The organism is Leeia oryzae DSM 17879 (assembly GCF_000376945.1).
GTDB classification, from domain to species: domain Bacteria; phylum Pseudomonadota; class Gammaproteobacteria; order Burkholderiales; family Leeiaceae; genus Leeia; species Leeia oryzae.
In genome coordinates, this window is record NZ_AQXU01000021.1 from 1 (window position 1) to 56,857 (window position 56,857).

At 56.8% G+C, this 56,857-nt stretch carries 54 protein-coding genes and 4 tRNA genes (1 of these 58 cut by a window edge); 28 read left to right on the plus strand and 30 right to left on the minus strand.

Annotated features, from left to right (window positions below; genetic code table 11):
• Positions 1–164: 164 nt before the first annotated feature.
• Positions 165–416, minus strand: a complete 252-nt coding sequence (locus tag F552_RS0107515) for a hypothetical protein (protein WP_018151119.1) — start codon at positions 414–416, stop codon at positions 165–167.
• Positions 417–545: 129 nt separating this feature from the next.
• Between F552_RS0107515 and purD the strand changes: the two genes are divergently transcribed.
• From purD to msrQ, 6 genes are all read left to right on the plus strand, one after another.
• Positions 546–1,820 (plus strand): phosphoribosylamine--glycine ligase, encoded by a 1,275-nt coding sequence (purD, locus tag F552_RS0107520; RefSeq protein WP_018151120.1) that lies wholly within the window; start codon positions 546–548, stop codon positions 1,818–1,820.
• A gap of 38 nt (positions 1,821–1,858) precedes the next feature.
• Positions 1,859–2,461, plus strand: a complete 603-nt coding sequence (locus F552_RS18735; RefSeq protein WP_051078274.1) for an L-threonylcarbamoyladenylate synthase — start codon at positions 1,859–1,861, stop codon at positions 2,459–2,461.
• Between the two features lie 95 nt (positions 2,462–2,556).
• Entirely contained in the window at positions 2,557–3,810 is a 1,254-nt protein-coding gene (gene hemA, locus F552_RS0107530) for a glutamyl-tRNA reductase (RefSeq protein ID WP_018151122.1), read from the plus strand.
• Between the two features lie 95 nt (positions 3,811–3,905).
• Complete coding sequence (prfA, locus tag F552_RS0107535; protein WP_018151123.1) at positions 3,906–4,985, plus strand: peptide chain release factor 1; 1,080 nt, start codon at positions 3,906–3,908, stop codon at positions 4,983–4,985.
• A 118-nt stretch (positions 4,986–5,103) separates the two neighbouring features.
• Positions 5,104–6,117, plus strand: coding sequence for a protein-methionine-sulfoxide reductase catalytic subunit MsrP (gene msrP, locus F552_RS0107540; protein WP_018151124.1), 1,014 nt, complete (start codon positions 5,104–5,106; stop codon positions 6,115–6,117).
• 2 nt (positions 6,118–6,119) lie between these two features.
• Positions 6,120–6,782, plus strand: coding sequence for a protein-methionine-sulfoxide reductase heme-binding subunit MsrQ (gene msrQ / locus F552_RS0107545; protein WP_156802258.1), 663 nt, complete (start codon positions 6,120–6,122; stop codon positions 6,780–6,782).
• On the opposite strand, the gene F552_RS0107550 is transcribed toward msrQ, so the two are convergent.
• Positions 6,769–8,583 carry a methyl-accepting chemotaxis protein gene (locus F552_RS0107550; RefSeq protein WP_018151126.1) on the minus strand — a complete coding sequence of 605 codons (1,815 nt, stop codon included), beginning with the start codon at positions 8,581–8,583 and terminating at the stop codon, positions 6,769–6,771. The two genes, msrQ and F552_RS0107550, sit on opposite strands and share 14 nt — an antisense overlap.
• 206 nt (positions 8,584–8,789) lie before the next feature.
• Positions 8,790–9,890 (minus strand): VanZ family protein, encoded by a 1,101-nt coding sequence (locus tag F552_RS0107555; protein WP_051078275.1) that lies wholly within the window; start codon positions 9,888–9,890, stop codon positions 8,790–8,792.
• 229 nt (positions 9,891–10,119) lie between these two features.
• Here F552_RS0107555 and F552_RS0107560 point away from each other — a divergent pair, with 229 nt between their 5' ends.
• Positions 10,120–11,010 carry a response regulator gene (locus F552_RS0107560; protein WP_018151128.1) on the plus strand — a complete coding sequence of 297 codons (891 nt, stop codon included), beginning with the start codon at positions 10,120–10,122 and terminating at the stop codon, positions 11,008–11,010.
• An 86-nt stretch (positions 11,011–11,096) separates the two neighbouring features.
• On the opposite strand, the gene F552_RS0107565 is transcribed toward F552_RS0107560, so the two are convergent.
• From F552_RS0107565 to F552_RS0107585, 5 genes are all read right to left on the minus strand, one after another.
• Positions 11,097–11,993: an amino acid ABC transporter substrate-binding protein gene (locus F552_RS0107565; protein ID WP_026182495.1), complete on the minus strand. Its 897-nt coding sequence runs from the start codon at positions 11,991–11,993 to the stop codon at positions 11,097–11,099.
• Between the two features lie 175 nt (positions 11,994–12,168).
• Positions 12,169–13,686, minus strand: a complete 1,518-nt coding sequence (gene ubiB / locus F552_RS0107570; protein ID WP_018151130.1) for a ubiquinone biosynthesis regulatory protein kinase UbiB — start codon at positions 13,684–13,686, stop codon at positions 12,169–12,171.
• 1 nt (position 13,687) lies between these two features.
• Positions 13,688–14,272, minus strand: a complete 585-nt coding sequence (locus F552_RS0107575; protein ID WP_018151131.1) for a ubiquinone biosynthesis accessory factor UbiJ — start codon at positions 14,270–14,272, stop codon at positions 13,688–13,690.
• 23 nt (positions 14,273–14,295) lie between these two features.
• A complete protein-coding gene (gene ubiE, locus F552_RS0107580) occupies positions 14,296–15,030 on the minus strand; it encodes a bifunctional demethylmenaquinone methyltransferase/2-methoxy-6-polyprenyl-1,4-benzoquinol methylase UbiE (protein ID WP_026182496.1) in 735 nt (244 codons plus the stop codon).
• A 15-nt stretch (positions 15,031–15,045) separates the two neighbouring features.
• Positions 15,046–15,411, minus strand: a complete 366-nt coding sequence (locus tag F552_RS0107585) for a gamma-butyrobetaine hydroxylase family protein (RefSeq protein ID WP_018151133.1) — start codon at positions 15,409–15,411, stop codon at positions 15,046–15,048.
• A 206-nt stretch (positions 15,412–15,617) separates the two neighbouring features.
• On the opposite strand from F552_RS0107585, the gene phoB reads away from it, so the two are divergent.
• Positions 15,618–16,310 carry a phosphate regulon transcriptional regulator PhoB gene (gene phoB, locus F552_RS0107590; RefSeq protein ID WP_018151134.1) on the plus strand — a complete coding sequence of 231 codons (693 nt, stop codon included), beginning with the start codon at positions 15,618–15,620 and terminating at the stop codon, positions 16,308–16,310.
• Between the two features lie 105 nt (positions 16,311–16,415).
• Positions 16,416–17,777, plus strand: coding sequence for a phosphate regulon sensor histidine kinase PhoR (gene phoR / locus F552_RS0107595; protein WP_018151135.1), 1,362 nt, complete (start codon positions 16,416–16,418; stop codon positions 17,775–17,777).
• A gap of 21 nt (positions 17,778–17,798) precedes the next feature.
• On the opposite strand, the gene trxC is transcribed toward phoR, so the two are convergent.
• The 5 genes from trxC to F552_RS0107620 all read right to left on the minus strand — a co-directional run bounded on the left by trxC (position 17,799) and on the right by F552_RS0107620 (position 23,120).
• Complete coding sequence (gene trxC / locus F552_RS0107600; RefSeq protein WP_018151136.1) at positions 17,799–18,230, minus strand: thioredoxin TrxC; 432 nt, start codon at positions 18,228–18,230, stop codon at positions 17,799–17,801.
• A 101-nt stretch (positions 18,231–18,331) separates the two neighbouring features.
• A complete protein-coding gene (locus F552_RS0107605; protein ID WP_018151137.1) occupies positions 18,332–18,529 on the minus strand; it encodes a YgaP family membrane protein in 198 nt (65 codons plus the stop codon).
• A 58-nt stretch (positions 18,530–18,587) separates the two neighbouring features.
• Entirely contained in the window at positions 18,588–18,812 is a 225-nt protein-coding gene (locus F552_RS0107610) for a YgaP family membrane protein (RefSeq protein ID WP_018151138.1), read from the minus strand.
• Positions 18,813–18,819: 7 nt separating this feature from the next.
• Complete coding sequence (locus tag F552_RS0107615) at positions 18,820–22,092, minus strand: efflux RND transporter permease subunit (RefSeq protein WP_018151139.1); 3,273 nt, start codon at positions 22,090–22,092, stop codon at positions 18,820–18,822.
• Entirely contained in the window at positions 22,089–23,120 is a 1,032-nt protein-coding gene (locus F552_RS0107620; RefSeq protein ID WP_018151140.1) for an efflux RND transporter periplasmic adaptor subunit, read from the minus strand. The genes F552_RS0107615 and F552_RS0107620 overlap by 4 nt, the downstream gene beginning before the upstream one ends.
• 127 nt (positions 23,121–23,247) lie before the next feature.
• Between F552_RS0107620 and F552_RS0107625 the strand changes: the two genes are divergently transcribed.
• The 4 genes from F552_RS0107625 to F552_RS20525 all read left to right on the plus strand — a co-directional run bounded on the left by F552_RS0107625 (position 23,248) and on the right by F552_RS20525 (position 26,100).
• Positions 23,248–23,598 carry an ArsR/SmtB family transcription factor gene (locus F552_RS0107625; RefSeq protein WP_018151141.1) on the plus strand — a complete coding sequence of 117 codons (351 nt, stop codon included), beginning with the start codon at positions 23,248–23,250 and terminating at the stop codon, positions 23,596–23,598.
• A 146-nt stretch (positions 23,599–23,744) separates the two neighbouring features.
• Positions 23,745–24,044 (plus strand): FeoA family protein, encoded by a 300-nt coding sequence (locus F552_RS0107630; RefSeq protein ID WP_018151142.1) that lies wholly within the window; start codon positions 23,745–23,747, stop codon positions 24,042–24,044.
• A 6-nt stretch (positions 24,045–24,050) separates the two neighbouring features.
• Positions 24,051–25,913: a ferrous iron transporter B gene (gene feoB / locus F552_RS0107635; RefSeq protein ID WP_026182497.1), complete on the plus strand. Its 1,863-nt coding sequence runs from the start codon at positions 24,051–24,053 to the stop codon at positions 25,911–25,913.
• A gap of 34 nt (positions 25,914–25,947) precedes the next feature.
• Positions 25,948–26,100, plus strand: coding sequence for a FeoB-associated Cys-rich membrane protein (locus F552_RS20525; protein ID WP_018151144.1), 153 nt, complete (start codon positions 25,948–25,950; stop codon positions 26,098–26,100).
• Between the two features lie 11 nt (positions 26,101–26,111).
• Here F552_RS20525 and F552_RS0107645 read toward each other — a convergent pair whose 3' ends face one another.
• Together F552_RS0107645 and F552_RS0107650 are read right to left on the minus strand one after the other, a co-directional pair.
• Positions 26,112–26,765, minus strand: coding sequence for a response regulator (locus F552_RS0107645; RefSeq protein ID WP_018151145.1), 654 nt, complete (start codon positions 26,763–26,765; stop codon positions 26,112–26,114).
• A complete protein-coding gene (locus F552_RS0107650; protein ID WP_026182498.1) occupies positions 26,765–27,382 on the minus strand; it encodes an arylesterase in 618 nt (205 codons plus the stop codon). The genes F552_RS0107645 and F552_RS0107650 overlap by 1 nt, the downstream gene beginning before the upstream one ends.
• On the opposite strand from F552_RS0107650, the gene F552_RS18740 reads away from it, so the two are divergent.
• Complete coding sequence (locus F552_RS18740) at positions 27,381–28,127, plus strand: ABC transporter ATP-binding protein (protein ID WP_051078276.1); 747 nt, start codon at positions 27,381–27,383, stop codon at positions 28,125–28,127. The two genes, F552_RS0107650 and F552_RS18740, sit on opposite strands and share 2 nt — an antisense overlap.
• Here F552_RS18740 and dusA read toward each other — a convergent pair.
• On the minus strand, positions 28,088–29,119 hold the full coding sequence (gene dusA / locus F552_RS0107660; protein ID WP_018151148.1) for a tRNA dihydrouridine(20/20a) synthase DusA: 1,032 nt from the start codon (positions 29,117–29,119) through the stop codon (positions 28,088–28,090). The genes F552_RS18740 and dusA overlap by 40 nt on opposite strands.
• A 176-nt stretch (positions 29,120–29,295) precedes the next feature.
• Here dusA and F552_RS0107665 point away from each other — a divergent pair, with 176 nt between their 5' ends.
• Positions 29,296–29,523 carry a sulfurtransferase TusA family protein gene (locus F552_RS0107665; protein WP_018151149.1) on the plus strand — a complete coding sequence of 76 codons (228 nt, stop codon included), beginning with the start codon at positions 29,296–29,298 and terminating at the stop codon, positions 29,521–29,523.
• Between the two features lie 12 nt (positions 29,524–29,535).
• Here the strand turns inward: F552_RS0107665 and F552_RS0107670 are convergent, their stop codons facing one another.
• The gene (locus F552_RS0107670) at positions 29,536–30,480 is read right to left on the minus strand and encodes a Rossmann-fold NAD(P)-binding domain-containing protein (protein ID WP_026182499.1); all 945 of its coding nucleotides are present in this window, start codon (positions 30,478–30,480) and stop codon (positions 29,536–29,538) included.
• 40 nt (positions 30,481–30,520) lie between these two features.
• Here F552_RS0107670 and F552_RS0107675 point away from each other — a divergent pair, with 40 nt between their 5' ends.
• The 12 genes from F552_RS0107675 (at position 30,521) to F552_RS0107735 (ending at position 45,773) form a co-directional block, all read left to right on the plus strand.
• Positions 30,521–31,552: a CDP-6-deoxy-delta-3,4-glucoseen reductase gene (locus tag F552_RS0107675; RefSeq protein WP_018151151.1), complete on the plus strand. Its 1,032-nt coding sequence runs from the start codon at positions 30,521–30,523 to the stop codon at positions 31,550–31,552.
• Positions 31,553–31,827: 275 nt separating this feature from the next.
• The gene (locus F552_RS0107685; RefSeq protein ID WP_018151153.1) at positions 31,828–32,100 is read left to right on the plus strand and encodes a hypothetical protein; all 273 of its coding nucleotides are present in this window, start codon (positions 31,828–31,830) and stop codon (positions 32,098–32,100) included.
• A 181-nt stretch (positions 32,101–32,281) separates the two neighbouring features.
• A complete protein-coding gene (locus tag F552_RS18745) occupies positions 32,282–32,941 on the plus strand; it encodes a TetR/AcrR family transcriptional regulator (RefSeq protein ID WP_018151154.1) in 660 nt (219 codons plus the stop codon).
• 11 nt (positions 32,942–32,952) lie between these two features.
• Positions 32,953–34,266 carry a TolC family outer membrane protein gene (locus tag F552_RS0107695; protein WP_018151155.1) on the plus strand — a complete coding sequence of 438 codons (1,314 nt, stop codon included), beginning with the start codon at positions 32,953–32,955 and terminating at the stop codon, positions 34,264–34,266.
• 157 nt (positions 34,267–34,423) lie between these two features.
• Complete coding sequence (locus F552_RS0107700) at positions 34,424–37,045, plus strand: serine/threonine-protein kinase (protein ID WP_018151156.1); 2,622 nt, start codon at positions 34,424–34,426, stop codon at positions 37,043–37,045.
• A complete protein-coding gene (locus F552_RS0107705) occupies positions 37,038–37,865 on the plus strand; it encodes a Stp1/IreP family PP2C-type Ser/Thr phosphatase (RefSeq protein WP_018151157.1) in 828 nt (275 codons plus the stop codon). Before F552_RS0107700 ends, F552_RS0107705 begins: the two co-directional genes overlap by 8 nt.
• Positions 37,866–37,872: 7 nt before the next feature.
• The gene (locus F552_RS0107710; RefSeq protein WP_018151158.1) at positions 37,873–38,619 is read left to right on the plus strand and encodes an FHA domain-containing protein; all 747 of its coding nucleotides are present in this window, start codon (positions 37,873–37,875) and stop codon (positions 38,617–38,619) included.
• Positions 38,620–38,624: 5 nt separating this feature from the next.
• Entirely contained in the window at positions 38,625–40,850 is a 2,226-nt protein-coding gene (locus tag F552_RS0107715) for a CHASE2 domain-containing protein (protein WP_018151159.1), read from the plus strand.
• Positions 40,850–43,234 (plus strand): HD domain-containing phosphohydrolase, encoded by a 2,385-nt coding sequence (locus tag F552_RS0107720; protein WP_018151160.1) that lies wholly within the window; start codon positions 40,850–40,852, stop codon positions 43,232–43,234. The genes F552_RS0107715 and F552_RS0107720 overlap by 1 nt, the downstream gene beginning before the upstream one ends.
• Positions 43,235–43,289: 55 nt before the next feature.
• Positions 43,290–44,459, plus strand: coding sequence for a class I SAM-dependent methyltransferase (locus tag F552_RS0107725; RefSeq protein ID WP_018151161.1), 1,170 nt, complete (start codon positions 43,290–43,292; stop codon positions 44,457–44,459).
• Between the two features lie 71 nt (positions 44,460–44,530).
• Positions 44,531–44,607 (plus strand) — tRNA-Met (locus tag F552_RS0107730).
• A 128-nt stretch (positions 44,608–44,735) separates the two neighbouring features.
• On the plus strand, positions 44,736–45,773 hold the full coding sequence (locus tag F552_RS0107735) for an extracellular solute-binding protein (protein ID WP_018151162.1): 1,038 nt from the start codon (positions 44,736–44,738) through the stop codon (positions 45,771–45,773).
• A 39-nt stretch (positions 45,774–45,812) separates the two neighbouring features.
• Here the strand turns inward: F552_RS0107735 and F552_RS0107740 are convergent, their stop codons facing one another.
• The 13 genes from F552_RS0107740 to queA all read right to left on the minus strand — a co-directional run bounded on the left by F552_RS0107740 (position 45,813) and on the right by queA (position 56,635).
• Positions 45,813–47,447, minus strand: a complete 1,635-nt coding sequence (locus F552_RS0107740) for a methyl-accepting chemotaxis protein (RefSeq protein WP_018151163.1) — start codon at positions 47,445–47,447, stop codon at positions 45,813–45,815.
• A 365-nt stretch (positions 47,448–47,812) separates the two neighbouring features.
• Positions 47,813–47,888, minus strand: a tRNA-Lys gene (locus F552_RS0107745).
• Positions 47,889–48,007: 119 nt separating this feature from the next.
• A tRNA-Lys gene (locus tag F552_RS0107750) sits at positions 48,008–48,083 on the minus strand.
• A gap of 60 nt (positions 48,084–48,143) precedes the next feature.
• Positions 48,144–48,818 (minus strand): 7-cyano-7-deazaguanine synthase QueC, encoded by a 675-nt coding sequence (gene queC / locus F552_RS0107755; RefSeq protein WP_018151164.1) that lies wholly within the window; start codon positions 48,816–48,818, stop codon positions 48,144–48,146.
• Between the two features lie 36 nt (positions 48,819–48,854).
• Complete coding sequence (gene queE / locus F552_RS0107760; RefSeq protein WP_018151165.1) at positions 48,855–49,505, minus strand: 7-carboxy-7-deazaguanine synthase QueE; 651 nt, start codon at positions 49,503–49,505, stop codon at positions 48,855–48,857.
• Positions 49,506–49,641: 136 nt separating this feature from the next.
• On the minus strand, positions 49,642–50,430 hold the full coding sequence (gene ybgF, locus F552_RS0107765) for a tol-pal system protein YbgF (protein ID WP_026182503.1): 789 nt from the start codon (positions 50,428–50,430) through the stop codon (positions 49,642–49,644).
• 3 nt (positions 50,431–50,433) lie between these two features.
• A complete protein-coding gene (pal, locus tag F552_RS0107770) occupies positions 50,434–50,976 on the minus strand; it encodes a peptidoglycan-associated lipoprotein Pal (RefSeq protein ID WP_018151167.1) in 543 nt (180 codons plus the stop codon).
• A 124-nt stretch (positions 50,977–51,100) separates the two neighbouring features.
• Positions 51,101–52,387: a Tol-Pal system beta propeller repeat protein TolB gene (gene tolB / locus F552_RS0107775; protein WP_018151168.1), complete on the minus strand. Its 1,287-nt coding sequence runs from the start codon at positions 52,385–52,387 to the stop codon at positions 51,101–51,103.
• 44 nt (positions 52,388–52,431) lie between these two features.
• Positions 52,432–53,268, minus strand: coding sequence for a cell envelope integrity protein TolA (tolA, locus tag F552_RS0107780; protein ID WP_018151169.1), 837 nt, complete (start codon positions 53,266–53,268; stop codon positions 52,432–52,434).
• A complete protein-coding gene (locus F552_RS0107785) occupies positions 53,265–53,696 on the minus strand; it encodes an ExbD/TolR family protein (protein WP_018151170.1) in 432 nt (143 codons plus the stop codon). Before F552_RS0107785 ends, tolA begins: the two co-directional genes overlap by 4 nt.
• A 2-nt stretch (positions 53,697–53,698) precedes the next feature.
• Positions 53,699–54,379, minus strand: coding sequence for a protein TolQ (gene tolQ, locus F552_RS0107790; protein WP_018151171.1), 681 nt, complete (start codon positions 54,377–54,379; stop codon positions 53,699–53,701).
• Between the two features lie 66 nt (positions 54,380–54,445).
• Complete coding sequence (ruvB, locus tag F552_RS0107795) at positions 54,446–55,486, minus strand: Holliday junction branch migration DNA helicase RuvB (RefSeq protein ID WP_018151172.1); 1,041 nt, start codon at positions 55,484–55,486, stop codon at positions 54,446–54,448.
• Between the two features lie 105 nt (positions 55,487–55,591).
• Positions 55,592–56,635 carry a tRNA preQ1(34) S-adenosylmethionine ribosyltransferase-isomerase QueA gene (gene queA / locus F552_RS0107800; protein ID WP_018151173.1) on the minus strand — a complete coding sequence of 348 codons (1,044 nt, stop codon included), beginning with the start codon at positions 56,633–56,635 and terminating at the stop codon, positions 55,592–55,594.
• 187 nt (positions 56,636–56,822) lie between these two features.
• On the opposite strand from queA, the gene F552_RS0107805 reads away from it, so the two are divergent.
• Positions 56,823–56,857 (plus strand) — tRNA-Leu (locus F552_RS0107805) (it continues 50 nt past the right edge of the window).

The window sequence follows — 56,857 nt, forward strand, 5'->3', positions numbered from 1 at the left end:
AAACTCTTAAGTTCAATCTTTAAAACTGGCTTACGTACACTCAAAAAAATTTCTTTTCTTGACTGTGTAAGCACTTATTTCTTTGCAGACCCGAAGGTCTTTGTCCGAAACAAGCACTCACACTTATCGGTTGTTCGTTTGTTAAAGAGCAGTTGCAACCAACTTCAAACTTTCGTAAACTCAGCGATTAATCGCTTCGTTTCGTCGTCTGCGTCAGCAGCAGAGGTACGAACTATACGCACTTCAGCCAGCATCGTCAACACCTCTCTGCAAAGTTTTCTCTCCAGCAACGCAGCCAAAACAACAAAAATACTAGCAAGTCTTTGTTTATAAATCAAAAAAGCAAAACCGTACTGACATGTATTTTTTACGTCTTGCGCGCTGGCAATCACGCCGATAGCAGATTTGCTGAACATCCTCTATAAGCAGTGCTGTTTTCTAATGTGCTTTTGTCTTTTGCAGGGTAAAATTGCACTTGTTTAATTTGATGCATTTCAGCGAAGCCGCTTTTGCTCCGCATATATCTATATATATAGGGTTTGACTATGAAAGTATTGGTTATTGGTTCTGGTGGTCGTGAACATGCCTTGGCATGGAGGCTCTCCACCTCTCCCAAAGTGTCCAAGATATTTGTTGCGCCTGGCAATGCCGGCACAGCAACCGATAAAAACCTGACCAATATTGCCATTACTGCCATCCCTGAGTTGATTGAGTTTGTAAAACGAGAACATGTCGAGTTGACCGTTGTTGGTCCTGAGGCGCCGCTGTCACAAGGTGTAGTGGATGCATTCCGCAAAGAAGGGCTGGCGATTTTTGGGCCAACCCGTGGCGCTGCTCAACTGGAGTGGTCGAAAGACTATGCCAAGGCCTTCATGGAACGGCATGGTATCCCGACTGCCAAGTACAAGACCTTTGCCGATGCTGCTGCGGCACATGCATATATAGATACGGAAGGCGCCCCGATTGTCATCAAGGCTGACGGTCTGGCCGCAGGTAAAGGGGTTGTGGTTGCCATGACCCTGGAAGAAGCGCATGCCGCTGTTGACATGATGCTACTGGACAACCGCATGGGCGATGCAGGTGCGCGCGTGGTCATCGAAGAGTTCATGCAGGGTGAAGAAGCGAGCTTTATTGTGATGGTTGACGGTGAGCACGTACTGCCGCTGGCAACCAGCCAAGATCACAAGCGTCTGCTTGATGGCGACAAAGGTCCGAATACCGGCGGGATGGGGGCTTACTCTCCGGCGCCGGTGGTCACCCCTGACGTGCACGCCAGAACCATGCGTGAAATCATTTTGCCCACCGTACAAGGCATGGCTAAGGATGGGCATCCTTATACCGGCTTTCTGTATGCCGGGCTGATGATTGATGACGAAGGTGCACCACGCGTTGTGGAATTCAATTGCCGCCTGGGTGACCCGGAAACACAACCCATCATGTCCCGACTGAAAAGTGACCTGGTTGATCTGCTGGAGTTCGGTGTTAAAGGCAAACTGGATCAGATTGAGGCGGAGTGGGACCGCCGAGTAGCACTTGGCGTAGTATTGGCCGCGGAAGGTTACCCGGACACTCCACAAAAGGGAGCCATCATCAGTGGTCTAAAACACAATAACGAGCATGTGCAGGTTTTTCACGCAGGTACCGCTCTGGATAGTGACGGCAATGTCACTGTCAGTGGCGGACGGGTCTTGTGCGTGACGGCACTGGGTGAGAATGTGAAGCAGGCACAACAGAGTGCATATGAAGTTGCAGAAGCCATCGAGTTTAACGGCAAACAAATGCGCCGTGATATTGGCTACCGCGCTGTGCAGCGCCGTTAATCTGGTATGGTTTGTTTTTGACTGATTATATCTAAGATATGTCGATTCGATTTTGGCCTGCCGTACGCCAGCTACGCGCCCGCTATAAACATCATGGAGTACTGGCGTACCCGACCGAGTCCTGTTTTGGGCTCGGGTGCAACCCGATAAGCCCGCTCGGACTTAAGCGGCTCTTACGCCTGAAAGGTCGTCCACAGCACAAAGGCATGATTGTCATTGCGGCCAGCCTGGCTCAGTTGCGCCCCCTGCTTGCCCCCTTGGGCGAGCAGGACGTGGCGATTCTCTCCCGGTTTTGGCCTGGTCCGTTTACTTTTCTTTTACCAGCAGCAACCAGCGTATTGCCTTTGCTGCGCGGCAAACATCAGACGCTGGCGGTTCGTGTCACGGCACATCCGCAGGCATCTACCCTGTGCAAATACCTGGGACCACTGGTATCCACCAGTGCCAACAAAGCAGGTCAGCCATCCTTGCGCACCCACCGGGCATGCGTGCGCACTTTTGGTCAGCATGCGACGGTTATCCGTGGATTGACTGGCAAAATGCACAATCCTTCTAGCATCATTGATTTCGCGACCGGCCGTGTCTTGCGCGGGCATGTTTCTGAAGAGTTGCTGCAACTTCTGAAAAACCGTACTCGATAACTCACGCCGGATTTGGCACAAAGCAAAGCAATGCAAGATGCTTTCGGCTAAAATAGCGTCAATTAAATTTTTGATCTGACAGACTGCGATTATCCATGCCCTTGTTTACCTTAGGGATTAACCACCATACAGCGCCTTTGGCGATCCGCGAGCAGGTTGCTTTTCAACCTGAGCGGCTGCCGTCTGCACTGCATGAGATGCTGGATAAAATGGCAGCGGAAGAAGCCGCTATCCTGTCGACGTGCAACCGCACAGAAATTTACTGTGCAGCCGAAACACCGGAAGCCGCCATTGAATGGCTGGCAAGCCATCACCAACTCAAGCGTAGTCAGATCGAGCCTTATATTTATGCCCTGCCGACCGAGGAGGCGATTCGCCATGCCTTTCGCGTAGCCAGCGGTCTGGACTCCATGGTACTGGGTGAAACCCAGATTCTTGGCCAGTTAAAAGATGCCGTCAAAGTGGCAGAAGATGCCGGCACCATGGGCAGTCTGCTTAATAAGCTGTTTCAGCGTACATTCTCGGTGGCAAAAGCAGTTCGTTCCGAAACCGAGATAGGCAGTAATTCGATTTCCATGGCCGCAGCAGCTGTCCGTCTGGCTGAACGCATTTTTGCCAGCATCAAGGACCAGCATGTGTTGTTTATTGGCGCCGGTGAAATGATTGAGCTTTGCGCTGCCCACTTTGGCGCACAACTGCCGAAGCGCATGACCATTGCCAACCGCACCATCGAACGTGGTGAAAGTCTGGCAGCGCGATTCGGGGCACAAGCCGTCACGCTAAATACGCTGCCCGAGATTTTGCACGAGTTTGATATCGTGATTTCCTGTACCGCCAGCCCGTTACCCATTCTGGGCAAAGGGCTAATGGAGCGGGTCATCAAGCAGCGCAAGCACCGCCCGGTGTTTATGGTGGATCTGGCCGTACCGAGGGACATCGAGCCTGAAATCAGCCAGATGGATGATGTGTTTCTGTATACCGTAGATGATTTGTCGGTCATCGTTAAAGAAGGGCTGGATGCACGCCAGACCGCCGTGATACATGCCGAAGCCATCATTGACCAGCACGTTGCCGAATTCATGCACTGGCTGGAGAGCCGTGCCGTTGTGCCGACCATCCGGAATTTGCGGGATCATGCCGACCGGATTACCCGCAACGAACTGGACCGCGCTCGCAAGCGTCTGTCATCCGGTGAAGATGCAGAACGGGTAATGGAACAATTAGCGCACGCATTGGCGAACAAGTTCATGCACGCACCTACCCACGCCCTGCAGCATGCCGAGCCGCACGAGCGGCATGACATGATCCGGCTGGTTAGCCGGCTGTTTCATATTCCTGAACAGCATTAGCGGCCTTAGCCCCCTTCCCGACCTATTTATATATAGAACAGATAGCTGCATGATGCAGGTATCTCTCCCGCATTTAGAGACAGGCTTTACCGATAATGAAACCTTCGATTCTTGAAAAACTGGCCCAGCTGGCGGACCGCCTGGAAGAAGTGGGGCATTTGCTCGCCAGCGAGAACGCTACGGCCGATATGGCCCAATACACCAAGCTGTCCCGCGAGCATGCCGAACTGACACCCGTCGTTGAACTGTTTCATAAGTTCAAGCAGGTAGGCGAGGATTTGGCAACCGCTGAAGAGATGCTGAATGATCCGGACATGCGTGAACTGGCGGAAGAAGAGATCAAGTCCGGCAAGGCAGCACTGGAGGCGCTGGAAGTTGATTTGCAGAAAGCCCTGCTGCCCAAAGATCCTAATGATGAACGCAATGTGTTTCTGGAAATACGCGCAGGAACGGGCGGCGATGAGTCGGCCCTGTTTGCTGCCGATCTGTTCCGGATGTACAGCCGTTTTGCCGAGCGGCAGCGCTGGCAGGTGGAAGTGCTGTCAGAGAGTGAATCAGACCTCGGGGGCTATAAGGAAATCGTCGCGCGTATCATCGGGTTTGGCGCCTATTCTCAGTTGAAATTTGAATCTGGCGGGCATCGCGTACAGCGTGTACCCGCAACCGAAACGCAGGGGCGCATCCATACATCTGCCTGTACCGTTGCCATTTTGCCGGAAGCGGATGAACTGGAAGAAGTGAACATCAATCCGGCTGATTTGCGTATCGACACTTATCGTGCGTCAGGCGCGGGTGGTCAGCACATTAACAAGACGGACTCCGCTGTCCGGATCACCCACTTGCCAACCGGCATTGTGGTGGAGTGCCAGGACGACCGCTCTCAGCACAAAAACAAGGCGCGCGCCTTGGCGGTACTGGCAGCCAGAATTCAGGATCAGGAGCGTCAGGCACGCCACGCGGCGGAATCTGCTACCCGTAAATCGCTGATCGGTTCGGGCGACCGTTCCGAGCGTATCCGTACCTATAACTTCCCGCAGGGCCGGATTACGGACCACCGCATTAACCTGACCTTGTACAAGCTGGACCAGATCATGGAAGGCGACCTGGGCGACCTGACCCAGGCACTGATCACCGAACACCAGACCGAATTGCTGGCCGAACTGGCTAACGATTAATCATCTCCGGCCTGATCAGGTGCTATCACTGGTATCTGATCAGGCCCGGCGCAAAAAAATCACTTTCAGCTGTAACAATTTGCATTTCAAAACGACTAAGTAGCAGTAGGTGTATGCTATGAATGGATTGATTGCCGACTGGCCTTCTCCATTCTTGCGTCCAGATCGTTTCTTTGTGCAGGGGGTTACCATGTTTATCCGTCATCCATCCGATATTCCGGCATCTGAAATTACCGATCGCGCATTGTTTGAGTCCCGCCGTGAATGGATGAAAACCGCAGCCGGCTTGCTTGTGGCAGGCAGCGGCCTGCTGCCAGAAATGGCTGAGGCAGCTTTCTCGGGTCTGAAGAAAAGCCCGCTGTCTGTTCATGATGCCTATAACCCAGTCAATTCCCTGCAGGAAATTACCAGTTATAACAACTTTTATGAATTCGGCACGGCCAAGGACGACCCTGCGGCAAATTCAAAGCGCTTCAAACCTCGCCCCTGGACATTGAATGTCAGTGGGGAAGTCTCTGCTGGTAAAACGTATGATCTTGATGCCCTGACCAAGCACTTCCCACTGGAAGAGCGCATCTACCGGATGCGGTGCGTGGAAGGATGGTCGATGGTGATCCCATGGGTGGGGTTTCCATTGGCGAGTCTGCTGAAGGAAGTCGGCCCGACCAGCAAGGCCAAGTATGTTGCCTTTGAAAGCGTCATGCGGCCTAGCGAGATGCCGGGGCAGGAAGACAGTGTACTGGACTGGCCTTATGTCGAGGGGTTGCGGATCGACGAAGCGATGCATCCGCTCACCATTCTTGCCGTTGGTCTGTATGGCGATGTGCTGCCTAACCAGAACGGTGCGCCGGTCCGGCTGGTGGTGCCCTGGAAGTATGGGTTCAAGAGCATCAAGTCGGTGGTCAAGATCCGTCTGGTCGAGCATCAACCACCAACCAGCTGGAACCTGGCGAACGCCAGAGAGTACGGATTTTATTCCAACGTCAATCCGGAAGTAGATCACCCGCGCTGGAGCCAGAAAACCGAACGCCGGATCGGGGAGTTTTCCAGAAGAGCAACCCTGCCCTTTAACGGCTATGCAGCGCAGGTCGCCAGTCTGTATAAGGGCATGGATTTACGGAAATACTACTGATCATGAAAAACACGTCTGTTGCTTCACCACAACGGCACTGGACCCGCACGCTTAAATGGTTCTTATGGCCCCTCTTGCTGGCGCCATTGCTGCGGATAGGCGGCTATGCGTGGTCGGACATCTACCATGGCACATTACTGCTGAGTGCCAACCCGATTGAATTCATCATCCGTTCAACCGGCAGATGGGGACTCACATGGTTGCTGACCGCCATCGCCATTACACCACTGTGCATGCTCACAGGCAGGCGGGATCTGGTACGCGTACGCCGGTTGATTGGCCTGTTTGGCTTTTTTTATATCAGCCTGCACCTGAGTTTGTATGTCTGGCTGGAAAAAATGCTGGATGTTCAGGAAGTATTACATGATATCGCCAAGCGTCCGTTTATTCTGGTTGGCATGCTGGGTTGGCTTTTGTTGGTACCCTTGGCGGCAACGTCGACACAGTGGAGCATACGCAAGCTGGGCGGAAGGCGCTGGAAGCTACTGCACCGGCTGGCGTACATCTGCCCTGCTCTGGGTGTACTGCACTTCTTCTGGCTGGTCAAAGCCGACTTGCGAACACCTAGCTGGTTTGCCTTGGCGCTCGCTTGCCTGCTGGCACCAAGGTTAAAACAGCTTTATTTGTATCTCCGTCGGCCGTCGGCAACCCTCAAACCTGGTTAAGGTCGTCGTCTTCTTGCAGAGCATCCGGCGTAAACCCGATCGCCATCGCGCCCCAATGCCGACCGCCGATATACAGCGGTGCCGAAATGGTACCCAGCACTTCGCCAGTATCGCGGGTATAGGTTTGCAGCAATAACGGCAAGGTACTGGCAGACAACCCCTGAATGCCTGGCTCATGGAAGATACGTTTATCGCGGCTATCTTGCAGGTCTTTGGCCGGGTTACCTGTCATGGGTTTGGCAAACCAGCTGTTATGGGTTGGCGCGTAGCCTTTGTTATCAAAACACAAGGCAAAAATGCAGCCAGGAATCTTGCCAGCCAGTTCATCAAACAGCTTCTGGAAGGTCGCGTCAAAATACCGGTCATAGGCCGTGTGGTATTTGGTCGGGTTGGTATTGGCGACCGGCTGGTATTGGCGGTCAAACAGATCTACGCCTTGTGCTGCCAGTGCCACCAGCCGCTCCTGGATGATGTCTCGCACTTTCTGGACTTCGGTAATGGCATGATCCATGTGCCCTACGCCGACCCGGAACCGGGACACCAGCGCCTGGACATTGGAGGTGTTGCTGATCAGCTCTGCCGAAGCTTTGGTAGACAGTGACATTTGTTCCGTGATGACCTGGGTACCATCATGAATCTGTTGTACTGTTGAGTGAATTTGCTGGTTGACGGCCGAGAACTGGGTCACGCGGTGGGAGATGTCATCCAGCTGGTGAGCAATGTCTTCATACGCATGAATCATGCTCTTGAAGTTTTCGGCAGATACGACAACCACTTCACGGGTAATTGAGGTGTCCTGGTGAATTTCTTCGGTCTCGGTTTTAGTGTTTGCCACCAGACCGATCACGTTATCGATATTGCTGGCAATTTCATCCGTGGCAGACCGTACCTTGACAGCCAGGTTGCGCACTTCGTCTGCCACCACGGCAAAGCCGCGGCCGGCTTCCCCTGCCCTGGCAGCTTCGATGGCTGCATTGAGCGCCAGCAAATTGGTCTGATCTGAAATGGCCTTGATCAGCGCCACAATCTGGCGAATGCTGGATGTACTTTCATACAGACGATCCACCGTTTCATTGAAATGCTCGACCTTGTGGGTGATGGTATTGATACGATCCATCACGTTCATCAGTTCGGCATAAGAGTCATTCGCTTTTTCCAGGTTTTCTGCATTGTGACCGGCAATTTTCAGGGTCAATGCCGTCACATCCTGAACCGAGGTGGTTGCTTCGGAGCTGTAATCGTAAATACTGTCCCCCAAAACACTTTGGGTGGCTGCACTTTTTGCCGTGAGGTCAATGTTTCTGGCGGTGACGGCAGAGGTGACCCCGATATGCAATACCGAAGACCGTACTTGCCGAATGATATTGCGGAGATTCACAAGGAAACGGTTATAGGCATCGGACATTTCCTTGATTTCATCATAGGTAATGACAGGAATGTCCCGCGTGAGGTCTCCCTGGCCTTTGCCCAGCTCATCAAAGATATGCGTGACAAGGCGTAATGGCCGAACAATCAGGAACCGCAGATACCATACCTGAAAGACAACGAAAATCGTTGTGATAATCGTTAAGGCCCACAGCCATACCTTGGCCTGTGCCGTAATGGATTGCAACTTGCCTGACAGATCTGCCGACATGCCACCCTTGCTGGTCAGTTCATGGACTTGCGTGGCATAGTCATAAAAGACATACACCATGGCGGCCTGGAACAAAAGAATCAGTAGAAAGCTGCACAATTTCTTGGTCAAGGAATTGAAAAACAATTTCTCGACAGTTGCATAAAGTTGCCAAAAGGCGTTCATCCTGCTGTCTCCATCCTGCGGGCGCGTGTGATGATGCAATTCAAATGAGGTCACACTATAGCAAGCTGTGGTTCACCTGAACATTGACGCCCATCAATGAGCCCGTTCGTTTTAATATACTCAGCGTAGACGCTCAACCCCATATGGGCAAGCCATTTATATTCAATGACAACAACATGCCGACTCCTGGATCGTACATCCAGATTTCACACGTCACGCCAGCGCTGATAGATGAACAACACAAAATAAAGAACAGCAGACACGGGCCAGATATCTGCTGCCAGATCGGCTACGGCATTGAAGTTCTGCAGATGACCAAGCGACCAGCGGAACAGGTGCAGCATGGCCACCGGGTTCGCCGTCAAGGGCCAATAGTAGCTGATCAGTTGCTCTGCCAGCAGCATCAAGATGGCGATGCCGGCCAGGTATCGGCGGCGCAGCCTTAAAATGGCAGGCAATAGCAACCAGCCGATACATTGTGCCAGGACAATGTTCAGATTCAGCCAGCTAAAGAAAAACGAAGGCGTCAGCAAGATACCGGCCAGAAACAGCTTGATGAGGAGCGTCATGCCAGACAGACTCACGATGGCTTTCAGAAAATAGCGGTGGCTTTTAAGTAAGGTGGCCAGAAAAATGGCAACGCCCCAAAAATGCAGCAAAGCCCCCCCAACTTCCAAGAGGCGCAAGAAGAGCGCAGGATCCGGAATCGGCGATTCAAAAGGCTGCGGCAAGCCGTGCGGCTGGACCACAATGCCAAACATGGGCAAGGCAGGATTACACTGCGCCACAAACCAGATGACAGCCAGTGCCAGACCATAGTCTGCCAGCATCCCTTCAGCGAACACGTGATAGCGCCAGCGCCGGAATGCAAGCGCAAACGGTAGACGACGGAAAACAGGCGGCAAAAGCGCTCCCAGTACCCCACCGAGGCTATTGGCAAGCAAATCGACATTAGACGCATTTCGGTTAGGCAGAAACACCTGAATGGTTTCGATGCAAAAACTGAAACCGCTACATAACAGCACCGTGATCAGCCATGCACCGAAAGGCCCCCATGACCGCCTGGCCTCCTGGCGACAGGCCATGCCCAGCGGCAGGAACGCCGCGATATTGATGCCAAAATCGAACTGGGAAAAATAATATGGCCAGTGATAACCCAGGAATGCCCAGACCGGCACGCCAGAGTCCCGCCAACCCTGAAAAGGAAACAGGCCTGCCGTGAGTAGCAGGATGGCATAGCCGACAGCAAAAAAACGGGGCATGCGGCTTTCCTGCGGGGGATGTGCCAAATAGGTGATCGTGAACATAGCACTGCAAACATACCGTGTATCAGGGCAGTGAGGCAAGCAAAGGATGCAGGATTCATGCAAGATGCGTATGTTTAGTCATCATTAGTCCGGATTGCTGATTGCATTATTGAAGACTATTGTCATAATGAAGTTATTCAGTTCAGCCATGCTGAAGTTTTAAACGTAATAGCAAGCCGGTCATACAGGGCATGGGAGGGTTATGCCTCCCGGTCTTGTGGAGAAAAATATGCGAACACCCGTCATCCTCATCGTGGACGATGAGCCTTTTAATGTCGAAATCATCTGTGAATACCTGAGCGGCCTGAATTGTGAGCTGGTCACGGCTGAAGATGGTGAATCTGCCTGGGCCATGTTGCAGGCTGAACCACAACGTTTTGACCTGATCGTACTGGACCGGATGATGCCCGGCATCGACGGTATCGAGGTTCTGGCCAGAATCAAGGCTGACAGCCAGCTAAAAAGCCTGCCTGTCATCATGCAGACGGCAGCAGCAGCCAAAGAGCAGATCATTGAAGGCTTGAAACTGGGTGCTTATTACTATCTGACCAAACCGTATGAATGTGACGTTTTGCTGGCCGTTATCCAGACGGCGCTGGCAGACCGTTTTTCCCATCTGTCGGTGGTTCAGCAAATCCAGGAAGAGCGGGTAGTCCTGGAGTTGATGACCGAGGGGACGTTTCAGGTCAGAACCATGCCGGAAGCCCGCAAACTGGCCGCAACCCTGGCCAATGTCTGTGCCAACCCGTCCCTGGCCGCGCTTGGCCTGTCAGAGTTATTGATCAATGCAGTAGAGCACGGCAATCTTGGCATTGGCTATGATGAAAAAAGCAAACTGATGGAAAGTGGCACCTGGGCATCTGAAATCGAGCGTCGGCTTCAGTTACCGGAAAATGCCGACAAATACGTCAGGGTACATTACGAGAAAAGTCCGTTTGCCACGACCATTACCATCAAGGACGAAGGCAAGGGTTTTAACTGGCTGGAGTACATCGAACCCTCTGCCTCACGGGCATTTGACTCCCATGGTCGAGGTATTGCACTGGCGAAAAGCCTGTCGTTCCGTTCGATCACCTACAAGGGCAATGGCAACGAAGTCACCTTGTTGCTGGATGTCTGATTGCAGTAAATAGACGCCTAATAGGGGTGAACATGTAAAAACAGCCAGATCAGTGTATGGTCTGGCTGTTTTTTTGGGATTGTCACTTATGGGTAGGCGGGATAGTTGTTGGGTACCTTGAAGTCTTCGCCCAGAATATGGCCCAGCGGAATTTTGCGCTCGCTGTTCATGAACCACCGGTTGTAGATGCTCATGATTTCACCGCTGAAATACAGATCGGACAACGTGCGGTTGATGGATTTCAGCAAATCCGTATCTTCCTTGCGGGTCATGATGCCGTAAGGCTCAACCGACAGGTATTCATTCAGAAAATGATAGGCAGCTGCGCCCGCCTTGCTATGCGATGCCTTGTTGGCCAACAGGATGTCGTCATAGGCGATGGCTTCTACTTTCTGCGTTTCCAGCAACTCCCACAGGCTTTCCAGGTCTTTTGCCACCACAATCTGGTAACCCAACTGCTTGTCATTGGACACGCCGCGCAACAGGTTTTCGCCAGTGGTACCGGCAATAACGCCGACCTTCTTGGTTTTTAAATCCAGAAACCCTTTGTAATTTTTGTCTTTTTGGGTAATGAGGCGGATACCTGCCACAAACATGGTATGCGAGAACCCGTATTTCTTCTGGCGTTCGCGGTTGTTGGTGGTGTCAGAACACAAAGCATCGATCTTTTTGGCATCCATCAGGATGAAGCGGTTTTTGGCATCCACCACGTCCACCCAGTTGATTTTGATGGGTGCCCCGGTTTTTTTGCCCAGATCGTCGACAAAGCGTTTGCAAAGGTCGATGGAATACCCGACGGGGTTTTTCTGGCTATCAACATCCGAAAAAGGGGCTTCCCCTGGAAAATGGCCCAGATTGATTTCATGGGTTTTCAGGACACGGTCCATCGTGGCATCGGCATGCGCGCTGATGGTCAGCGCGGCGCATAATGCGCCCAAGATGGGGAGGCTCTTTTGAATTATTGTGGGTAATTTTGCCTGCATGACACTCTCCTCTCACAGAAAGCATAGTCTTACGTGATTTATCGCCAGCCTGCCATCAGGATAAATACTTATTTTGCATATCTTGCTGCGGATATATGCCCTGATACGCCGACCAAGGCATCCAACCCGCTCAACGCTAGTGTGATTGCTGTCACATGAATTCGGATGACAGCCCTTAATGCGGCAAATAGGGAAGCACGATAGCCAGCAGCAAGACCACCACGATCAGGATCAGCAACCAGGTTTGCCGCCGCTGTTCGCGTGCCATGTGCAGATAGGCTTTACTGAGCGTCTCTGCATGATTGCCGGAAATCAGCTGGTCAATCTTGCGTGGCCATTGCGGAATGCTGGTGGCCCAGTGGGGGGCTTCATTTTTCAGGGTGCGCCATAGGCCGCGAATACCGATCTGGTCGTTCATCCAGCGCTGCAGGAACGGCTTGGCGGTTTGCCACAGATCCAGTTCCGGATCCAGCTGACGTCCTAGCCCTTCGATGTTCAGCAGGGTTTTTTGCAGCAGTACCAGTTGCGGCTGGATCTCTACATTAAAGCGGCGTGAGGTCTCAAACAGGCGCAACAGCACCTGGCCAAAGCTGATTTCGGCCAGCGGTTTGTCAAAGATCGGCTCACAGACGGCGCGGATTTCTTTTTCCAGCTCGTCTACCCGCGTATCCGCCGGCACCCAGCCGGACTCAATGTGCGCCGTGGCGACCCGTTTGTAGTCCCGGTTGAAGAATGCCAGGAAGTTGACGGCCAGGTAATGCTTGTCGACGTCCGAGAGCGTACCGACAATGCCGAAATCCAGCGCGATGTAACGTCCGTCGGCTGCGACCAGAATATTGCCCGGGTGCATGTCAGCATGGAAAAAACCGTCCCGGAACACCTGGGTAAAGAAAATCTCCACGCCAAAGCGGGACAGTTTTTTCAGACTGATGTTTTCAGCCTGCAGGCGGTCGATCTGGCTGATCGGAATGCCGTGCATGCGCTCCATGACCATGACGTTGCGTGTGGTGTAATCCCAATAGATTTCCGGCACCAGCAGCATGTCGGATTGCAGGAAATTGCGTCGCAACTGGCTGCCATTGGCCGCCTCTTTCATCAGGTCGAGCTCGTCATGCAGGTATTTGTCGAACTCGGCCACCACCTCTTTGGGCCGCAGGCGCTTACCGTCGATGAACAGTCGCTCGACCACAGCGGCCAGCACCCGCATCAGTGCCAGATCAGACTCGATGATCGGCAGGATACCCGGACGCAACACCTTGACCGCCACTTCGCGACCGTTCTTCAGATGGGCGAAATGCACTTGGGCCACAGAGGCACTGGCGACCGGGGTAATGTCGAAATCATCAAATATCTCGGCAATCGGTTTCCCTAATGCCTGCTCGATCAGTACTTGTGCCTCGCGACCGTCAAACGGGGGTACGCGGTCTTGCAGCCGGGCCAGTTCATTGGCGACATCCAGTGGCAGCAAGTCACGACGGGTAGACAGGACCTGTCCAAACTTGACGAAAATGGGCCCCAGGCTTTCCAGCGCCAGTCGCAGACGTTCTGCCCGGGGTTTGGCAGCAGGCCGCCAGAACAAGGCGAATGAAACAAGCCGTCGGGTAAAGCGGGTACGTTCATGACCGAGGATGAACTCGTCCAGACGGTAATGAATGACAACCCAGATAATTCTCAGCAAACGGAAAAAACGCATGTCAGTCCTTGTTGCGCCTGGCTTCCAGCGCCGCAATGCGGGCGGACAGGCGGGCAACATCATCACGCAGGGTATCTACGTCCGCGATAAAACGCTGGACAGAGAACGGGTCGGCCAGCACATGGGCTTCGTCCCGCATATAGGTGGCAAACTGGGTCAGCCAGGAATGCGACAATTGCTGGGTCTGCGCCAGCTCGGCCTTGGCCCAGCGGGCAATCGGTACAGCAGCGGCATCGCCAACGATACTGGCCAGGTCTGCCGTGGCATCCCATTGCAGGGACTGGATCACCATGCCGACATCGGCAGCCAGCTGCGCGTCGCCCTCGATCTGCATGGCAGAACGACGGGTAGCGGTATCGCCCAACAGCTTGGGCAGCTCGGCAAACGGGCAATGCAAGGTAGCATCCGGCGTATTGACATCATTCACGCGGCTCAATGCACCATCCGAATGGATGATCATGGTCAGGCGTACAGGCGGGATGCTCAGGCACACCGTTTTACCCGCGTGGGGTAGCAGGTGCGTCAACAGCTCGGGCTGCTGGGCCAACAAGTGCTGAATGACGGCAAAACCGGCTGACTGAATCATGATGACCCCCTGTTAAGCAGTGCTTAGACCTTGAAACCTTTGTGCAGCGCAACTACACCGCCTGTCAGGTTGTGGTAGTTCACCACGCCAAAACCGGCTTCCTGCATCATGCCTTTCAGGGTTTCCTGGTCCGGATGCATGCGGATGGACTCGGCCAGATACTGATAGCTTTCTTCGTCGCCGGCGACCAGTTTGCCGATTTTTGGCAACAGCTTGAACGAGTAGAAGTCGTACGGCATTTTCAGCGGCGCCCAGACTTTGGAGAACTCCAGCACCAGCAGACGGCCACCCGGCTTGAGTACGCGGCACATTTCTGACAAGGCCACGTCCTTATGGGTCATGTTGCGCAGACCAAAGGCCACGCTGACACAGTCGAAGTAATTGTCCGGGAAAGGCAGTTTTTCGGCATCGCACAGCAGGCTTGGTACCACCAGGCCTTCGTCCAGCAGACGGTCACGCCCGACTTGCAGCATGGAGCTGTTGATATCGGTATGCCAGACTTCACCGGTGCGGCCAGCCTTGCGGGCAAAAGCCTTGGTCAGATCCCCCGTGCCGGCGGCGATATCCAGCACCTTGCTGCCTTCACGGATGCCGCTCTGGGCAATGGTGAAATGCTTCCAGATGCGGTGCAAACCACCAGACATCAGGTCGTTCATGACGTCGTATTTTTGCGCTACCGAGTGGAAGACGCCGGCGACTTTTTCTGCTTTTTCAGATTCATCGACTTGTTTAAAGCCAAAATGCGTTTCTGCCATCATGCATCCTTATTGAATTCAGTTCGGGTCACGCGAGGCGCCCGCGGCGGCCAGACGTCCCAGATAGTCGCGCCAGTAAATGTCATACTGCTTGCCGAGGTCGTACAGATACGACCAAGAGTAAAGGCCGGTATCGTGTCCGTCATCAAACACCAGTTTCACGGCGTATTGCCCGACCGGCAGGATGTCCGTGATATTGACCTCCCGTTTGCCAATCTGCAGCACGGCCTGTTCCGGGCTATGACCGCGCACCTCGGCGCTGGGCGAAAACACCCGCAAATACTCACAGCTCAGTTTAAAACTGGCGCCATCGGAAAAAGTCAGTTCCAGTTGTCTGGATTGTTGATGCAACCGGATTTCGGTCGGAAAAAGCGTGGTGGTCACGATCGGGATACCGCGTGTTGTTTTGCAAACCTACATGATAACGCAGTGCAGCGAACACCGGAACGCTGGCAACCGGTTATCTGACGATATAATCCCAATGGCTTGAGGGAAAATGCTACATTTCGATGAAATGTCATTTTTCCGTAACATAAACCGCATAAGCTTGGCACATTCGGATGTTACCCTGACACAAAGGAAGCCTTACAATGCCCGCCAATATTCTGGTGATCGAAGACGAACCCGCCATTCAGGAACTGATTGCCTTTAACCTGGAGCAAGCTGGTCACCATGTCATGCGTGCAGATACCGGCGAACGCGCGTTGTCTCTGGTCAGGAATGCCCTGCCAGACCTGATTTTGCTGGACTGGATGCTGCCGGGACAAAGCGGGATCGAATTTGCACGCAAGATGCGCAGCGATGACCGTACCCGTCCGATTCCCATCATCATGCTGACGGCGCGTTCTGACGAACAGGACAAGATTACCGGTCTGGAAACCGGCGCAGATGACTACATTACCAAGCCGTTTTCCCCCCGTGAATTGCTGGCGCGCATCAAGGCAGTACTGCGCCGCCGTGCGCCGCAAATGACGGATGACCTGGTCGAAGTGCGCGGCCTGAAACTGGACCCGCAAACCCACCGGGTCAGCAGTCATGGCAAAACCCTAGATCTGGGCCCGACCGAATTCCGTCTGTTGCATTACTTCATGACCCATGCCGAGCGTGTGCATTCCCGCACCCAGCTGCTGGACCAGGTATGGGGAGACCACGTGTTTGTCGAAGAGCGGACCGTGGATGTGCATATCCGCCGCTTGCGTTCTGCGCTGGAACCTTCCGGCCATGCGGATCTGATCCAGACCGTGCGCGGTGCAGGTTATCGCCTGTCTACCCAGGCAGAATAACGGATAGGGCGACCTGACCGGTCGCCTTCATTTCCTGTGCCTACTTTCGCATTAGCAGCGTAAAATGGCCGCTACCCATACTTATCTGGCCAACAAGGCCGCATCATGACCGATACCTTTTTTTCCAGCAAGAACGATACCAAGATCAAGCGTTACCCGCCGATCATGAAATTCTGGGGGCGCATTCTGTCTTATGCCTTGCCGATTGGTGCAATGGTATGGGGGCTTGCCAAATTCGGGCATACCAAAGAAGCCTTGGGGCTGTCTTGTGCCGCGCTGCTGATTGCCCTCTTTAGCCAGCTCAAGCAGTTGTTCAAGCTGACGGCCTGGCTGCTGGACCCGACCCTGGAAACCTCGCCGGATGCTACCGGCAACTGGGGCGACGTGTTCATGATGCTGTACCAGCAGGAAAAACGCCGGCGCAAGGACCAGCGCAAGCTGGCCGCCACGCTGACCCGTTTTACCCGTGGTGCAGAAGCACTGCCGGACGGGGTGGTGGTGCTGGACGAGAATGATCGTATCGAATGGTGTAACGCGGTTGCCGAACGACATCTTGGCTTGTCCCGCAAACGGGATATGGGGTTGACGATCAATTATCTGATCCGCCAGCCGCACTTTGTCGAGTACGTGAATAACGAACGCTACACCGAGTCGGTCACGATGCATCCGGACCATGCGCCGGATACCTTGCTATCGGTACAGATATTCCCGTTTGAAGCTACGCTGAAACTGCTGGTGACACGGGACATTACCCAACTGGAAAAGATCGGCGTGGTTCACCGGGATTTTGTGGCCAATGTGTCGCACGAATTGCGCACGCCGCTCACCGTGGTTGGCGGGTTTCTGGAAACCTTGCTGGACATGGAAAACCCGGATCAGGAGATCAATCGCCGTTACATGGGCATGATGCTGGACCAGACTCGCCGGATGGAACGGCTGGTGGAAGACTTGCTGACCTTGTCACGACTGGAAAGCCAGAGCGGCCAGCACCGGGAAGAACCAGTCAATATTCCGCGCCTGGTAGAGATTCTGGCACATGAAACCCGCAGCCTGTCGGGTGGCAAACATACGATCAGCATCGAAATGGAATGTACGGACTGGCTGAACGGTAACCCGGATGAATTGCACAGCGCACTGGGGAACCTGGCCAGCAATGCCGTCCGCTATACGCCTGCGGGTGGCAGCATTACCCTGAAATGGGCCAAGCAAGGTGACGATGTGGTGTTCTCGGTCAAGGATTCGGGTATCGGGATCGAACCACAACATATCGCCCGGCTGACCGAACGCTTCTACCGGGTTGACCGGAGCCGTTCGCGGGAAACCGGCGGAACCGGTCTTGGGCTGGCGATCGTGAAGCATGCCTTGCTACGGCATCAGGCCCGGCTGGAGATTCATTCGGAATCCGGTCAGGGCAGCACCTTTAGTGCGGTATTTCCGTCAGAGCGGGTATTGCCGCAGAATAACTGAGGCAGCCCGATCAGACTGTTTTCAGGCGTGCCGCTTCAGCCACTGCGTCAGCTGGGCGGCAGAGAGTGCCCCCGAGACACGATCGACTTCCTTGCCGTGCCGGAACAGCACCAGCGTCGGAATACTGCGAATGGCATAGCGCCCGGCCAATGCCTGTTCTGCTTCGGTATCCACTTTGGCAAACTGTACTTGTCCGGTCATTTGTCTGGCCGCATCGGCAAACGCAGGTGCCATCATTTTGCACGGGCCGCACCAGGCTGCCCAGAAATCTACTACCACGGGCAGATCGTTCCGGCTGGTAAACACATCAAAACTGCTTGCGCCCAGATCAACCGGTTTGCCCGGCAGGGTCGCGTCATGGCAGCGTCCGCACTTTGGCTGATCATTTAGTCGCTCCGTCGGAACCCGATTGACGGCAAAACAATGGGGACACACCAGATGCAGGGCTGACATACAAATCCTCTTGGGTAAGCGTTGGCAAGGCCGATAGTTACTACATCAGGCCGGTTGGCACAATTTCAAGTACCATGCCGGCCCCTGCTGTCACACGTCTATCAGCCCTGTTTGTCTGCGCCGCCAGATGAAAATCCGATCAGGCTATACAGCGGGCACATGCGGAACACGCCCGTCAGTAACGGAATCACCCCGATATAACCCCAGGCACCAATCTGGCCTGTCACGGCAGCCAGAATCAGCACAACGCCGACCACAATCCGCAAGATCCGGTCGATACCACCCACATTCAGTTTCATGGCGCTTCCTTTCTGATGGAACATCTAAAAACACGTTGGACCCAATGACGGGCACCGGTTATTTGTTGCCGCAGGCAGCTGCGTCCTTTACACCCAGTTTATGCAAAATGTTCACCAACGGACAGAATCCGGTAAACCCGCTCTGGAACAGGTTCAGCCCGACAAACGCAGTAAACCACAACCAGTTGGCACTGACAAACAGCGGGCTGGCAGCGGCGCCCAGCGAGAGGGACAGCAGCACAAAAAAGCCTGCGACGATGCGTACGATACGTTCTGTTGCCATGATCTATTTACTCCTTGTGATTTGATGCTTGAGGTAAGGTTGTTTCCGGGTAGTTGTGTTTCTGGCTGACAAAATACAGCAACGGAATCACCACCAGGGTCAACACGGTTGAAACCAGAATCCCGAAAATCAGCGAAATGGCCAGGCCATTGAAAATCGGGTCATCCAGAATAAAGAAAGCGCCCAGCATGGCAGCCAGCCCGGTGAGCGCAATCGGCTTGGCGCGGGTAGCAGCCGACTGCACCACAGCAACGGGCAATGGCACGCCCTGGCTGACCTGCAGGCGGATAAAGTCCACCAGCAGGATTGAGTTACGGACGATGATGCCCGCCAGCGCAATCATGCCGATCATCGAAGTTGCGGTGAATTGCGCGCCCAACAGGGCATGGCCGGGCATGACGCCGATGATGGTCAGCGGAATCGGCGCCATGATCACCAGCGGCAGCAGATAACTGCGGAACTGCGCCACCACCAGCAGGTAGATCAGAATCAGGCCGACCGCATAGGCGGCACCCATGTCGCGGAAGGTTTCGTAAGTAATCTGCCATTCGCCATCCCACTTGAGGGCGTACTGTCGATACGGGTCCTGCGGCTGACGGATGAAGTACTCACCCAGCTGGATGCCATCGGCCACTGGCTGACCAAACAGGCCATGCCGCATGGAGAACATGCCATATAGCGGGCTATCCAGACTACCGGCCATGTCTGCCGTGACAAACGTCACCGGCAGCAGGTCTTTGTGGTAGCGCGGCTGTTCAACACGCTTCCAGACCGGCGTCACCAGCTCCGACAACGGGATCAGTTGCCCTTGTCCGCCCGGCACCCGCAGTTGCAGGGCATTTTCGATGCGGGATTGCTGGGAGGCCGGCAGCGACAGGCGAATGGCTTCCGGATATTTGCTGAGCTTGTCGTGCAGCCAGCTGGCATCCAGCCCGCCCAGCGCGGTTCTCATGGTGGCGAGAATGGCCGACTCGCTCACCCCGGCAGCTGCGGCGCGGTCATGGCGAATCTCCAGTGCCAGTTTCGGTGCCTTGGCAATCAGCGAGCTATCAACAGCCACGATGTCTTTGGTATGGCTAAAAAGCTGCTTGACCTTGGCGGCCACCGCATCCCGGCCGGCCTGGTCTGGCCCGTAGACTTCGGCCACGATTGGCGCGCGAACGGGTGGACCGGGCGGGACTTCTACCAGGTTGACGTTGGCGCCCATGCGTCTGGCAATGGCTTCCAGCCCCGGACGGACGGCCTGGGCGATTTCATGGCTCTTGCGATTTCGCTCGTGCTTGTCCAGCAAGTTGACTTGCAGATCGCCGTATTCTGGCGCCGCCCGCAGGTCATACTGGCGCACCAGCCCGTTAAAGTTGATGGGCGCAGACGTACCGGCATACGCCTGGTAATGGATAACTTCCGGCACGGTGGCCAGATAGCTACCCATTTCGTGCAGTACCGCAGCGGTTTTTTCGACCGGCGTCCCGACCGGCATATCGACCACCACCTGGAATTCGCTTTTGTTATCAAACGGCAGCATTTTCAGCACCACAAGCTTGACTACAGCCAGTGAGACAGACGCCAGGATCAGCAGCATAATGCCGGCCCACAACCGCATGCGCATGCGGCCACCACGGACCGGATCGACAAATGGGGCAAACACGCGCTGGAAGAACCGCTCCAGCTTGCCGGGTTGGCCGTCGGCATGGTCAGGGTGAACGGCGTGCTTGCCCAGCCAGCGATTGGCCAGCCATGGCGTCACCACAAAGGCGATGGCGAGCGAGATCAGCATGCCCATGCTGGCATTGATCGGGATCGGGCTCATGTACGGTCCCATCAGGCCGGACACGAAGGCCATCGGCAGCAAAGCGGCGATGACCGTCAGCGTCGCCAGAATGGTCGGGCCACCTACTTCGTCCACGGCAGCCGGGATGATCTCCAGCAACGGGGCATGCGGGTCCAGTACCCTATGGCGGTGGATGTTCTCGACCACCACAATGGCGTCATCCACCAGAATGCCGATACTGAAGATCAGGGCAAACAGCGAGACACGATTGAGCGTGAAGCCCCAGGCCCAGCTGGCAAACAGGGTGGCCAGCAGGGTCAGGATCACCGCCAGACCGACGATGCCGGCTTCCCTGCGACCCAGTGCCAGCCAAACCAGCGCCACCACAGAAGCCGTGGCAAACAGCAGTTTCTGGATCAGTTTCTTGGCCTTGTCGTTGGCGGTCACGCCGTAATCCCGGCTGACGGTCACCATCACATTGTCCGGGATCACGGTGCCTTTGAGCTGGTCGATGCGTGCTTGCAGGCGCGACGTGACATCTACGGCGTTTTCACCGGGTTTCTTGGTGATTTGCAAGGTAACGGCAGGATGTTCCGCCGCCGCTTTGCCCACCGTGCCGTGCCAGACATAGCGCTCAGGGACGGGCGGTCCTTCTTCCAGTCTGGCCACATCTTTCAGATACACAGGGCGCCCGTCAAACACGCCGACGATGACATCACCCACATCCTGCAGGCTGGCCAGGAACCCACCGGTTTCTACCTCGATGCGCTGATTGTCAGCGGTCAGGGCGCCGCTCGGCATGGTCACATTGCGTGCCTGCAAAGCTTGCTGGATCTGCACAACAGAAATGCCGCTGGCACTGAGTTTGCGTGCATCCAGCCAGACGTTAACGGCTTGTCCGGGACCGCCAATGGTTTGTACCTCTCGGGTACCGGCCACCCGCTTGAGTTCGACTTCCAGGCTGTGCGCAGCGCGTTCCAGGTCGTAGCCGCCTGCGGCCGCATCTTTGCTCCACAGAGTCAGCGCCATCACCGGTACATCATCAATCCCCTTGGGTTTGACAATGGGCTGGCCGACCCCAAGTCCGGTTGGCAGGCTGTCCAGATGCGAATGCACCGTATCGTACAAGCGTACCAGTGCGGTTTCGTGCGGGACACCCACCTTGAACTGCACCGTCATGATGGCCATACCGGGACGGGAGACCGAATACACATGGTCTACGCCGGCAATCTGGTCCAGCATCTGTTCATATGGGATGGCGACGTGCTGCTCGACATCCGTCACCGACGCGCCAGCATATGGCACTACCACGTTGGCCATGGTCACGTTGATCTGCGGCTCTTCTTCCCGGGGCGTAACCAGAATGGCAAACAGGCCCAGCAAGGCGGCAATCAGCGCCAGTAGCGGGGTCATGGTATTTTTCTGGAAATACGCCACGATCCGGCCGGATACCCCCAGTAGAGGCGATCCGCCCGCCTGCTTATCGGTGACAGGATGCTGTTCGCTCATTGTGCTTGCCCCAATCCAGCCGCAACCGGGTTCAGCGCGACTTTCTCGCCGGCCTGTACCCCCGCCAGAATCTCTACCCCTGCCGGCCCCATGTCTTCACCCAGGCGGACCTGCCGCAGCAAAAACTTGCCGTTGCCAGACAGCACATACACCAGCGACAGCTCGCTCCGGCGAAGAATGCTGCTGGCAGGCACGACCAGACGGCGGGTCTGGCTGGTGGCAAACCAGACCGACACGGTTTGCCCCGGGGCATACGCGGTCGATGCCGGCAAGGCCACCCGCACTTCACGCGTGTGCGTGACCGGATCGGCCGCCGGCAAGACGGTGGTCGCACCGGCAGGCTGCCAGTCTTTGCCGTTCAGTTGTATTTTGGCTGGCGAACGGGCATCCAGCTCGCTGATGGATGCCTGTGGCACATGCGCAACCGCACGCAGCCCCCCCGGTGCAAATACAGTCAGCAACGGCGTGCCGGGTGCAGCCATTTGCCCGACTTCGGTCGATACCTGGCTGACCACACCGTCAAACGGCGCCTTGACGATGGCGTAATCCTTATTGGTACTCATCTGACCCGCATTGGCCTTTAGCGCCTTGACGCTCGCCAGTGCAGCGTCATACTGCGACTGGGCTGTATCCAGCATGGCCTGACTCATGAATTTTTGTGCGACCAGACTCTGGGTGCGCCGCAGGTTGGCACTGGCGTTGGCCAGCTGGGCCTGGGCAGCCTGTACTTGCGCCGTACTGGCACTCACACCTTGCGACAGGGCTTTGTCATCCAGACGCGCCAGTACCTGCCCGGCTTTGACCCGGTCGCCCACTTTCACGGACAGCATGACCACCTGCCCCTGGGTCTGCGCCGACACGGCCGACTGCTGTACGGCCTCTACCACGGCTTCTGCCCGGTAACCGGCACTAACCATCTGCCACTGGGCGACGGCCACTTGCGGTGCACTTTTTGCCATGAGTCCGGTTGCCACCAGCATCATCGCCGCCGACAGGGTCCGGATGACTATTTTTTTCTGCTGCGCCATGAGCGTTGTCCTGTAAAAAACTTTACTACACTATATAACTATATAGTAATATAATCAAATAAAAAAGCAAGTCACCCCATCCGGACAAGGCTCGGGTAAAATGTAACCGTTATCGTCGAGGTGTGTGATGGAAGAACTGAATGATGTAGCCCTGACAAAAGTGGCCAGCTATTTCCGGGCATTGTCCGAACCCATGCGTTTGCGGATTCTCAACTGCCTGCGCGATGGCGAAAAGAGCGTGCGCCAGCTGACCGAACTGAGCGGTGGCGGGCAAGCAAACGTGTCCAAGCATTTGTCCCTACTGCTGGAAGCCGGACTGGTCACGCGCGAACAGCGCGGCACCATGGCCATCTACCAGATAGCTGACGCTTGTACCTATGAGTTATGCGATCTGGTATGCGGAAACGTGGCCAAGATTTTGCAAAGGGATGCCGAACTGCATCAGGCCATTCAGGAAGCCGCGCGCAGAATTGGCTAACCCTCGCCGTGCACGACCAGCGACCAGATTCTACTTTGTTTGACCAAAATCAAGCACTTGCCCGCATATTCTCCCGATTCGATCTTGCACAGTACCGGGATGGCTTGTTACGATAACGAGAATAAATATCGTTTACAAAGCGTATTATGCCAAACAGACCTCTCCAGACAACCGAGACCGGGCACCCGGTCTCGCCGCTACATGATCTGCCCAAAGGGGCACATGCCCGCATTGTCAGCATCGACGTACAGAATGCCTTTGGCCAGCGCGACGAACACGTCACCCAGCGCCTGAAAGAGCTGGGTTTTCTTCCCGGCGCCACACTGAAAGTGATCGGTTTTGGCCTGTTTGGCAAAGACCCGATTGCGGTACAGATCAATGGCACCAAGTTCGGCCTGCGCCGCCGCGAAGCCGAAAAAATCCTGACAACGCCACATAAAGCCTGATGGGTCATGACCTCTGCTCACGTAACCACACCCCCCTTGCGATTTGCCCTGGTAGGCAACCCAAACTGCGGAAAAACCGCACTGTTCAACCGACTGACAGGTTCCCGGGCCAAAGTCGCCAACTATGCCGGCGTGACGGTCGAAAAACGCATCGGCCTGCTGCAGCAGATGGATGCGCCTGCCGAACTGATCGACTTACCGGGTACTTACAGTCTGTATGTGGCGTCTCCCGATGAGCAGGTGGCGCGGCGTGTCATTCTGGGTGAAATGGCAGACGAAGCCCGCCCGGATGTACTGGTGGCCGTTGTGGATGCCACTAACCTGAAACTGGGGCTGCGGTTAGTACTGGAACTGAAAGTGCTGGGGCTGCCGATGATTCTGGCCCTGAACATGGCCGATGCCGCCGAGCACCGGGGCATTCGCATCCAGGTCGATGAACTGTCGCGCAGGCTGGGCCTGCCGGTCGTTGAAACCGTGGCGGTACGCAAGCATGGCGTCAATGCCTTGCAGGACGCCATGCGCACCATCGCCAAACAAGCCCTGCAACGGGCAGACACCATCCCGTTACCCGCACGCGGCGAGGACGTGGAAGCTTTGTATGCGCGGATCGACGACATGCTGGCCGGTTGCGTTTCTGCGCCGGCCAACCCGCCACGCTGGCAGGAAGCGCTGGATACCCTGATCATGCACCCGGTCTGGGGGCTGCTGGTTCTGCTAACGACCCTGTTCCTGATGTTCCAGGCCGTGTTTGCCTGGGCCAGCCCGCTGGTCGATGCCATTGATACCAGTGTGCAATGGATAGGTGCACAGGTCGGTGCCCTGCTACCCACGGGCATTCTGCAGGATTTTCTGGTCAACGGACTGATTGCGGGGACCGGCAGTGTGCTGGTGTTCTTGCCGCAGATCATCATCCTGTTTGCCTTCATTCTGGCACTGGAAGACTCCGGCTACCTGCCGCGGGCAGCCTTTTTGCTGGATCGGCTCATGCGCGGCGTGGGATTGTCAGGCAGATCGTTCATCCCCTTACTGTCCAGTTTTGCCTGCGCGGTGCCCGGCATCATGGCCACCCGTTCCATTGCCGACCCGAAAGAACGGCTGATCACCATCATGGTGGCGCCGCTGATGACCTGCTCGGCACGCCTGCCGGTATACGCACTGGTGATTGGGGCCTTTATCCCGCATCAAACCGTGTGGGGGGTTTTCAACCTGCAGGGGATCACGCTGTTTGCCCTGTATATTGCCGGCATTGTCAGTGCCGCCCTGATCGCCTGGGTAATGCGCAAACAGCAACACGCTGCGGATGACTTCCCCTTGCTGCTGGAGCTGCCCAGCTACCGCTGGCCCAACGCCTATCACTTTTTGCTGGGTCTGAAAGAACGGGCCTGGATCTTTATCCGCCGGGTTGGCACCATCATTCTGGCGCTGTCGATCCTGCTCTGGTTTCTGGCCACTTACCCGCACGCACCGCTCAATGCAACAGCACCCGCCATCGAGTACAGTTTTGCCGGCATGCTGGGCAAGCTGATGCAGCCGCTGTTCGGGCCACTGGGTTTCAGCTGGCAGATGTGCATTGCCCTGATTCCGGCCATGGCCGCCCGTGAAGTGGCCGTCAGCGCGCTGGCCACCGTGTATGCCGTAGGCGGCGGCGAATCCGCCCTGGGAGCATCACTGGCTCATGCCTGGGGCTTACCGGTAGCCCTCGCCTATCTGGCCTGGTTTGTGTATGCGCCACAATGCCTGTCCACCATTGCCGTGGTCCGCCGCGAAACCAACTCGGTGAATGCCACCATTGCGTTTACCGGGTATTTGTTTTTACTGGCTTATCTGGCTGCCTGCGCCACCCGCTATCTTGCCGGGGTCTGGCTGTAAGCCGTTATCGAATCGGTCTGACCGGGAGAACCACATGTCTGCTGACTGGCTTCAAACTGCGATTGTAGGACTGTGCGTGGCGGGCGCCGCCGCCTTTGTCCTGCGCAAATATGTACTCAAAAAACCCGGTGCATCGACCGGTTGCGGCAGCTGCAGCGGGTGTGGTACCAAACGCTGCAGCAAATAGAAGGCAGGCGATCAGGCGATCACGTACCCCACGCCGCGCATGGTACGGATCAACTGGTCGCCCAGTTTTTTGCGCAAGTGGTGGATATGCACCTCCACTGCATTGCTGCCGACTTCTTCACCAAACCCATAGAGGCTGTCTTCCAGTTGCTCGCGGGACCTGGCCGTACCCCGATGTTCCAGCAAGTCCACCAGCAGGGCAAACTCCTTGCCGGATAACACCACCAGCTCCCCTTTCAGCCATACCTGATGTGCGGCCGGGTCCACCGTCAGGTCACCGTGCTTCAGTTCCGGATTGGCCCGCCCGTGGGCACGCCGCAGCAAGGCACGGACGCGGGCAGTCAACTCGGCCAGCGCAAACGGCTTGACCAGATAATCATCTGCACCGGCTTCCAGCCCTTTGACGCGATCATCCACGGTATCTCTTGCGGTCAACAACAGCACGGGCAGATCCTTGCCCTTGCTGCGCAACTTCTTCAGCAGGGTCAGGCCATCTTGCCGCGGCAAACCGATGTCCAGCACCAGCAGTTCATAATCGGTGGTCATCAGGGCGGATTCCCCGGTCACTCCGTCCTGCATCCAGTCCACCACCAGGCCGGCATCCCGCAATACAGCGGCAATACCGTCACCTAGCAAGGCATCGTCTTCAACCAGCAAAATCCGCATTACTTATCCTTGACGGTTTTCAGCACGGGCCGGAGCACCGGCCACACGGTATCCAGCAACAACGGCTGCGCCTTGGCAACTGGATGCAATCCGTCTGGCTGGAACAGGTCTTTGCGGTTGGCCACCTTCGCCAGCAAGAACGGGACAAAAGGTACTTTCTCCAGGCTGGCCAGCTCCTGATACATCTGGCTGAACTTTTGCTGGTACTGGCGGCCATAATTGGGAGGAATCTGGATGCCGATCAGCACGGTTTTGGCGCCCGCCTGGGCAATCTGTTCGATCATGCGCTGCAGGTTGTTCTGGGTCGCCTGCAAGGGCAGCCCGCGCAAGGCATCGTTAGCCCCCAGTTCCAGCAGGACGATATCGGGCTGATGCTTGGCCAGGGCCTGTGGCAAACGGGCGACGCCGCCCGCTGACGTTTCACCGGAGACACTGGCGTTGATGACCGTATGGCGAGCCCCTGCCTTGCGCGCCAGCAGATCAACCCAGCCGGTATCTTTTGGCAGGCCATAGCCGGCCGACAGGCTGTCGCCCATGACCAGAATCGTTGCGCCGTAACTGTTCTGCGCCAATAATAGGCTGGCGCCCAGCATCCACCACGACAGGAATACTCGCATGACACGCACAGAAAATCTCCTTTCAGGAACTCCCCCGATTGTGCAGGCGCGGCACCTCGCAAAGCAAGTGGCATTTCACGGTCAGTTGCTGCATATCCTCAACGACATTTCGTTTGAATGCCAATCCGGCGAAACACTCGCCATTCTGGGCAAATCCGGCAGCGGCAAATCAACCTTGCTGGGACTGCTGGCCGGGCTGGACAACCCAAGCCAGGGCGAGGTGATGCTGCTGGGGCAATCCATCAATGCGCTGGGGGAAGATGCCCGCGCTCGCTTGCGGGCGGGTCGGGTGGGGTTTGTGTTCCAGAATTTTCAGTTGCTGGACATGCTGACCGCGCTCGAGAACGTGATGCTGCCGCTTGGCCTGCAACAGCATAAAGCGGCCGAGGCCGTTGCCACGGAGTGGTTGCAAAAGGTAGGACTGGGCGACCGGCTGCACCAGCTGCCCGCCAGCCTGTCTGGCGGCGAACAGCAGCGCGTGGCCTTGGCCCGGGCGTTTGTCACCCGCCCGGAAATCCTGTTTGCCGATGAACCCACCGGCAACCTGGACAGCGAAACCGGTGACACCATCATCCGGCTCTTGTTTGAACTACAGAAAGAACACCATACCACGCTGGTGATCGTGACCCATGACGACCAGCTGGCCAGCCAATGCCAGCGGCAGATCCGGCTGGAGAAAGGCCGGCTGGTCAGCCAGCCGTCACCTCAGGCAGATACGCTGTCCGATACCGCAACGCTTGCGTGATCTGCACGCTGGCTGGCGCGCTGGTGTAAATCCTCGATGGCCTTGAACAGCAATTGCGGGTCATTCGGCTTGAGCAGGGTCGCGTCAGACAGCATCCGCCGCCAGTGGCGGGCACCCGGCAAGCCCTGATACAAACCCAGAATATGGCGGGCAATGTGTTTGAGCGGCACGCCACTGGCCACTTCGCTTTCCACAAAGCCCATGATGGCATGGATGATCGCTTCCCGCGACGGCACCGGATGGTCATCGCCGTAGATCAGCCGGTCTACCTCTGCCAGACAATACGGATTGTGATAGGCCTCGCGCCCGATCATGACCCCGTCCACATGCTGCAAATGCGCCTGCGCCTGTTCTAGCGAAGTAATCCCGCCGTTGATATGGATTTCCAGCTCCGGGAATTCCTGCTTCAGCTGGTACACATAGTGGTACTTGAGCGGCGGAATCTCGCGGTTCTGCTTGGGAGACAAGCCTTTGAGGATGGCATTGCGCGCATGCACAATGAACACCCGCGTGTCGCTGTGGCGGGCCACGGTTTCGACAAACTGGCGCAGATAATCGTAAGACTCGACATCATCAATGCCGATACGGTGCTTGATGGTGACCGGAATGGATACCTGGTCCTGCATGGCTTTCATGCAGTCGGCCACGTGCAGTGGCTCAGCCATCAGGCACGCGCCAAACGAGCCGGACTGCACCCGCTCACTCGGGCAACCCACGTTCAGGTTGACCTCGTCGTAGCCCCATTCTTCGGCAATGCGGGCGCAACTGGCCAAAGCGGCAGGTTCGCTCCCGCCCAGCTGAATCGCCAGCGGATGCTCGCAGGCATCAAACTTCAGAAACCGTTCACGTTGCCCGTGCAAAATCGCCCCGGTATTGACCATCTCGGTATACAGCCAGGTGTGGCGGGTAATCTGACGGGCAAAATACCGATAAAACCGGTCGGTCCAGTCCAGCATGGGCGCGATGGAGATTTTACGGGGCGGCAAAGACATACAAACTCGTTTCTGGCAGGTGTTCATGTTCAATCCGGCCAACACATCGGATGAACAAAATTTAATCAGATATTGTACCTGAAACCGGCGTTTTCCGCTAAAAAGCCCGCCTTTCCACCCCTGCCCGCCGCAACGGGTTTAGCGTAAAATGCAAAGATTACACAGGACACCCGCTCATGACACCCGATCTGGAAATCGACCTGAAAGGTCTGAACTGCCCGCTCCCCATTCTGCGCACCAAAAAGGCACTGGCCGCCATGGAAAGCGGCAAACTGCTGCTCGTCTGGGCCACCGACCCCGGCACCCCGACCGACTTCGCCCAGTTCTGCCAGCAAACCGGTCACCAGTTGCTGGAAAACACCCAGGTAGACGGCCAGTTCCGTTTCCTGATCAAACGGAAGTAAACCAGCCCCTCCTCACGCCCGGTCTGCCTTGGCGGGCAAGGCGCTGGCGACATCCGGATACCGCAGCCGCACCCTAAGCTCCTGCTTGAGCCGGGTATTGATCAGCCGGCGGGATTCATTCAGAAACGACATCATGGACGGGCTCAATACCTGGCGGGCTTCTTCACGGCTGACCCGTGCAGGCGCAGGCAAGCCCAGATAACCCGCCACCTGTTCGAAGTAATCGCCCATGGTCTGCTGGCTGTCATCCACGGCATGGTAAACGCGCTGTGGCCGCCCCCGGAACAACGCCAACCCCACAATGCTGGCCAGGTCATCGGCATGGATATGGTTGGTATAGCTGTCTTCTTCCGCCTTCAAGGCCGGCAAGCCCGCGCGGATTCTTGCATCTGGCAACCGGTCTGCCGCATAGATGCCTGGAACCCGCAAGATAGAGAGCCGGTGCAACGGGTGTATTCCCCATTGACGTAGTCGCCCCTCGGCAGAAACACGACGCTTCGCCCGCGCTGTTCCCGGCCTGACCGGGCGATACTCGGCCACCACTTCCCCAAGACAGTTTCCATAGACACCGCTGGTACTGATATACGTCAGATGCTGTGGTAAAATATTGAATTTGCTCGACGTTGCACGTCCGTACAATGGCGGTTTGCGTGCAGATCGACGGAGTCTGGCAATCAAATGTGCCGTCCGCAGGTCGTCTTCCCCTTCGTTGGCGGGAGGCGCCAGATGCAGGATATAGCGATATCCCTGCAAACTGCGTGACGAGACACGGATATCGTCCAGATCCCCGGGGAGTGGCGTCGCCCCCAGGGTACGCCAGGCGGCAAAAGCCGCCGGATTGCGCAGCAGCACATGCACCGTGAAGCGTTCACGCAACCAGGGCATGGCCCGTTTGGCAATATCCCCGGCCCCGACGATGAGCAAAACAGGTTTCTTGAATTTTTTGGTGTGGTACATCACCCGCCGCATCCAGTGAAAAGTTTGAAAAAGGAATGGTATGTCCTGCCAGGTAACACTGACCCCGAGTGGTCATCAGTTTAACGCAAAAGAAGGCGAAACTCTGCTGGAATCCGCAATGCGCGCCGGCCTGAGCCTGCCTTACGGCTGCCGTAACGGCGCATGCGGTGCCTGCAAGGGGACCGTCGTCAGTGGCCAGGTACGCCATGGCGACCATCAGCCTTCTGCACTGACCGACGAAGAACAAGCCGCCGGCAAGGCGCTGTTCTGCTGCGCGTATCCGGAAACCGATGTCACCCTGGAAGTGCGTGAAGTCCTGAGCGGCAAAGACATTCCGGTCAAGACCCTGCCATGCCGGGTACAGAAAATCGAAAAGCCGGCCGACGATGTCGCGGTGCTGTTCCTGAAACTGCCCGCCACCGAGCGTTTGCAGTTCATGGCTGGCCAGTACATCGACGTGCTGATGAAAGACGGCAAGCGCAGAAGTTTTTCGCTGGCCAATGCCCCCCATGATGACGAGTTCCTGCAACTGCACGTTCGCCATGTGGCGGGCGGTTCTTTCTCTGACTATGTTTTCAGCAGCATGAAAGAACGCGAGATTCTGCGTTTTAACGGCCCGTTGGGCACGTTCTACCTGCGTGAAGACTCCACCAAACCGATCATCTTCATCGCCAGCGGCACCGGTTTTGCCCCGATCAAGGGGATTGTTGAGCACGCGCTGCACGAAGGCTGCGACCGCCAGATGGTCTTCTACTGGGGTGCGCGTCAACCAAAAGACTTGTACATGTTTGACCTGGCCCTGAAATGGCAGGCCGAAAATCCGAACCTGACCTTTATCCCGGTCGTGTCGGATGCCACGCCAGAGGACAACTGGCAAGGCCGTACCGGTTTTGTTCACGAAGCCGTGCTGGAAGACTTTAAAGACCTGTCCGGCTACCAGGTATATGCCTGCGGTGCGCCGGTCGTGGTCGAAGCCGCACATACCAGCTTCACCAAAACCCGTAACCTGCCGGAAGACGAGTTTTTCTCGGATGCGTTCTTCTTGGCCAAAGACCTGAAACCTAAAGCGTAATTCCTCCGCTTGTCCGGGTCAGTCGGCCATCTGTCAGACTGACCCGCCCTCCCCCTCGTTTGATCTGCCTTTTCTGTTTCTCTGGGCGCACCATCCGCTCATCTGCTTGTCTAACCGGCATGCACACGGGTTTCTGACGTATTTTGACTATTTTTTGCTGTCGTGCAAAAAAACCCTTTCCAAAATACAAAAAAACAGCGATATTGAAATTGTAGGTATTGCCCTGATTTCCTGAGTAGTCACACTTAACGTAGTCCCTGCACAGGAGGTGTATCATGAGAAACCCTAATACCGATATCCTCGACGTACTGGAACGCTCAGACATGATCCAGTTCAACGGCGAATACGCCCGGCCAGAGTACCTGTTTGTGCCGGAAGAAGATGCACCATCGCACCCTGACGACGTGGTCCTTGAGCTGTCCATGGAAAGCGCAGAAGAAGATTTCACCCTGGCCGAACTGGAAAATGCCAAACCTTTGGGTGAAGGTGCCTACTTGCTGGAAAATCGCGGCCTGCTCCGCTGCCTGTCTTCTTTCATCCTGCACTGATACCTGATTTTATGGTTGTACCTCATCAAATGGCTGGCACCTGCCGGCCATTTTCATTTGTTTCAGATCATTCGGTTTGCCAAACCCAAGTGTAAATAATGATGTAAGTGCTTGACTTGCAAAGGTCAAACTTCTACATTTCAAGTTAATAAACAATTGTTCATTAACTATTGACCCCACAATGCTGACAGAAGCACCCCGACAGACCCGCCGCAAGGAAGCACGCCCGTCCGAGATACTGGATGCGGCCCTGCTATTGTTTGGCGAAAAGGGCTATGCCGCCGCCAGCATGGAAGATATTGCCCGGCAGGCAGGGGTGACCAAAGGCACGCCCTACAGGTACTTCCGCAACAAGGAAGACCTGTTCAAGGAACTGGTCAAAACGTCGATTAGCCCCACCGTCGCGGCCCTGACGCAATACATGGAAGATGCAAATGCCTTGCCGGTCGCGGTGCAGCTAAAAGCCATCGTGGACTACTGGCAGGTACACATTCTGGCGACCTCGCGTTCCATCATCCTCAAACTGATGGTGGCAGAAGCCGGCAACTTTCCGGAGGTAGCCCGTTACTACCAGACCGAGGTACTGGGCAAGATGACGGGTCAGCTGGCAGGGCTGGTCCAGCTGGGTATCGACCGCAAGGAGTTCCGCCCTGTTGATATTCACATGGTGACGCATAGCCTGATTGCCCCCATGGTCTATGCCGTCATCCAGAAACATTGTTTTCATTGCGAGCCGCACGGGCAACTGGGCGACTGGCTGACCCATGCCATTGATTTGATCATCACTGGATTGCAAGCGTCACCAAAGACCGCTGCGCCAGAACATACCGGATATTGTTAAAGGAAACGTTCATGCTGAACCACCGCATTACCCTGATTGCTGCCAGCCTGATCCTGGCTGGAACCACAATAGCGCATGCTTCCGACCTGATGGAGGTGTATCAGGCCGCCAGACAGCAGGACCCGACCTATGCTTCTGCCAAGGCGACTTATGAGGCCAATCTGGAAAAATACCCCCAGGCCAAGTCGGTACTGTTGCCACAGGTATCCCTGGCGGCCAATACCACCTGGAACCAGGTCAACAGCGACCCGTTCAGCGGTAGCAGCAGCACCAGCCGTTACAACAGCAACGGCATTGGCGTGACTGCCAAGCAAAGCCTGTACAACGGTGAAAATGACGCCACGGTTGCCCAGGGCCGGTTAACCGCCGATCTGGCCGAAGTCCAGCTCAAAGCCGCCAAGCAAGAGCTGATCCTGCGTACGGCCCAGGCTTACTTTGATGCCCTGACCGCGCAAGACAACGTGTTTTACATTCAGCAACAGAAACGGGCCATCAGCCAGCAATTGGCCCAGGCAAAGAAGAGTTTTGAAGTCGGCACGGCCACCATTACCGATACCAATGAGGCACAGGCCCGTTACGACCAGACCACCGCACAGGAAATCGCCGCCCAAAATGACTTGAACGTCAAGCTGGAAACCCTGCGTCAATTGACGGGCGGCCCGCTCACCCCGCTGGCCACCCTCAAAAATACCGCCGCCCTGCAATTGAATGGTGCCAACGATGCCTGGCAGCAACAGGCGCAGGACAGCAGCCTGGACATTCAGGCCAAGCAGATTCTGAAATCCATTTCGGCAGAAGACATCCGCAAGAACAAGGCGGCCAATTACCCGACCGTGGATCTGGTAGCTAACGTGGGTAAAAATACCACCCACGGCTCATCCCAGCCGGGCGAATCCCGCTACAACAATATCGGCATCCAGCTGACCATTCCGCTGTATACCGGGGGAGGCCTGAGTTCGAAATCGCGCGAATCCGTGTCCAGAGACGAAGCCGCACGGCAGGATGTGGAAACCGCCCGCCGCAACGCCATACTGGGCGCCAACTCGGCATACCTGGGTGTTTCTAGCGGTGCGGCACAGGTCAAGGCCCTGGAGCAGGCACTGGTATCCGCCGACAGCGTGCTGAAATCGACACAACTGGGGCAGGAGGTCGGCGTCAGGACCAATCTGGACGTACTGAATGCCCAGCAGAGCTATTACTCGGCCCAGAAGGATCTGTCTGCCGCTCGTTACGCCTATCTGCTCAGCTACCTGAAACTCAAGGCCGTCGCAGGCAAGCTGGACGAGACCGACCTGCAGGAGATCAACCAGCGTCTGGGGCAATGACAGCAGCGGTTTCAGTGCGGTTTATTGCAATCGCATAAGAAACCCCTTTCTGCAAATGGATGTTATGGTGCAGAATAGTATGGAAATGGCTTAGAATTGGCTAAACGCCTTATTCCGGGCCACATACTGATTCACCCTTATTGAGGATGCACCTCACATGCGCACTCGTGGCTCCTGGTTACGTGAAAGTCTGTTTGCCTTATTGATCATAGCGGGCTTTCTGCTGACCCTGAAGTTCACTTCCGTGCTGGACGGGCTGGAAGGCAAAGCCTACGACACCGGCCTGTCGCTGGCGACCCGTACCCCCAATCAGGAAATTGCCGTCATCGCCATCGATGACAAAAGTATCCGCAACATCGGGCGCTGGCCCTGGTCACGCGAGGTGATGGCCCGCTTCACCAGTCAGCTGGCCAGCGGCAACCCTAAGAGCATCGTCAATACGGTGTTTTTCTTCGAGCCACAGACCGACCCGGGCATGGCATACATCAGCAAGCTGATTCCGCTGGTGGCCAAGGCACAAGCCAGCGAATCCAGCAGCAATGCAACCGCCTCCCAAAATCAGGCACCTGCCACCGACCCGGCTGCGCCGGCACCGGCAGAACCCGCCACCCCGGCGGTTCAAGCCCCGTTCAAAAATCCGTACCTGCAATCCATCAGCCAGATTCTCAAAGAGGCTGACAAGAATCTGAACGTCGACAAAAAACTGGCCGATACGATCGACAAGGCCGGCAATGTCATCCTGTCTGCCGATTTTGTGCTCGCCCGTCCCGACGAGCCACTCGGACGTCCGGATCCGGAGCCGGATTACCTGACCCCGTTCCAGATCAGTGAAGTGGTCGATACCGGCAACAGCAACCTGCCGCTGGTTGCCCGCCAGGGCAGCTGGCCACTGGAAGCGCTGGGGCAAAAAGCCAACGCCATCGGTTACTCCATGTACCTGCCTGATACGGATGGCGTCGTGCGCCAGGAATCGCTCTACATGCATTATGGCGACCACTACTACCCGGCGTTGTCGCTGATTGCCGCTGCCCGGCAGCGTAACCTCAACACCGCGGACATCCGGGTAACCACCGGCGCACCGCTGCAACTCGCCAACCAGACCATTCCCAGCAACAAGGCCGGCCTGGTCAGGCCTTTCTTCTACCCTGGTACGAACCCGTTCCCGGTCGATTCGTTCTTTGACGTGCTGAACGGGGTCATTCCGGCTGAAAAATACCAGAACAAACTGGTGCTGATCGGTACCGTCGCCAGTGGCCTGGGAGACCAGCTGGTGACACCAGCGTCCGCGGCCACACCGCCAGTGATTGCCCTCGCCCATTCGGTATCGAGCATCCTGCAGGGAGATTTCATCCAGCAGCCGGCCTGGGCTGACTGGGTACCCATCGCCTGCATGGTTTTTGTCGCCCTCTATCTGATGTTTGCTTTGCCGCAGCTCTCGGCCAGAACCGGGGCGCTGGTCAGCCTGCTGCTGTTTGCAGCGCTGCTTGGCGGAGAAATCGGCCTGCTGGCCAAATCACTGGAATGGGTGCAGCTCACCGCGCCGGCGACGCTGCTGCTGACCGGTTATTTACTGATCACCACCCGCCACTTTCTGTTTACGGAGGACGGTAAGGCCCGTGCCGATGCAGAATCGGCCGAGAGTAACCGCATGCTGGGCCTGGCATTCCAGGGACAAGGGCAGCTGGATCTGGCCTTTGACAAGTTCCGCAAATGCCCGCTCGATGAATCGATGATGGATGTGTTGTATAACCTGGCGCTGGACTTTGAACGCAAGCGGCAGTTCAACAAGTCACTGTCGGTGTACGACTACATGCGCCACTTCAACCCGAAATTCCGCGACCTGCACGCCCGTTACGAGCGCGCCAAGCAGATGCAGGGCAACGTCATGCTGGGTGCCAGCAATGCGCCGGGCCAGGCGGGCACCCTGATTACCGAAGGGGCCGAAAAACCGATGCTCGGCCGCTACCAGATCGAAAAAGAGCTGGGCAAAGGCGCCATGGGGGTGGTCTATTTTGGCCGGGACCCGAAAATCGGCCGGACTGTGGCCATCAAGACCATGGCCCTGTCGCAAGAGTTTGCACCGGATGAACTTGCGCAGGCGCGCGCCCGTTTCTTCCGCGAGGCAGAAACCGCCGGCCAGCTCAACCACCCGAACATCGTGACCATCTACGATGCGGGCGAAGAACACGATCTGGCCTACATCGCCATGGAGTTTCTCAAAGGCAACGATCTGAACGAGTTTACCCGCCCGGAGCATCTGCTGCCGCGGGCTGACGTTTTCGACATCATGATTCAGATTGCAGAAGCGCTGGACTACGCCCACAAGCAGCAAGTGGTACACCGGGATATCAAACCCGGCAATATCATGTATGAACCCAAGAGCCATACCGTCAAGGTGACCGACTTCGGGATTGCCCGCATTACCGACTCCAGCCGCACCCGGACCGGGCTGGTACTGGGCACGCCTAGCTATATGTCGCCAGAGCAATTGTCCGGCAAGCGGGTGGACGGCCGCTCGGACTTGTTCTCGCTTGGCGTGATGTTGTACCAGCTGTTGTCCGGCCACTTGCCGTTTGAGGGCGAATCCATGGCCGAACTGATGTTCCGCATCGCCAACGAGCCGCCGCGCAACATCCAGGACTTCCAGACCGACCTGCCCAAATGCCTGACCGACATCTTGCAGAAAGCCCTGCAAAAAGACGCCGACCGGCGCTACCAGTCTGGTCAGGAGCTGGCCAAGGCGCTGATGCGCTGCAAACAGGAATGCAACCATGGCTAACCTGAGCGACGCACTGACAATGGTGGGCGAAACCCATGCCGGCATGGAGCGGGAACACAACGAAGATGCCATCTGGCTGGATGCCGGCATCGGCCTGGCCATTCTGGCCGACGGCATGGGCGGCTACAACGCCGGCGAGGTCGCCAGCAGCATGGCCGTTGCCTGCATGAGCACCGACATCCGCCTGAAACTGGACAACGCCACAGAGGCCAAGCGTGTCGCACTGGGTACCCTGGGCAATTATCAGCAGGCCCTGCTGCGGGATGCCGCGCTGTATGCCAACCAGGAGATTCTGGAAACCGCGCAGCGCCAGCCGGAATGCGCCGGCATGGGTACCACGCTGGTCGCCACCCTGTTTCACGATAACTATGTGTCGGTTGTCCATGTCGGCGATGCGCGACTATACCGTTACCGCCACGGCTTGCTGGAACCCCTGACCAAAGACCATTCCCTGCTGCAAGACCAGCTCGACAGCGGGCTGATCACCCCGGAAGCGGCCCGGCATGTGCCGTACCGGAATCTGGTGACACGGGCAGTAGGGGTTTCAGAGGAACTGGAAGTGGGCATCAACGGTTTTCCGGTAGAACCGGACGACCTCTACCTGCTGTGCTCGGATGGCCTGAACGACATGCTGACCGATGAAGAAATCAGCCAGGTGATCCAGCGTTGCGGCAATGACATGGAGCTGATGGCCGACTGGCTGATCCAGGCCGCCAACGATGCGGGGGGCAAAGACAATGTCTCCGTGATCCTGATTCGGGTAGAAGACGACTTCAAAGAGCGGCAAGGCCCATTAGACTGGCTGATGCCATGGCGATGAGGGGACAATGGCCAAGCTGATACTGAGCCTGGATGGCAAGGTTATCCGTGAGATCCCGTTAGCCGGGCAACGGATTACCATTGGCCGCAAATTGCACAACCAGATTGTATTGGACAGCCGGGCCGTGAGTGGCGAGCATGCCATACTGATCCGGCAGCAGGGAGAATACCTGCTGGAAGACCGGCAAAGCACCAATGGCACCCACGTCAACGGACAGGCAATCACCCGCATCCTGCTGCACCACAACGACAGCATCGGCATTGCCCGTTACCAGCTGACCTACCAGCAAAATCCGGAAACGCTGGGCAAGGCCGGTGAATTTGAAGACACCATCCTGATTGCCCCCATGGCACCCGCACCGCGCCGTCACTTGCCAGATGCCGTGCCATACACGGCCACCCTGCAAACCAGTACCAGCGCCTTGCGGTCGATGCCGTTACCGCCACCGCCGCCCCCTGTTGCCAATGCCCCCATCCTGCCCACGGCCAGAATCCGGGTCATCAATGGCAAAAATGCCGGGCGCGAGCTGGAAATCACCAAAAACTTCGTCACGCTTGGCCGACAAGGCGTCCAGGTAGCGGTCATCAGTCGCCGACCGCAAGGCTATTGCCTGACGCACGTAGAAGGCCGGCGTTACCCGTCGATCAACGGTCTCTCGATCGGCACCCAGGCCAAGCCGCTGACCGATCAGGATGTCATCGAGCTGGCCGGGGTATCGATGCGCTTCATGCTTGACCCGGACCTGCCAGGATAACCCCCATGAAACGCTTTCTGTCCTCGCATCGCTGGCCCATCTCGATCGGTGCATTGCTGCTGGCGCTCTGCCTGCTGGATATTGCAGGCATCCTGACCTTGCCCGGCGTACAGCGACTGGAAAGCATGCTGTACGATGTCCGCTTTAGCCAGTCTGGCACCCAGGGCAGCAGTGCCGATATCGTCATTCTTGACATCGACGAAAAAACCCTCGAAGAACAAGGCCAGTGGCCATGGCCAAGACAACGCCTGGCCAGGCTGATGGACACTCTGTTTGACCAGTACCATGTCCGGATGGTCGGCTTTGACATCACCTTTGCCGACCCGGACTCGCACAACCCGCTGCCCTTGCTCAATGATCTGGGGCAACACCAGCTGGCCAACAACCATGCGTACCAGGAGACGCTGCGCAAGATCAGCCCGGCGCTGGACCCGGATGTCCAGCTGGCAGCCAGCTTCAAGGGGCGCCCTGTCGTACTGGGCTACTATCTGAGTACCGACTCCCGACGCAAATTCGGCGTACTGCCCGCCCCGGTACTGCCACAAGACGTGATCTCGCCCGCCAGCCTGGCCAACATGCCTGCCTTTAGCGGCTACGGAGCCAATTTGGCCTTGCTGCAAAAGTCTGCGGCCAGTGCTGGCCACTTCAACCCCATTCCCGATGTCGATGGCGTGATCCGGCGCGTACCCTTGCTGGAAAAATACGGAGACGGGCTGTACGAATCCCTGTCGCTCGGCATGTATCGCCTGCTCAACCAGTCGCCCCCGATTCTGCCGGTCAGCCACCCCAGCGCAGGGGGTTATGCCACCACCGAGGCCCTGCTGGTGGGCGATTACCGGATTCCGGTCGATGACCGGCTCAATGCCCTGATCCCGTATCTGGGGTCGCAGCACAGTTTTCCCTACCTGTCGGTCACCGACGTACTGCAACGCAAAGTCCGCCCACAAGACCTGAACCGGAAAATCGTACTGATCGGTACGTCCGCCCCCGGGCTGGTCGACCTGCGGAACACCCCGGTCGCCAGCGTCTACCCGGGGGTGGAAATTCACGCCAACCTGCTGGCCGGCATGATCGAGCAGCGCATCCCTTACCGCCCCGGTTATGCCGATGGTGCCGAGATCATGCAACTGATCCTGATCTTCCTGATCTTGCTGCCGTTACTGATCCTGTGCTCGCCGCTGGTCGCCACCGGGGTCACCCTGCTAGTCCTCGCACTCGTCATCGCGGGCAACTACTGGCTATGGAACACCCAGCATATCGACATTCCGCTGTTGCGCAGCCTGCTGCTGATCACGATCCTGTTCATTGTGCAGATGAGCTTTGGCTACTTCATGGAAGCACGCAAGAAACGCCAGCTGGCTAACCGCTTTGGCCAGTATGTGCCGCCAGAAATCGTCGAGAAGATGAACGAATCCCCGGAAAGCTATTCGACCGAGGGTCAGAACCGGGAAATGACGGTCATGTTCTCGGACGTACGCAACTTCACCACCATTTCCGAGCACATGGCCCCGCAGCAGCTCACCGACCTGATGAACCTGCTGCTCACCGAGCTGACCACCGTGGTGCGCAAAAAGTATCTGGGGACCATCGACAAATACATCGGCGATTGCATCATGGCCTTCTGGGGTGCCCCGCTGGCCGACGAACAGCACGCCGAACACGCCGTGGCAGCCGCGCTGGACATGCAGGCCACCATGATCGGGCTCCGGACCCGGCTGGCCAGCATGGGATTACCCCCGATGATCATCGGCGTGGGCATCAACACCGGCAAAATGACGGTGGGCGACATGGGGTCCAGCTACAGGATGTCCTATACTGTGATGGGAGACGCCGTCAATCTGGCGGCGCGGATGGAATCCCTGACCAAGCTGTACGGTGTCAGCATCATCGTCGGGGATCAGACCTACCTCACCACCCGGTCGCGCTTTTTGTACCGGGAGCTGGATCAGGTCGTGGTCAAGGGCAAAGAAACCATCACGCATTTGTACGAACCCCTGTGCTACCTGGAAGACAGCACGCCCGAGCTGCAACAGACGGTACAGCAGTTCTCGCTGGTCCTCATGCACTACCGTGCCGGCGACTTTGCCAGTGCGCTGACCGCCTTGCAGCCTTTGCTGACCGAGGCGGATGAACACGGGCTTTACCGGTTATACCAGCAACGCATCAACCATTATCTAGCGCAACCGCCCGGAGAAGGTTGGGATGGTACGACCAGAATGGATGCAAAATAATGGACATACATGTATTGGGTTGCAGCGGTGGCATTGGCGACCATTTGCGTACCACCTCGTTCCTGCTGGACCAGCATACGCTGATCGACGCCGGTACCGGTGTGGGCGATCTGGATCTGGCGACGCTGGCAGGTATCGACCGGGTGTTCCTGACCCACGCCCACATGGACCACACCTGCATGCTGCCGATGCTGGTAGATGCCGCCATCGGGCTGCGCCACCAGCCGGTCAAGGTATACGCCACCAATGACACTATCCACACCTTAAAGACGCACCTGTTCAACCACGCCCTGTGGCCAGATTTCAGCAGCGTGCCTTCACCGGAAGCCCCATTTCTGGAATTTGTGCCCTTTAACCTGGGTGACGAATACCAACTGGATGCCAATACCTGCATCCGCCCGGTACCCGCCGTACACTCCATTCCCGCCGTCGGCTATGCGGTCACCTCGCATCAGCAGAGCTGGGTATTTAGTGGCGACACCAAAGGCGGGCCGGATTTCTGGCACGCCATCCGCCAGTTGCCCGGTTTGCGCTGGCTGGTCATCGAAACCTCGTTTACCAACCATGACCAGTCGCTGGCCGACATTTCCGGACACCTGTGCCCGGACAGCCTGCTGACCCAGCTAGACCAGCTGCCACTACAGACGGCGCTTGTGATTACCCACCTGAAACCGGGTGAAGAAGAGCTCATCATGCAGGAACTGCGAGCCAGCGGGTCTTATACCGGAGACATCACCGCCTTGCATCGCGGCCATCATTTCAATCTGGGTCATCAGCACGCCAGCCTGACGCTTAGCGTACAGGATGAAAGCAAGTGGCTGGAAAGGCTGAACCGCATCGGTACCGACCTGTCTGCGGAACGCAACCTGGCCACATTGCTAGAACGCATCCTGCTCGCGGCCAAAGAGTTTTCCGGTGCCGATGGCGGCACGGTCTACCGGGTTGTGGACCATCAGCTCCAGTTTGAAACCCTGCGCAACGATAGCCTGGGCTTTGCCATGGGCGGCACCACCGGTACCCCCATCCCGTTTCCGGCCATTCCGCTGGAGAAAGACGGCCAGCCCAACCATCATCATGTGGTCGCCCATGCCGCCCTCGCCGGCCGTACCATTAACATCGAAGACGCCTATACGGCCGAAGGGTACGATTTTTCCGGCACGCGCGCATTCGATGCCCAAACAGGTTACCGCTCGCAGTCATTCCTGACGGTGCCGATGAAAGACCACGACGACAACGTGATCGGGGTCTTGCAGCTGATCAACGCCAAACATCCGTTAACGCAACGGATCATCGGATTTTCAGCCGCCAAACAGCAACAGGTCGAATCCCTCGCCTCGCAAGCAGCCATTGCCCTTAGCAACCGTCTGCTCATCGACCAGCTGGAAACCCTGTTTGAATCGCTGATTACGCTGATCAACACGGCGCTGGATGAAAAATCTCCCTATACCGGTGGCCATTGCGCCCGGGTGCCCGAACTGACCATGCTGCTCGCCGATGCAACCGACCGCATCCAGTCCGGCCCGCTCAAGGACTTCCAGCTCAGCGAGAAAGACCGTTACGAACTCAAGATTGCCAGCCTGCTGCACGATTGCGGCAAGATCACCACCCCCGTTCACATTGTCGACAAAGCCTCCAAACTAGAAGCCATCCATGACCGGATAGAGGTGGTCAACAGCCGATTCGACATGCTGTGCAAAGACCTGGAAATTGCCTGCCTGAAAGGCCAGATCACCGAAGAAGAGGCACGCGCACAACAGGCCCGGCTAAACGAAGACCGCCAGCTGATCGAGCGTTGCAATCGCGGCGGAGAATGGATGAGCGACGAAGCCATCGCCGGCATCCAGCGCATCGCCAGTCAAGTCTGGACAGACCGTGACGGCAACCCTCAGCCCTTGCTGACCGCTGACGAAGTCACCAGCCTGTGTGTACGCAAAGGCACGCTAACCGATGCCGAACGCAACATCATCAACCACCACATCGTGGTAACCATCAACATGCTGGAAGCCCTGCCATGGCCGCCACACCTGGCCAAAGTGCCGGAGTACGCCGGCGGCCACCACGAACGCATGGACGGCAAAGGCTATCCCAAGGGGCTCAAACGCGAAGAGATGAGCCTGCAAGCCCGCATGATGGGCATTGCCGACATCTTCGAAGCCCTCACCGCCGCAGACCGTCCCTACAAACCCGGGCTCACACTCTCTACGGCGCTCAAGATATTAGGTAAAATGACGCTCGACCAGCACATCGACCCGGATCTCTTTGACGTGTTCATGACCGAAAAAGTCTATCAGACCTATGCAGACCAGTTTCTGCCGCCGCACCAGATAGACCGCATTGACGACACGCAGATCCCGGGCTGGAGCGGCTACCGACAACCCCAATAATCCGGACACCTGCCAGACGCTGGCGGGTGTTTTCCATGTTTGAACAGGCCATACCGTGCATGTAACCGGCAGTACACCCAATTTACCCGCCCCGGCGCCAGAGGCGCTGGCCATTTCCCGACAACTGGAAGCCCAGATCAAGGCCGAAATCCACGCCAGCCAAGGCTGGATACCCTTCGTCCGTTTTGAAGAACTGGCCCTCTATTCCCCCGGACTCGGCTACTATAGCAACGGCACCATCAAGCTAGGTCCGGATGGCGACTTTACCACCGCACCGGAACTGTCCGTCCTCTTTGGCCAGACCGTGGCCAACCAGATCGCTCAGGTACTGGACAGCACCGGCGGGGACATTCTGGAATTCGGCCCCGGCTCCGGCAAACTGGCGCTGGATATCCTGCAAGCACTGGAAGCCCGACAGCAACTACCGGCGCATTACTATCTGCTGGAAGTCAGCGCAGACCTGCGAGACCGCCAGCAACAGCGTTTCCGGCAAGAAGCACCGCACCTGCTACCGCGCTTGGTCTGGCTGGACCAGCTACCCGAGCAGTTCACGGGCGTCATTATCGGCAATGAAGTGCTGGATGCCATCCCAACCCATCTGGTGCGCTGGGAAGCCGACCGCATCGAAGAAATGGGCGTCAGCCTGGAAAATGACCAGTTTGTACTGGCCGCCCGGCCGATCAGCGATCCGCAACTACTGGAAAAAGCCCGGCAACTGCCAGTACACGCCCCTTACCTGAGCGAAATCCAGCTGCGCGCCGCCGGTTTTGTCAGTACGCTGGCCAACACCTTGCAGCACGGCTTGCTGCTGCTGATCGACTACGGGTTCCCGGAGCGAGAGTATTACCACCCCCAGCGTGACCAGGGTACGCTGATGTGCCATTACCGCCATCATGCCCACCCGGACCCGCTGCTGCTGGTAGGGCTGCAGGATGTCACCACCCACGTAGACTTCACCGCCATGGCCATTGCCGGGGTAGACAACGGCCTGTCTCTGGCCGGTTACACCAGCCAGGCCATGTTTCTGGCCAGTGCCGGCATCACCGACCTGCTGGCTCGGGCCGATCAGGAAGACCTGGCCAGATACCTGCCACTGACCAACCAGGCCCAGCGCCTGATGAGCCCCGCCGAAATGGGCGAACTGTTCAAGGTCCTGGCCCTGACCAAAGGCATTGAAGAACCCCTGCTGGGCTTCATGGTCGGCGACAGAAGCCATGCCCTGTAAATTAATCTTCACGATTTTTGGCGCAGGGGGTTGACAGCTTTTCGTATCGCATGGATAATGCGACCTCTCTTGGCGAATTAGCTCAGTCGGTTAGAGCGACGGAATCATAATCCGCAGGTCCGGGGTTCGAATCCCTGATTCGCCACCAAGATATTAAAAAGCCCGCTTTATGCGGGCTTTTTTCATTTTCGCCGTTATTCGACACGTCACCATCACTGGCAAAGTGCCCATGCTGTGATATGCTTAGTTGACGCAAGCCAAAGTAGAGCAACACCCATGCACCACCACACCCTGTCCAAATGGTTTTTCAGTCTGGCCCTCGTGTCAGTGTCTTCTTTTGCGGATGCAAAAGAAGTACTGCGCATGCTTGCATGGCCAGGCTATGCCGATCAGGATCTGGTAGAGGCCTTCGAGAAAAAATACGACGTCACCGTGGAAACCACCATTGTTAGTTCTGACGATGAAATGTGGGACAAGCTGAACTCGTCCGCAGAACCGCACTTTGATGTTTTTGCCGTCAATACGGCAGAGCTGCAGCGCTACATCCCTGCCGGGCTGAGTGTACCGATCAACCGGAACAACATCCCCAATCAGCATTTCCAGCTGCCGCAATTCCAGAAAGTTGAAAACATCCCCGGGATCGTGAAAGACGGCAAACTGTATGCCGTTCCCTATGCCTATTCCGAAATGGGACTGATCTACAACAAGAAGCTGGTCAAAACCCCGCCCACCTCCATGACCGCCATGTGGGACCCGAAATACAAAGGCAAGGTGCTGGCGTTTAACGGTAGTGCGCACAATTTCTCGATGACGGCGCTAACACTGGGTATTGCCGACCCGTTTCATCTGAACAATGTCCAGTTTGGCGAGGTGGTCAAGCGTGTAGCCAGCATGCGCAAAAACGTACTGAACTACTACAACCTGCCGGAAGAAGCCGTCGACCTGTTCATGCATCACAATATTGCGCTTATCTATGCCAACTACGGCACCCAGCAGGTCAAAATGCTGAAAGATCAGGGCGCGGATATCGGTTACATCATTCCGGCAGAAGGCGCGCTCGCCTGGCTGGATTGCTGGGCCATTACCAGCAAAGTGCAGAACAAGGCGCTGGCAGAAGCCTGGATCAACTACGCCATTTCCAAGCCCGTCAGCCAGCGTCTCAGTACCCGCTACGGCCTGTCCAATACGGTCAGCTACAGCAAGCCGCAGGATGAGCATGCCAAGATTGTCTGGCTGGAGCCCGTAGAAGACGCCGACAAACGCACCCGTCTCTGGGAGCGTATTGTCACCGGTTACCGCAAGGGCGTGCAGTAACCCGCCACCAGCACAGGTTACTGCCGCACCCATCCGCCGTTATACCTGATACTGCCCCACCGATTTCAGCATCCGGTCCACCGTGCCATGCAGGCGGCTGGCAAGCATTTCGGCATGACCAACCACTTCCATGTTCTGCTCGGTCACTTCCGCCATCTGGCTGACGTTACCGGACAACTCCACCATGGCATTTTGCTGCTCCACCGTAGAGTGGAAAATCTCGTCCACCAGCTGCGCCGTATGCCGCATTTCTGCATTGATGACATCCAGCGCCTCTTTGGCCTCCAGCACCGACGTCACACTGGAATCAACATGCGCCACCCCGTCCTGCATGCCAGTGACCGCTCGCGCCGTTTCATCGTGAATGCCTGACAGCATCTGACGAATCTCCTGGGTCGCCAGACTGGTACGCTCCGCCAGCTTGCGCACCTCGTCCGCCACCACCGCAAACCCCCTGCCCGCCTCACCGGCCCGGGCCGCCTCGATCGCCGCGTTCAGTGCCAACAGGTTGGTCTGGTCGGCAATATCGTGAATGACCGATGTGATACGACTGATTTCTGATGATTGCTGGCCCAGCGCCTCGACCTGGCGGGTAGATTCATTGATGGTTTCGGCCAGTGTCTGCACTGTCTGGCTGGCCAGGCCGGATCGTTCCGCACCTTGCCTTGCCGCCTCTCCGGACCGTAACGACGTCTCGCGCGTCACGCCGGCATGACCAGCAACCTCGCCAATCGCTACCGACACCTCTTCAATGGCCGCTGCTGCTGCCACGGTTGCCTGGGTCTGCACCGTAGCCGACTGACTGATCTGACCCACGCTCACCGCCACTGCCTGAGTGGATTCCCCTACATGCTGGGCCGCATTGATGATGCTCTGCATGGTTGCCCTGACGGACGACACCAGAATATCCAGCCTGCGCGATATCATGCCTCTTGGCGTGTGGCTATCCAGATCAATGCGCCGGGTCAGGTCCCCTGTCACCAGCAAATACTCCAGATGCGCCAGGAGCAGATTTTGTTCTTTCACCAGCCTGGGCAACGCCAGAAACACAAAGAAGCCTGCCAGTACCGCCACCAGACCGCCCAGCGACAGGCTCAGCACCCGCCACAAGGGTTGTGCAGTTGCCTCCCCCGCCAGCAGGGTACAGACCAATAGCAGGCCCGATAAGCCCATCAGCAAGGCAACCGCTTCCACTGAGGTCAGACGCTTGATCAAGGCACCCCGCACGCGGCTGGCACGCCCATGCAGGATACGAATCGAGCGATCCCCCGCCCGGACCCGACGGTATGCCTCTTCAGCTGCCGCCACCTCCGCCCGTGTAGGCGAAGTCCGGACCGACTGATATCCCACCACACGGCCTTCATGCCGCACCGGGGACGCATTAGCCACCACCCAGTAATATCCGCCATCCTTGCGGCGATTTTTGACCAGCCCGCGCCAGGGACGGCCCGCCTTCAGGTCTCGCCACATATCCTCAAATGCCTGTTCCGGCATGTCCGGATGCCGGACCATATTATGCGGCCGCCCCAACATTTCTTCTCTTGCATAGCCGCTGATGCGCGCAAAGGCATCATTCAGCTCGATGATGTTGCCCTGCAAGTCCGTTTGCGAATAAATGAACTCGCCTTCCGGTAACAAGGTTTCCTGATTGGTAACCGGTAAATTCTTTCGCATATGCTACACCCCTCTTTCACTTTGGCTTTTTGTACACATGACAACACGTGGCCGGGGTGCATTGACTTGACGACCTTGGCACGACCCGCGTGTTTATCTGTTGTTTTTTATTGGTTTAGCGAGAATTTTCTGAATATGACGTACTTGATAGCGAGTCTTCACCCCCAATAACCATGAAATTAGCATGGTTATACAGGCGTTTATTATTTTAATCTAGCGTTGAATATATCGGACGCAACAGCCATGCAGAGAAAACAACACCACAGCGGCCGGCAAACGGAAAGTCATCAGTAAACAAAGAGGGATATATACAAAGGAAGGCTGAAAAAGAAAAAGCCGCATTGAATGCGGCTTTTTCTTTGAACTGGTGGGTCGTGCGGGACTCGAACCTGCGACCAACGGATTAAAAGTCCGCTGCTCTACCAACTGAGCTAACGACCCGGCACTGCTAAAACTGTGTGCCAGCGTATTTACTACACTGCGGCTTTCGCCTTATCAGCCAGGACGGTGTGTCCAGCTAATAAAAACAGCTGCCGAGGGCAGCTGCTTCTTGAATAGATTGGTGGGTCGTGCGGGACTCGAACCTGCGACCAACGGATTAAAAGTCCGCTGCTCTACCAACTGAGCTAACGACCCATCCACAAGAGAACGCAACTATACAGGACGTACTTTATGTGGTCAACTATTTTTTGCCACTCACGCCTGATAATGTGTCGGGTCGCTTACGCCAGCATTGGCAAAGCCTTCCTTGCGAATACGGCAGCTGTCACAGACACCACAGGCACGACCTGCATCGTCGGCCATATAACAGGACACAGTCAAGCCGTAATCCACCCCGAGCGCCATGCCTTGGCGAATGATCTCGGACTTGGGCAAATCAATCAGCGGGGTAAGAATTTTCAGGGGTTCGCCCTCTACACCGGTTTTGGTGGCCAGGTTGGCCATCTTCTCGAACGCCGCAATATACTCCGGACGGCAATCCGGATAACCGGAGTAATCCACGGCGTTTACGCCAATACCAATTGCGCTGGCGTGCAGCACTTCAGCCCATGCCAGTGCTACCGATAGCAGTACGGTATTACGTGCCGGCACGTAAGTCACCGGAATGCCCTCGGTCGGAGCAGTGGGTACATCAATACTGCTGTCTGTCAGGGCAGAGCCACCAAACAACGCCAGATCCAGCTTGACGATGCGATGATCTTTGGCGCCCTGGGCCTCTGCTACCCGTCTGGCGGCATCCAGTTCCGAGCGGTGACGCTGTCCATAGTCAAAACTGAGCGCATACACGTCATAGCCTTGTGCTTTGACCATGGCCAGAACGGTGGCGGAATCCAGCCCGCCAGATACCAACACCACTGCTTTAGGGTTCATGCTGTTTTTCCTTTTGCTTCCAGAGAGCCCCCGGGGTTAGACACCGGGTTTTTCTCCCCATAAAATCTTGTGTAATTGTACCTGCATGCGCACCGGCAGTTTGTCACGGACAATCCAGTCCGCCAGATCAGACGGCTTGAGGCCATCCCAGATTGGCGACAGCAGCACCGGGCAACGGTCTGCCAGGTGATGCGTTTCGATCATGCCTTTTGCCCACTGGTAATCGGCCTCGCTGGTCAGTACAAACTTGAGCTCATCCTGCGCGTTCAGCAGCGGAAGATTCTCCAGCAGATTGCGGGATTCCTCACCAGAGCCGGGGGTTTTCAGGTCCATGATGCGCGAAACGCGCGGGTCCACATCACCAATCGGCATGGCGCCGCTGGTTTCCAGCGACACGCTGTAGCCTGCGTCACACAAGCGGTTCAGCAACGGCAGGCAGTTCTTTTGCGCCAGCGGCTCGCCACCGGTGACGCACACATAATGCGCACCGTATTTTGCAATCTCGGCCAGGATCTGGTCGTAGGTTTTATGCTCGCCGCCATAAAAGGCATACGCACTGTCACAATAACCGCAGCGCAGCGGGCACCCCGTCAGGCGTACAAACACGGTTGGCAAGCCAACCCGGCTGGACTCCCCCTGGAGTGAAAAGAATATTTCCGTGATCAGCACGGCATCTGCGATGGCCATAACGTTCTACTCAACAATTGATCTGAGACTCATTCCCAACATGATACATGGGCCAAGGAGCGATCTAAAGCCCTAAAAAAACAATGCCTGCCGGGTGTCACTGGCAGGCATTGGCACAACGACCGGCAAGATGCGGTTACTTTTTATTCGCCAACCGTTTTTTGGCCTGATCCGCCGCGCTGGTCAGCGGATATTTTGCCACCAGCTCTTCCAGCGTTTTGCGGGAGGCAGCAGCATCACCCAGCTCTTGCTGAGATGTGGCAATGTTCAGCATCGCATCCGGTACTTTGCCGGAATCCGGCCAGGTACTGATCAGCTTTTGCTGCTCGATGATGGCTCGCTTGTAGTCGCGCTGAGCGGTGTAGGCATTGCCAATCCAGTATTGCGCGTTGGGCGCATACTTGCTGTTGGGGTAGCTCTTGATGAAGCCGTTAAACCCGGAAATGGCAGCAGGGTAATTCCCCACCCGGAACTTGGCAAAGGCGGCATCATAGGTCGCGTTTTCCTGGGCCGGGTCCCCCGCTGGTGTCGCAGATGCTGCATTGGCGTTCGTCGCAGGTGTGGCGGCGACTGCAGCAGTAGTTCCCGTTTGTTCCAGCTTGCGCAGGCGGGTATCTGTATCCAGATACAGGTCCTTCTGGCGCTTTTCCATCTCGTCCAGACGATGCGCCTGCTCTTCAAGCTGCCCGGTCAGGCGGGCGATCTGGGCATTCTGCTGTTCAATGCGGTTGATCAACTCCAGCATTTTCTGGCTGTTGACGGTGGATTCCACTTTCCCCAGCCGGTCTGATAACTGCTGCTGCTCGGTACGCACTTCTGCAATCTGCTTACGTGCTTCATCGTCATCAAACAGACCCGCCTGACTTGTCGTGCCGTACATGAGCAACCATGCAGCAGCACACATCGCATACATGCGAGACTTCATGTCTTATTTCCCTTGGTACAAGAAATCTGCACGGCGATTCTGCGCATAGCAGTCTTCGGTGGCCTGTTCGCAGCGCGGCTTTTCTTCACCCAGGCTGGCGGCTTCTACACGCGCACTGTCCGCCCCCAATACTTCGATGGCTTCTTTCACGGCATTGGCCCGTTTCTGGCCCAGTGCCAGGTTATATTCACGGCTGCCACGTTCATCGGTATTGCCCTGAATCAGCAGTTTTGCCGCAGGGTTTTTCTTGAGGTACGCCGCATTGGCTTCGATCAGGCCTTTGAACTCGTCGCGCACGGTAAACTGGTCGTAGTCGAAGAACACACTGCCTTTTTGCAGGTTGGCAATTTCATCCCCGTTTTGCTTGTCCAGATCGACCTGGGCCATCTTGCCGTCATCCGTCACCTGGTTGGTGCTGGTGTCTGTCGATGCCGTACGGTTTTCTACCGGTGCACCCGCGCCATTTTGTGGTGTATTGCTTGCACATGCGGCCAACAGACCTGCCAGCAAAAGGCTACCTGCCAATTTCAAACCTTGCATCTTCATGTTCCTTTCCAGTTAACCCTGACATTGCGTGCAGGGATAAAAACCAACCATTTAAAGCGTATCTTGCCTGATAACGCCAGGGTCGGAAACCCTGCCATTTACATTTTCAAAGAGGGCAACACCGTTATCGCCCGGTGAAAGGCCCCCATGCGGGTTCACGCACATCCCCGGCGAGCTCGGTCAGCTTCTGCTTGACGCGCCCGTCGCTGGACACCGCGGCCAGCACGCCATGCCCGCCCTGCTGGGTGGCATACAGAATCAGCTTGCCATTCGGAGCAAAGCTGGGCGATTCATCATGCGAGGTGTCGGTCAGCAGTTGGGTCTGGCGACTGGCAAAGTCCATGAACGCCACGCGGAAACGTCCGCCCGCATTCTGGACAAACACCATGCCCTTGCCGTCCGGACTGATATCCGGAGACACATTGTAAGCCCCCTCAAAGGTTACCCGGCTGGCTGCGCCGCCTTCACTGCCCATGCGATAGATTTGCGGGCTACCGCCACGGTCGGACGTAAAATAGATACTGCCATCGGGCGCAAAGGTCGGCTCGGTATCAATGCCGTTACTCTGGGAAAGCCGCTTGGCTGGCCCGCCCTGTGCTGGCACGCTGTAGATTTGCGAATGTCCTTCCTGCGTCAGCACCACCGCCAGCCGGCTGCCATCGGCAGAAAAGGCGGGTGAGCTGTTGCTGCCCTTGAAGTTGGCCACGGCCTTGCGGTTACCGGTAGACAAAGACTGGACATACACCACCGGCTTTTTGGCCTCGAACGATACATAGGCAATCTGGCCGCCATCGGCAGACCAGGCCGGGGAGATGATCGGTTCGCTGCTGCTGACGACAGATTGCGGGTTATAACCGTCGGCATCTGCCACCTGCAGGAAGAAGCGTTTCCCCTGTTTCAGTACATAGGCAATTTTGGTCGAGAAGACGCCCCGGTCCCCGGTGAGTTTCTCGAAAATCCGGTCGGCCACTTTATGAGCAATGCGGCGCAACTGGGTAGCCGGCTGGTTGAGTGCCAGACCGTCGATCTGTTCGTGCTTGGCCACATCGACCAACCGGTATTTGACTACCGCCACGCCAGAGGCTTGTGGCTCGACCGTCCCGATGGCAACCGCCATGACGCCGCGCCGGGTCAGTTCGTCATACGGAATCTGGTTCAGGTCGGTTGGTGTCTGTGCCGGGGTAAAATCCACCAGCTTGAACAAGCCGCTGCGGGTCAGATCTGCCTTGACCACCGGAGTAATCAGCTGGGCATAGGCGTTTTCCTGGGCAAACGGCATGATGACCACGGGTATCTGGTTACCACCGGTACCAACCACCTCAAAATCCAGTGCATTCGCCACACGGGCGACCAACAGGGTGGACAGTATCCCCAAACCAATCTGTCTGACGTATTTTTTCATTCTCAGCATGTCGTCTCGTTCTGGTTAATGTTTATGTGTTCGGTGGTAACCGGTTATTCGCGCAGGCGGAAGCTGAATTGCGACTCCCTGCCCAGCGTCACGCCATCCGGTGGTGGTGGCAGGCGTTTTAACGCATGCAGGGCACGCTCCACCGCTTGGTCATAAGCGGGGTTCCCGCTGGATTTCAGTAACTGAACATCCAGAATTTCATAGTTCGGCAAAAACGATACGATAAACTTGGCATCGAGATTAGGCCCGCCCGGATCATCAAAGTTCACCCGCTGACGCACCAAAGCCGCTACTTTTTGCTGGTAGTCCGCCATGTCGCGCCCTTGTTTGGCACGCCCTTCGGCCAGTTTTCTGGCTTCTGCATCCGCTGCGGCCTTCATTGCAGCCTGTTCTTTGGCCCGGTCTGCCGCTTCTGCGGCCAGCTGTTTGGCCATCTCGTCCCTGATGGCTTTGCTGTTATCGGTCTTCAGCGGTTTGCTATCCGGTTTTTGCGGTTTCACCACCGGTTTTTCCGCCTCGACGGTTTTTTGGGGTTTGGCCGCCTTTGTTTTAGAAGCCGGGGCCTCTACCTTGATGCGGGCCTTGTCATTCGTCACCACCTTGGGCGCTTCCTTGGGGGTCTCTACCTTTACTTTGGGCTTGGGCTCAACCGGTGGTGGTGCAGTTTTTTCTACCGGCTTGCTTACCATTTGCTTGGGCGGCTTCACCGGTTTGTCTTGCGTCTCGCCCGGAATCCCGGCCCACAGCTGCGCCTCGACCGGCTTGGGTGGCGTGGTGGTCCAGGATGCGCCAAAGTACAACAGTACCAGCAGCAGCACGTGCGCCAGCAAGGCCAGCGCCACGCTGGCCGGATTCAGTCCGTTTTCGCGGAACCGGTTCATTTGCTGCCTTGCTGCTGTACCAGCAAACCGACCTGCTTGATGCCTTCGGCCTGCAGCTTGCTCATGACCATGACCACGGTCTCGTACTTGACGGTTTTATCCGCGCTGATCACCACCGGCAACTGCGGGTTTTCTGCCTGTTTTTGCTGGACTTCGGCAATCAGGGTCTCCAGCGGCATGGTTTCCACCTTGCCCTGTCCGTCGTTCAGGGTCACATCCCCGGTACCGTCATCCTTGATCTGGATTTGCAGCGGGCGCACGTCTACCTGGCTGCTCTGGCCGACTTCCGGCAGCTTGATCTGCCCGGTCTGCATCATGGGCGCAGCCACCATGAACACGATCAGCAGCACCAGCACCACGTCGATGAACGGCACCACGTTGATTTCGCTCTTGAGCGCGCGCCTTGGGCGTTTGCGATAGGTAGCCATGCTTAGCGGCTCGCCTGGCGCTGCAGGATATTGGAAAACTCTTCCATGAAGCTTTCCAGCTTGATCGACAGGCGGTCGATATCATGCAGATAGCGGTTGTACGCCACCACCGCCGGGATGGCGGCAAACAGACCGATCGCGGTTGCAATCAGCGCCTCGGCAATCCCCGGGGCTACGTGGGCCAGCGTGGCCTGCCCGACATTGGCCAGCCCGCGGAAGGCATTCATGATGCCCCAGACCGTGCCGAACAACCCGATATACGGGGAAACAGAACCGGTGGTTGCCAGAAACGCCAGGTGAGACTCCAGCCGGTCGATCTCGCGCTGGTACTCGGCGCGCATGGCACGCTGCACGCTATCCATCATGTCGCGCGCTTCTACGCCAACCTGTTTCTTCTGCTTGAGAAACTCGCCAAAACCGGCGGTAAAGATGCGGGACATACCGATGTTTTCATCGCCGGACTGGCTGGCATGCTGATACAGCTGGTTCAGGTCGTTCCCGCTCCAGAACTGGCGCTCGAAGTCGGCACTTTTGCTGGCGGCCTTGCGAATGGACACCCACTTGGAGAAGATAAACGACCAGGACATCAACGACATCAGCAGCAGGATAATCATCACCAGCTGCACAATGACGCTGGCCTGGGTGATGAGGTGAACAAATGACAAGTCGGTACTTGGATTCATGCAATTACTTTCAAGATATCGTGTGCTAACGGGTACAAATCATGAAGCCCCACAGGCAAGAGCGGTTCAGCCATCACCTTCCGGCTGGGCCACCGGCAAACCGAAGTGCAGATAGGCGGATGCCGTGGCCATGCGCCCCCGCGGGGTTCGCTGCAAATACCCTTGCTGGATCAGGTAAGGCTCCAGCACGTCTTCAATCGTGTCTCTGGCTTCGCCAATAGCGGCGGCCAGGTTATCCACCCCGACCGGGCCACCAGAGAATTTGTCGATCACCGCGGACAAAAGTTTCCTGTCCATCACATCCAGCCCGGCAGAATCGACATCCAGCATTTTCAGCGCATCATCTGCGACGGTACGGTCTACCTTGCCGTTGGCACGAACTTCGGCAAAGTCACGCACCCGCCGCAACAGGCGGTTGGCAATCCGCGGTGTTCCGCGGGAGCGGCGCGCAATTTCGAACGCACCATCCTCGCTGGTTTCCATGTTCAGCAAACGGGCCGAACGCGCCACAATCAGCTGCAACTCGTCCGGCGTATAAAACTCCAGTCGCGCCACAATGCCAAAACGGTCACGCAGCGGGTTGGTCAGCATGCCGGCACGGGTGGTGGCCCCTACCAAAGTAAACGGTGGCAAATCCAGCTTCACAGAGCGGGCAGCCGGGCCTTCACCAATCATGATGTCGATCTGGAAGTCTTCCAGCGCCGGGTACAGAATTTCTTCTACCACCGGAGACAAGCGGTGAATCTCGTCGATAAACAGCACATCGTGCGGTTCCAGATTGGTCAAGAGTGCAGCCAGATCGCCCGCGCGCTCTAGTACCGGGCCGCTGGTCTGGCGCAGGTTAACCCCCATCTCGCGGGCAATGATGTGCGCCAGCGTGGTTTTACCCAAGCCAGGAGGCCCGAACAAAAGGACATGATCCAGCGCTTCGCTACGTTTTCTGGCCGCCTCGATAAAGATGGACAGCTGCCCGCGGGCCTTCTCCTGGCCCACGTATTCGTCCAGCAGCTTGGGGCGCAACGCACGTTCCAGCGCCTCTTCTTGCGAACTGGCACTGACCGGGGCGATCACCCGGGCGGCGGGGTCAAACGAATCGGTTTCAATCATCCGGCGTTTACACCTTATCTTGGCAGGCTTTTCAGCCCGTTATCATAACAAAATTGGCAACCATGCAGTGCCCGCCATGCGGGCTTCATTCAGCGACGGTTCAGCTTACCAGCCCGTTACCGTGTCATCCCGGTCCAGCCACATGGCATCGCCATAGCTAAAGAAGCGGTATTCATGCGCAATGGCATGGGCGTAGACGGCTTTCATCCGCGCGTACCCCGTAAAGGCAGATACCAGCATCAGCAAGGTGGACTTGGGCAAGTGGAAATTGGTGATCAGCTGGTCTACCACCTTGAAGCGATACCCCGGTGTGATGAACAGGTCGGTTTCCTGCCAGCCGGCTTTCAGCTCGCCCGCGCGCGCGGCAGACTCCAGCGCCCTGAGCGATGTGGTACCCACGGCAATCACCCGCCCCCCATGCTGGCGCGCAGTCCGGATTTTCGCAATGGTTTCTTCGGATATTTCGTAACGCTCGCGGTGCATGGCGTGCTCGACCAGGTTTTCTACCCGCACCGGCTGGAATGTCCCGGCGCCCACATGCAGAGTCACAAAGGCTTTCTCGACACCGGCAGCGTCCAGGCTGGCCAGCAGTTCGGGCGTAAAGTGCAAACCGGCCGTCGGGGCAGCAACGGCGCCATCGGCACGGGCGTACACCGTCTGGTAGCGGGTAGCATCGTCCTGATCCGGGTCGTGCGTGATATAGGGTGGCAACGGCAAGCGGCCGCTGGCTTCCAGAATCTCGGCCACCGGGGTTTCCCCCTCAAAGCGCAGGTGGAACAACTCGCCTTCCCGGCCCAGCACCGTCACCGGCCAGCGATCGGCCAGCATCAGGCCCGACCCCGTAGGTGGTGACTTGCTGGCCCGCACGTGCGCCAGCACTTCGTGAACAGCGATGACGCGCTCTACCAGTACCTCGACCTTGCCACCACTGGTTTTCTGGCCAAACAGGCGCGCCTTGATCACCTTGGTATCGTTGAACACCAGCACATCGTGCGGGCGCAACAAAGACAGTAGGTCGGCAAACATCCGGTCTTGCAACTGGCCGCCGGAGGTATCCAGCAAACGGCTTTTGCCACGCTCTGCGGGCGGATACTGGGCAATAAGGTGATCGGGTAGTTCGTAATCGAAATCTGACAGCAGCATGGACATAGATGGCAAACGTCGCCATTCCTGATAGGCAAAGTGGAGATTATACGCGAAGCACGGGCGGACTTTTCATGCTAAATCACCCTCATTCGCACAAGAATTCATAGCCCCAGCCATAAAACCGCTTGCCAAACAGCCCCTACTTATGGATAATGCCCGTCTCTGCTTCTGATTACTCAGCGCAGGTAGTGCCCAGGTGGTGAAATTGGTAGACACAGGAGACTC

What these genes read in the sequence shown, in the direction of transcription:
- F552_RS0107515 (WP_018151119.1), bottom strand. Translation starts at nt 416, where the DNA reads ATGTTCAGCAAATCTGCTATCGGCGTGATTGCCAGCGCGCAAGACGTA.
- purD (WP_018151120.1), top strand. Translation starts at nt 546, where the DNA reads ATGAAAGTATTGGTTATTGGTTCTGGTGGTCGTGAACATGCCTTGGCA.
- F552_RS18735 (WP_051078274.1), top strand. Translation starts at nt 1,859, where the DNA reads ATGTCGATTCGATTTTGGCCTGCCGTACGCCAGCTACGCGCCCGCTAT.
- hemA (WP_018151122.1), top strand. Translation starts at nt 2,557, where the DNA reads ATGCCCTTGTTTACCTTAGGGATTAACCACCATACAGCGCCTTTGGCG.
- prfA (WP_018151123.1), top strand. Translation starts at nt 3,906, where the DNA reads ATGAAACCTTCGATTCTTGAAAAACTGGCCCAGCTGGCGGACCGCCTG.
- msrP (WP_018151124.1), top strand. Translation starts at nt 5,104, where the DNA reads ATGAATGGATTGATTGCCGACTGGCCTTCTCCATTCTTGCGTCCAGAT.
- msrQ (WP_156802258.1), top strand. Translation starts at nt 6,120, where the DNA reads ATGAAAAACACGTCTGTTGCTTCACCACAACGGCACTGGACCCGCACG.
- F552_RS0107550 (WP_018151126.1), bottom strand. Translation starts at nt 8,583, where the DNA reads ATGAACGCCTTTTGGCAACTTTATGCAACTGTCGAGAAATTGTTTTTC.
- F552_RS0107555 (WP_051078275.1), bottom strand. Translation starts at nt 9,890, where the DNA reads ATGTTCACGATCACCTATTTGGCACATCCCCCGCAGGAAAGCCGCATG.
- F552_RS0107560 (WP_018151128.1), top strand. Translation starts at nt 10,120, where the DNA reads ATGCGAACACCCGTCATCCTCATCGTGGACGATGAGCCTTTTAATGTC.
- F552_RS0107565 (WP_026182495.1), bottom strand. Translation starts at nt 11,993, where the DNA reads ATGCAGGCAAAATTACCCACAATAATTCAAAAGAGCCTCCCCATCTTG.
- ubiB (WP_018151130.1), bottom strand. Translation starts at nt 13,686, where the DNA reads ATGCGTTTTTTCCGTTTGCTGAGAATTATCTGGGTTGTCATTCATTAC.
- F552_RS0107575 (WP_018151131.1), bottom strand. Translation starts at nt 14,272, where the DNA reads ATGATTCAGTCAGCCGGTTTTGCCGTCATTCAGCACTTGTTGGCCCAG.
- ubiE (WP_026182496.1), bottom strand. Translation starts at nt 15,030, where the DNA reads ATGATGGCAGAAACGCATTTTGGCTTTAAACAAGTCGATGAATCTGAA.
- phoB (WP_018151134.1), top strand. Translation starts at nt 15,618, where the DNA reads ATGCCCGCCAATATTCTGGTGATCGAAGACGAACCCGCCATTCAGGAA.
- phoR (WP_018151135.1), top strand. Translation starts at nt 16,416, where the DNA reads ATGACCGATACCTTTTTTTCCAGCAAGAACGATACCAAGATCAAGCGT.
- trxC (WP_018151136.1), bottom strand. Translation starts at nt 18,230, where the DNA reads ATGTCAGCCCTGCATCTGGTGTGTCCCCATTGTTTTGCCGTCAATCGG.
- F552_RS0107605 (WP_018151137.1), bottom strand. Translation starts at nt 18,529, where the DNA reads ATGAAACTGAATGTGGGTGGTATCGACCGGATCTTGCGGATTGTGGTC.
- F552_RS0107610 (WP_018151138.1), bottom strand. Translation starts at nt 18,812, where the DNA reads ATGGCAACAGAACGTATCGTACGCATCGTCGCAGGCTTTTTTGTGCTG.
- F552_RS0107615 (WP_018151139.1), bottom strand. Translation starts at nt 22,092, where the DNA reads ATGAGCGAACAGCATCCTGTCACCGATAAGCAGGCGGGCGGATCGCCT.
- F552_RS0107620 (WP_018151140.1), bottom strand. Translation starts at nt 23,120, where the DNA reads ATGGCGCAGCAGAAAAAAATAGTCATCCGGACCCTGTCGGCGGCGATG.
- F552_RS0107625 (WP_018151141.1), top strand. Translation starts at nt 23,248, where the DNA reads ATGGAAGAACTGAATGATGTAGCCCTGACAAAAGTGGCCAGCTATTTC.
- F552_RS0107630 (WP_018151142.1), top strand. Translation starts at nt 23,745, where the DNA reads ATGCCAAACAGACCTCTCCAGACAACCGAGACCGGGCACCCGGTCTCG.
- feoB (WP_026182497.1), top strand. Translation starts at nt 24,051, where the DNA reads ATGACCTCTGCTCACGTAACCACACCCCCCTTGCGATTTGCCCTGGTA.
- F552_RS20525 (WP_018151144.1), top strand. Translation starts at nt 25,948, where the DNA reads ATGTCTGCTGACTGGCTTCAAACTGCGATTGTAGGACTGTGCGTGGCG.
- F552_RS0107645 (WP_018151145.1), bottom strand. Translation starts at nt 26,765, where the DNA reads ATGCGGATTTTGCTGGTTGAAGACGATGCCTTGCTAGGTGACGGTATT.
- F552_RS18740 (WP_051078276.1), top strand. Translation starts at nt 27,381, where the DNA reads ATGACACGCACAGAAAATCTCCTTTCAGGAACTCCCCCGATTGTGCAG.
- F552_RS0107650 (WP_026182498.1), bottom strand. Translation starts at nt 27,382, where the DNA reads ATGCGAGTATTCCTGTCGTGGTGGATGCTGGGCGCCAGCCTATTATTG.
- dusA (WP_018151148.1), bottom strand. Translation starts at nt 29,119, where the DNA reads ATGTCTTTGCCGCCCCGTAAAATCTCCATCGCGCCCATGCTGGACTGG.
- F552_RS0107665 (WP_018151149.1), top strand. Translation starts at nt 29,296, where the DNA reads ATGACACCCGATCTGGAAATCGACCTGAAAGGTCTGAACTGCCCGCTC.
- F552_RS0107670 (WP_026182499.1), bottom strand. Translation starts at nt 30,480, where the DNA reads ATGTACCACACCAAAAAATTCAAGAAACCTGTTTTGCTCATCGTCGGG.
- F552_RS0107675 (WP_018151151.1), top strand. Translation starts at nt 30,521, where the DNA reads ATGTCCTGCCAGGTAACACTGACCCCGAGTGGTCATCAGTTTAACGCA.
- F552_RS0107685 (WP_018151153.1), top strand. Translation starts at nt 31,828, where the DNA reads ATGAGAAACCCTAATACCGATATCCTCGACGTACTGGAACGCTCAGAC.
- F552_RS18745 (WP_018151154.1), top strand. Translation starts at nt 32,282, where the DNA reads ATGCTGACAGAAGCACCCCGACAGACCCGCCGCAAGGAAGCACGCCCG.
- F552_RS0107695 (WP_018151155.1), top strand. Translation starts at nt 32,953, where the DNA reads ATGCTGAACCACCGCATTACCCTGATTGCTGCCAGCCTGATCCTGGCT.
- F552_RS0107700 (WP_018151156.1), top strand. Translation starts at nt 34,424, where the DNA reads ATGCGCACTCGTGGCTCCTGGTTACGTGAAAGTCTGTTTGCCTTATTG.
- F552_RS0107705 (WP_018151157.1), top strand. Translation starts at nt 37,038, where the DNA reads ATGGCTAACCTGAGCGACGCACTGACAATGGTGGGCGAAACCCATGCC.
- F552_RS0107710 (WP_018151158.1), top strand. Translation starts at nt 37,873, where the DNA reads ATGGCCAAGCTGATACTGAGCCTGGATGGCAAGGTTATCCGTGAGATC.
- F552_RS0107715 (WP_018151159.1), top strand. Translation starts at nt 38,625, where the DNA reads ATGAAACGCTTTCTGTCCTCGCATCGCTGGCCCATCTCGATCGGTGCA.
- F552_RS0107720 (WP_018151160.1), top strand. Translation starts at nt 40,850, where the DNA reads ATGGACATACATGTATTGGGTTGCAGCGGTGGCATTGGCGACCATTTG.
- F552_RS0107735 (WP_018151162.1), top strand. Translation starts at nt 44,736, where the DNA reads ATGCACCACCACACCCTGTCCAAATGGTTTTTCAGTCTGGCCCTCGTG.
- F552_RS0107740 (WP_018151163.1), bottom strand. Translation starts at nt 47,447, where the DNA reads ATGCGAAAGAATTTACCGGTTACCAATCAGGAAACCTTGTTACCGGAA.
- queC (WP_018151164.1), bottom strand. Translation starts at nt 48,818, where the DNA reads ATGAACCCTAAAGCAGTGGTGTTGGTATCTGGCGGGCTGGATTCCGCC.
- queE (WP_018151165.1), bottom strand. Translation starts at nt 49,505, where the DNA reads ATGGCCATCGCAGATGCCGTGCTGATCACGGAAATATTCTTTTCACTC.
- ybgF (WP_026182503.1), bottom strand. Translation starts at nt 50,430, where the DNA reads ATGAAGTCTCGCATGTATGCGATGTGTGCTGCTGCATGGTTGCTCATG.
- pal (WP_018151167.1), bottom strand. Translation starts at nt 50,976, where the DNA reads ATGAAGATGCAAGGTTTGAAATTGGCAGGTAGCCTTTTGCTGGCAGGT.
- tolB (WP_018151168.1), bottom strand. Translation starts at nt 52,387, where the DNA reads ATGCTGAGAATGAAAAAATACGTCAGACAGATTGGTTTGGGGATACTG.
- tolA (WP_018151169.1), bottom strand. Translation starts at nt 53,268, where the DNA reads ATGAACCGGTTCCGCGAAAACGGACTGAATCCGGCCAGCGTGGCGCTG.
- F552_RS0107785 (WP_018151170.1), bottom strand. Translation starts at nt 53,696, where the DNA reads ATGGCTACCTATCGCAAACGCCCAAGGCGCGCGCTCAAGAGCGAAATC.
- tolQ (WP_018151171.1), bottom strand. Translation starts at nt 54,379, where the DNA reads ATGAATCCAAGTACCGACTTGTCATTTGTTCACCTCATCACCCAGGCC.
- ruvB (WP_018151172.1), bottom strand. Translation starts at nt 55,486, where the DNA reads ATGATTGAAACCGATTCGTTTGACCCCGCCGCCCGGGTGATCGCCCCG.
- queA (WP_018151173.1), bottom strand. Translation starts at nt 56,635, where the DNA reads ATGTCCATGCTGCTGTCAGATTTCGATTACGAACTACCCGATCACCTT.